Origin of the sequence: Shewanella sp. 6_MG-2023 (assembly GCF_030547195.1) — a bacterium.
Classification (GTDB): Bacteria; Pseudomonadota; Gammaproteobacteria; order Enterobacterales; family Shewanellaceae; genus Shewanella.
The window spans coordinates 1-53,303 of record NZ_JAUOQU010000033.1; the positions used below are offsets into that span (position 1 = coordinate 1).

Annotated in this window: 40 protein-coding genes and 1 pseudogene; 23 read left to right on the plus strand and 18 right to left on the minus strand. The window is 41.3% G+C overall.

The features are described from left to right. The first annotated feature begins 738 nt into the window (after nucleotides 1–738). Nucleotides 739–3,801 carry a cellulose-binding domain-containing protein gene (locus tag Q4533_RS16615; protein ID WP_303503397.1) on the plus strand — a complete coding sequence of 1,021 codons (3,063 nt, stop codon included), beginning with the start codon at nucleotides 739–741 and terminating at the stop codon, nucleotides 3,799–3,801. A 612-nt stretch (nucleotides 3,802–4,413) separates the two neighbouring features. Here the strand turns inward: Q4533_RS16615 and Q4533_RS16620 are convergent. Together Q4533_RS16620 and Q4533_RS16625 are read right to left on the minus strand one after the other, a co-directional pair. After that, nucleotides 4,414–4,656 (minus strand): annotated as a pseudogene (locus tag Q4533_RS16620) (transposase); the annotation flags it as partial. Between the two features lie 179 nt (nucleotides 4,657–4,835). Then, nucleotides 4,836–5,378: a DUF924 family protein gene (locus tag Q4533_RS16625; protein WP_076537417.1), complete on the minus strand. Its 543-nt coding sequence runs from the start codon at nucleotides 5,376–5,378 to the stop codon at nucleotides 4,836–4,838. A gap of 168 nt (nucleotides 5,379–5,546) precedes the next feature. On the opposite strand from Q4533_RS16625, the gene Q4533_RS16630 reads away from it, so the two are divergent. Then, the gene (locus Q4533_RS16630; protein WP_241900997.1) at nucleotides 5,547–6,038 is read left to right on the plus strand and encodes a hypothetical protein; all 492 of its coding nucleotides are present in this window, start codon (nucleotides 5,547–5,549) and stop codon (nucleotides 6,036–6,038) included. A 207-nt stretch (nucleotides 6,039–6,245) separates the two neighbouring features. Here the strand turns inward: Q4533_RS16630 and lolE are convergent, their stop codons facing one another. The 3 genes from lolE to Q4533_RS16645 are packed head-to-tail and all read right to left on the minus strand — an operon-like array spanning nucleotide 6,246 to nucleotide 9,423. Further along, complete coding sequence (gene lolE, locus Q4533_RS16635) at nucleotides 6,246–7,493, minus strand: lipoprotein-releasing ABC transporter permease subunit LolE (protein ID WP_303503400.1); 1,248 nt, start codon at nucleotides 7,491–7,493, stop codon at nucleotides 6,246–6,248. Next, complete coding sequence (lolD, locus tag Q4533_RS16640; protein ID WP_102436866.1) at nucleotides 7,493–8,191, minus strand: lipoprotein-releasing ABC transporter ATP-binding protein LolD; 699 nt, start codon at nucleotides 8,189–8,191, stop codon at nucleotides 7,493–7,495. The genes lolE and lolD overlap by 1 nt, the downstream gene beginning before the upstream one ends. Continuing rightward, nucleotides 8,191–9,423: a lipoprotein-releasing ABC transporter permease subunit gene (locus Q4533_RS16645; RefSeq protein ID WP_303503402.1), complete on the minus strand. Its 1,233-nt coding sequence runs from the start codon at nucleotides 9,421–9,423 to the stop codon at nucleotides 8,191–8,193. Before Q4533_RS16645 ends, lolD begins: the two co-directional genes overlap by 1 nt. Nucleotides 9,424–9,557: 134 nt before the next feature. Between Q4533_RS16645 and Q4533_RS16650 the strand changes: the two genes are divergently transcribed. The 3 genes from Q4533_RS16650 to Q4533_RS16660 all read left to right on the plus strand — a co-directional run bounded on the left by Q4533_RS16650 (nucleotide 9,558) and on the right by Q4533_RS16660 (nucleotide 14,947). Further along, nucleotides 9,558–10,175 carry a hypothetical protein gene (locus Q4533_RS16650; RefSeq protein WP_102436862.1) on the plus strand — a complete coding sequence of 206 codons (618 nt, stop codon included), beginning with the start codon at nucleotides 9,558–9,560 and terminating at the stop codon, nucleotides 10,173–10,175. Between the two features lie 165 nt (nucleotides 10,176–10,340). Next, a complete protein-coding gene (gene mfd / locus Q4533_RS16655) occupies nucleotides 10,341–13,856 on the plus strand; it encodes a transcription-repair coupling factor (RefSeq protein WP_303503404.1) in 3,516 nt (1,171 codons plus the stop codon). Next, nucleotides 13,856–14,947, plus strand: a complete 1,092-nt coding sequence (locus Q4533_RS16660) for a peptidoglycan binding protein CsiV (RefSeq protein ID WP_102477136.1) — start codon at nucleotides 13,856–13,858, stop codon at nucleotides 14,945–14,947. Before mfd ends, Q4533_RS16660 begins: the two co-directional genes overlap by 1 nt. A gap of 308 nt (nucleotides 14,948–15,255) precedes the next feature. On the opposite strand, the gene nagZ is transcribed toward Q4533_RS16660, so the two are convergent. Next, on the minus strand, nucleotides 15,256–16,278 hold the full coding sequence (gene nagZ / locus Q4533_RS16665; RefSeq protein WP_102436857.1) for a beta-N-acetylhexosaminidase: 1,023 nt from the start codon (nucleotides 16,276–16,278) through the stop codon (nucleotides 15,256–15,258). 434 nt (nucleotides 16,279–16,712) lie between these two features. Here nagZ and Q4533_RS16670 point away from each other — a divergent pair, with 434 nt between their 5' ends. The 4 genes from Q4533_RS16670 (at nucleotide 16,713) to Q4533_RS16685 (ending at nucleotide 21,108) form a co-directional block, all read left to right on the plus strand. Continuing rightward, nucleotides 16,713–18,089: an L-serine ammonia-lyase gene (locus Q4533_RS16670; RefSeq protein ID WP_102477137.1), complete on the plus strand. Its 1,377-nt coding sequence runs from the start codon at nucleotides 16,713–16,715 to the stop codon at nucleotides 18,087–18,089. 295 nt (nucleotides 18,090–18,384) lie between these two features. Beyond that, nucleotides 18,385–19,134, plus strand: coding sequence for a class I SAM-dependent methyltransferase (locus Q4533_RS16675; RefSeq protein WP_303503407.1), 750 nt, complete (start codon nucleotides 18,385–18,387; stop codon nucleotides 19,132–19,134). Between the two features lie 453 nt (nucleotides 19,135–19,587). After that, nucleotides 19,588–20,481 (plus strand): LysR family transcriptional regulator, encoded by an 894-nt coding sequence (locus Q4533_RS16680; protein ID WP_102436851.1) that lies wholly within the window; start codon nucleotides 19,588–19,590, stop codon nucleotides 20,479–20,481. A gap of 117 nt (nucleotides 20,482–20,598) precedes the next feature. Continuing rightward, nucleotides 20,599–21,108 carry a hypothetical protein gene (locus tag Q4533_RS16685; RefSeq protein WP_102436849.1) on the plus strand — a complete coding sequence of 170 codons (510 nt, stop codon included), beginning with the start codon at nucleotides 20,599–20,601 and terminating at the stop codon, nucleotides 21,106–21,108. Nucleotides 21,109–21,464: 356 nt separating this feature from the next. Here Q4533_RS16685 and Q4533_RS16690 read toward each other — a convergent pair whose 3' ends face one another. Beyond that, on the minus strand, nucleotides 21,465–23,069 hold the full coding sequence (locus Q4533_RS16690) for an FG-GAP-like repeat-containing protein (protein ID WP_303503409.1): 1,605 nt from the start codon (nucleotides 23,067–23,069) through the stop codon (nucleotides 21,465–21,467). Nucleotides 23,070–23,765: 696 nt separating this feature from the next. Here Q4533_RS16690 and Q4533_RS16695 point away from each other — a divergent pair. The 6 genes from Q4533_RS16695 (at nucleotide 23,766) to Q4533_RS16720 (ending at nucleotide 33,864) form a co-directional block, all read left to right on the plus strand. Beyond that, nucleotides 23,766–25,418 (plus strand): L-lactate permease, encoded by a 1,653-nt coding sequence (locus Q4533_RS16695; protein WP_303503412.1) that lies wholly within the window; start codon nucleotides 23,766–23,768, stop codon nucleotides 25,416–25,418. Between the two features lie 71 nt (nucleotides 25,419–25,489). Beyond that, nucleotides 25,490–28,300, plus strand: coding sequence for an FAD-binding and (Fe-S)-binding domain-containing protein (locus Q4533_RS16700; protein ID WP_102476605.1), 2,811 nt, complete (start codon nucleotides 25,490–25,492; stop codon nucleotides 28,298–28,300). Nucleotides 28,301–28,484: 184 nt separating this feature from the next. Continuing rightward, nucleotides 28,485–29,231, plus strand: a complete 747-nt coding sequence (locus tag Q4533_RS16705; RefSeq protein ID WP_102436842.1) for an HAD-IIA family hydrolase — start codon at nucleotides 28,485–28,487, stop codon at nucleotides 29,229–29,231. A gap of 202 nt (nucleotides 29,232–29,433) precedes the next feature. Continuing rightward, the gene (locus tag Q4533_RS16710; RefSeq protein WP_303503414.1) at nucleotides 29,434–31,116 is read left to right on the plus strand and encodes a M28 family metallopeptidase; all 1,683 of its coding nucleotides are present in this window, start codon (nucleotides 29,434–29,436) and stop codon (nucleotides 31,114–31,116) included. A 438-nt stretch (nucleotides 31,117–31,554) separates the two neighbouring features. Next, nucleotides 31,555–33,219: an asparagine synthase B gene (asnB, locus tag Q4533_RS16715; RefSeq protein ID WP_102436838.1), complete on the plus strand. Its 1,665-nt coding sequence runs from the start codon at nucleotides 31,555–31,557 to the stop codon at nucleotides 33,217–33,219. Between the two features lie 153 nt (nucleotides 33,220–33,372). After that, nucleotides 33,373–33,864, plus strand: a complete 492-nt coding sequence (locus Q4533_RS16720) for a GNAT family N-acetyltransferase (protein WP_303414242.1) — start codon at nucleotides 33,373–33,375, stop codon at nucleotides 33,862–33,864. Nucleotides 33,865–33,967: 103 nt separating this feature from the next. Here Q4533_RS16720 and Q4533_RS16725 read toward each other — a convergent pair whose 3' ends face one another. The 4 genes from Q4533_RS16725 to Q4533_RS16740 form a co-directional block, all read right to left on the minus strand. Beyond that, complete coding sequence (locus Q4533_RS16725; protein WP_102436834.1) at nucleotides 33,968–34,162, minus strand: DUF1289 domain-containing protein; 195 nt, start codon at nucleotides 34,160–34,162, stop codon at nucleotides 33,968–33,970. Further along, nucleotides 34,162–34,512 carry a VOC family protein gene (locus Q4533_RS16730; RefSeq protein ID WP_102436832.1) on the minus strand — a complete coding sequence of 117 codons (351 nt, stop codon included), beginning with the start codon at nucleotides 34,510–34,512 and terminating at the stop codon, nucleotides 34,162–34,164. Before Q4533_RS16730 ends, Q4533_RS16725 begins: the two co-directional genes overlap by 1 nt. Nucleotides 34,513–34,600: 88 nt before the next feature. After that, nucleotides 34,601–35,302 carry a DUF445 family protein gene (locus Q4533_RS16735; protein WP_102436830.1) on the minus strand — a complete coding sequence of 234 codons (702 nt, stop codon included), beginning with the start codon at nucleotides 35,300–35,302 and terminating at the stop codon, nucleotides 34,601–34,603. Between the two features lie 89 nt (nucleotides 35,303–35,391). Next, a complete protein-coding gene (locus Q4533_RS16740; RefSeq protein ID WP_303503417.1) occupies nucleotides 35,392–35,823 on the minus strand; it encodes a GNAT family N-acetyltransferase in 432 nt (143 codons plus the stop codon). Nucleotides 35,824–36,154: 331 nt separating this feature from the next. Between Q4533_RS16740 and Q4533_RS16745 the strand changes: the two genes are divergently transcribed. From Q4533_RS16745 to Q4533_RS16760, 4 genes are all read left to right on the plus strand, one after another. Beyond that, nucleotides 36,155–39,304 carry a DUF748 domain-containing protein gene (locus Q4533_RS16745; RefSeq protein ID WP_303503419.1) on the plus strand — a complete coding sequence of 1,050 codons (3,150 nt, stop codon included), beginning with the start codon at nucleotides 36,155–36,157 and terminating at the stop codon, nucleotides 39,302–39,304. Nucleotides 39,305–39,503: 199 nt separating this feature from the next. Continuing rightward, complete coding sequence (locus tag Q4533_RS16750; protein WP_102436824.1) at nucleotides 39,504–39,860, plus strand: glutathione S-transferase N-terminal domain-containing protein; 357 nt, start codon at nucleotides 39,504–39,506, stop codon at nucleotides 39,858–39,860. A gap of 152 nt (nucleotides 39,861–40,012) precedes the next feature. Then, nucleotides 40,013–40,468: a hypothetical protein gene (locus tag Q4533_RS16755; RefSeq protein WP_102519629.1), complete on the plus strand. Its 456-nt coding sequence runs from the start codon at nucleotides 40,013–40,015 to the stop codon at nucleotides 40,466–40,468. A gap of 205 nt (nucleotides 40,469–40,673) precedes the next feature. After that, a complete protein-coding gene (locus tag Q4533_RS16760; RefSeq protein WP_102436820.1) occupies nucleotides 40,674–40,892 on the plus strand; it encodes a DUF2986 domain-containing protein in 219 nt (72 codons plus the stop codon). 149 nt (nucleotides 40,893–41,041) lie between these two features. Here the strand turns inward: Q4533_RS16760 and Q4533_RS16765 are convergent, their stop codons facing one another. Both Q4533_RS16765 and Q4533_RS16770 read right to left on the minus strand, forming a co-directional pair. Beyond that, nucleotides 41,042–42,550 carry an MATE family efflux transporter gene (locus tag Q4533_RS16765; protein ID WP_102436818.1) on the minus strand — a complete coding sequence of 503 codons (1,509 nt, stop codon included), beginning with the start codon at nucleotides 42,548–42,550 and terminating at the stop codon, nucleotides 41,042–41,044. Further along, a complete protein-coding gene (locus Q4533_RS16770) occupies nucleotides 42,547–43,407 on the minus strand; it encodes an ion transporter (protein ID WP_102436816.1) in 861 nt (286 codons plus the stop codon). Before Q4533_RS16770 ends, Q4533_RS16765 begins: the two co-directional genes overlap by 4 nt. 172 nt (nucleotides 43,408–43,579) lie before the next feature. Here Q4533_RS16770 and Q4533_RS16775 point away from each other — a divergent pair, with 172 nt between their 5' ends. After that, nucleotides 43,580–44,086 (plus strand): murein L,D-transpeptidase family protein, encoded by a 507-nt coding sequence (locus Q4533_RS16775; RefSeq protein ID WP_102436814.1) that lies wholly within the window; start codon nucleotides 43,580–43,582, stop codon nucleotides 44,084–44,086. An 84-nt stretch (nucleotides 44,087–44,170) separates the two neighbouring features. After that, nucleotides 44,171–44,731, plus strand: a complete 561-nt coding sequence (locus tag Q4533_RS16780) for a VOC family protein (protein WP_102476610.1) — start codon at nucleotides 44,171–44,173, stop codon at nucleotides 44,729–44,731. Between the two features lie 82 nt (nucleotides 44,732–44,813). Here the strand turns inward: Q4533_RS16780 and Q4533_RS16785 are convergent, their stop codons facing one another. The 4 genes from Q4533_RS16785 to Q4533_RS16800 form a co-directional block, all read right to left on the minus strand. Beyond that, nucleotides 44,814–45,677, minus strand: coding sequence for a M23 family metallopeptidase (locus Q4533_RS16785; RefSeq protein ID WP_102436811.1), 864 nt, complete (start codon nucleotides 45,675–45,677; stop codon nucleotides 44,814–44,816). Between the two features lie 50 nt (nucleotides 45,678–45,727). Then, nucleotides 45,728–46,597 (minus strand): 6-carboxytetrahydropterin synthase, encoded by an 870-nt coding sequence (locus Q4533_RS16790; protein WP_102436809.1) that lies wholly within the window; start codon nucleotides 46,595–46,597, stop codon nucleotides 45,728–45,730. Nucleotides 46,598–46,771: 174 nt separating this feature from the next. Further along, the gene (locus Q4533_RS16795) at nucleotides 46,772–47,467 is read right to left on the minus strand and encodes a response regulator (protein WP_102436807.1); all 696 of its coding nucleotides are present in this window, start codon (nucleotides 47,465–47,467) and stop codon (nucleotides 46,772–46,774) included. Between the two features lie 41 nt (nucleotides 47,468–47,508). Further along, nucleotides 47,509–49,026 (minus strand): ATP-binding protein, encoded by a 1,518-nt coding sequence (locus Q4533_RS16800; protein ID WP_303503422.1) that lies wholly within the window; start codon nucleotides 49,024–49,026, stop codon nucleotides 47,509–47,511. Between the two features lie 167 nt (nucleotides 49,027–49,193). On the opposite strand from Q4533_RS16800, the gene Q4533_RS16805 reads away from it, so the two are divergent. Both Q4533_RS16805 and Q4533_RS16810 read left to right on the plus strand, forming a co-directional pair. Then, the gene (locus tag Q4533_RS16805; protein ID WP_102436803.1) at nucleotides 49,194–49,463 is read left to right on the plus strand and encodes a hypothetical protein; all 270 of its coding nucleotides are present in this window, start codon (nucleotides 49,194–49,196) and stop codon (nucleotides 49,461–49,463) included. 13 nt (nucleotides 49,464–49,476) lie between these two features. Next, a complete protein-coding gene (locus tag Q4533_RS16810; RefSeq protein ID WP_102476612.1) occupies nucleotides 49,477–49,830 on the plus strand; it encodes a hypothetical protein in 354 nt (117 codons plus the stop codon). A gap of 74 nt (nucleotides 49,831–49,904) precedes the next feature. Here the strand turns inward: Q4533_RS16810 and Q4533_RS16815 are convergent, their stop codons facing one another. Then, nucleotides 49,905–52,364, minus strand: a complete 2,460-nt coding sequence (locus Q4533_RS16815) for an EAL domain-containing protein (protein ID WP_303503425.1) — start codon at nucleotides 52,362–52,364, stop codon at nucleotides 49,905–49,907. Nucleotides 52,365–53,303 lie beyond the last annotated feature (939 nt).

A 53,303-nucleotide genomic window follows, 5' to 3' on the forward strand; every position in this document is an offset into this window, starting at 1 on the left:
ACCAAGTAATGAGCAATAACTAAAGCCTAGTAGGGTGTTTAACATTTAGCCAACTAGAATGGGTGGCCATGTTAATTCTAGAATGGGTGGCCATGTTAATTCTTAATTATGTTAATTCTTTATTCCGAGAGCTTGGCGAGGATGCCAAGCTCGCTGTCGTTCAGCCTGATTTACTCTTGGTCTCCCCTATCAAATCACAACAACCATGTAAACCAAATGTGGTCACATTTTGATCGCAACATATTGAATTGTTAGTTAAAAGCTTTGGGTTTGGTGTTGGTTGCTTTGTGTGTTTCCACAAGAAATGTACAGAAAGGGTTAAACCATTACCTCGAAATAGCGGCATGTCCCATTAAGTCATTGAACCGGTATTTGACTTTTGTTATACCAACAAAATAAATCCTTTATATTTATAAGCTTACATTAATTAAAGCCATCGAAAGTACACTCGCGCAGCGAAGGTGGTATGCATGGGAGGTAACAAACGCCCCCGCATTATTGCCGATATACGGCAGAAGGGGTTTACAACCATAAAGAGTCAGCTAGGAGGTACACAAATCATCAGGTAAGCAATACTGAGTGACTTGAGGGCTAATCAAGAGCAAATGTAATAATTCGTGGTGATGAATTATCACAACTAAATAATTGCAAATTGAGGTGCTGTTTGAACGTCGAATCTTCATATTCGCCAACGTTATTCAACAAGATAAATCCATAATAATTAATAGGTATAAGTATATGTTTAAAAGAAGTAAATTAGCCGGGGTATTAGCCAGTGTGCTATTTAGCAGTTACCTCTACGCCGCAGAGCCTTATGACAGCAGTAAGTCATATTCTGGTGGTTCTCAGGTCACTGTAAACGATAAATTGTATGAAGCTAAGTGGTGGGCCAATCCTGGTCAGAGTCCAGCAGCTGACTACCCCAATGAATGGGATTCACCATGGAAACTCATTGGTGATACAGATCCAACGCCAGGACCAGGGCCTAGCCCAGAGCCAAGCGACGTGACGCCATTTATTCCGGGACAAACCAAAGTAAATAATGGTGATATGGTCTCATATAAAGGTGAGTGTTTTATCGCTAAAAATAATCCTGGCGTTTGGGAAACACCGTCTGCAAATAGTACATGGTTCTGGGATTTAACCGATTGTCCAGATGATGGTAATCCACCTATCGTATTACCACCTAGCGAAGGCAATCCTATTCTTCCGCCAGATGAGTCAGTAGGTACCCCTGCCAAACCACAAGATCCTGATTCGCCATTGGAGCCAGGAATACCAGGTGGACCAATTGTATTACCGCCGAGCGAGGGGACCCCAATCCTTGCACCAAGCGAGCCTGAAGATCCTACTACGCAGCCACAAGATCCTGATTCCCCACTGGAGCCAGGTATACCAGGTGGACCTATTGTATTACCGCCGAGCGAGGGGACCCCAATCCTTGAACCAAGCGAGCCTGAAGATCCTACTACGCAGCCACAAGAACCTGATTCGCCATTGGAGCCAGGAATACCAGGAGAGCCGATAACGCCACCTGTTGGTGAGTTATGTGATGATTTTAATGTTTACCCAGACTGGACCCGTGGCGATCATGCTGGTGGTGGTGACATCATGGTAAACAATAACATCGCGTATGAAGCGATTTATTGGACTCAATCAACACCAGGTAGCGATAGTTCATGGGGCCATCATTTAAACTGTGATGGCACTGCACCAGGAACAGCTCCGCTGCTTTCATTACCGAATCCATTAGATCCGATTAACTTGGAAGTGGCTGGTTGGCCAAATCATTTAGTTGTAGCAAGTCCATCAACATCAGCACCTAGCTCAATAGTTATTGAAACGGTAACGAGTGATGAGATTGCCGATCTTACTCAATTAACTAGCAGCTTTATCGCTTTGATTGAAGCAAGTGAAAATGCTGAAACATCATCGATTATTATCAAAGGTGATGTGCTTGATAAAGCCACAATGAACAAAGGAAAAGGCCTAGGTTCTATTGCAGTAAAACAAGCCTTAATTCAAGCGATTGATTTCACTGGTGCTGATCTTGACATCGATGACGTTAATGCACTGACAAATGATGCAAAAGGCTGGGCTCAAGCATATAACTTAGTGATCTCAACCCTTGCGCCACAAGCGACATTCGGTTGGACAGTAAGTATTGGTGACTTCGCTTATAACAAACATTCTGGTCGTCAGTCTGTTTGGGATTCTGCATCGCAATACTCTGCAGATATGCTAAAAGATTTCGAACTTTACGAGCCAGAATCAAGCAATAAGGCGGATTTCATTGTTTACACTAAATCGAGTGCAACCCCAGCGCTAGATAGTGACCAATGGCATAACGCTCTTGAGTACGTTAAGCAAGTCAGTGACTACGTTAAAGCGCCAGTAATGTTAGCTGATATCCCAACAGCCCAAGCTGCGCAGTACTTTATGGGTCAAACAACAGCAGAACGTCAACTGCGTAAAGCTGCCTTTAGTAACGTTTTTGCTATCAAGTTTGACCAAGATAGTTCTGAGCTAACCAGCAAAATCGAAGACTACCAACATGCGCAAGTTCCGCTTTATTATGCTGGTGATGACTCTCATGAAGGGCCATTAACCGCAATCGAAGAGTTGAATCGCCAACTCTTGGCGGCTAAAGATGCGATGAACAATGAAGCCTTCTTATTTCAAACTCCACAATCACAGTGGATCCCATCGACAGTATATAAATGGGAAGACTTCCTTGATGGGTTAAGTGCAATGCATAACATCGGGGTTGCTGGCAATAAGTTCTGGCTGATTGATGAGAATGCTGATGACGAGACGAATATCAAATATGCGAAAATCGCCATCGCCGCATTCTTAGCACAAAGTATGCAAGAAACGATTCGCTACAATGCTTGTGATGAAAACAACTGGTCTGAAACAAAGTGGGGGGCTCCTGCGGACTACCCGATGTCAGCAAGTTGTGGTCAGCTAGGTCAGCAATATGCCGATTACGGTGTGAACCCGATCTCTGGTTTAGATCATGCTTATTCTTGTCCACGTGACAACAAGATGGAAGTGAGCGCTTTCACTCATGCTCAGTGGTATGGCGCTCCAGCTCCAGTATTTGCAACACCTGATGCTGTACTGGAAGAGCGTGGCCTACTAGTCAATGGCGCTGTTGGTCGTTGGAGTAACAATGGCCATTGTAATGAAGTGCCAGAAACTATCGATGGTTCGAAGCAAGTATGGGAACGTGAAGAGTGTAAAGTTTACGAAGGCCAAAAAGCCGGTAAATTTATCTGGGACGGCAGTAGCCAAGAAAGTGTTCAAGGCTGTGGCTGGTGGGGCCGTGGTGTGATTCAAACTACGGGTCGTCAAAACTTCGGTACGCTGAACCACTACATGGGCCGTTCGCATGTAGACCCCGATACCATTGGTACAACGATTGATGGCGTAGTTGTAGAAGCTCCACCAGAAAACCCGTTGTATGCCGAATTAGATCTCTGTTCAAATCCAGGGCTGATCTGTAGCTCTGAAGAAAACCGAGAAATAAAATGGATAGCAGGTCTATTTTATTGGGTAACCTCAGTACAAGCTTATCCTGATGAAAGCGGTTTGTATCAAAACTGGAATTACCACAATGAACTTAAAAAGTATGTTGATGGTGGTATGCAGGGTACTCAATTTATTGATGACGTATCAGGCATCGTTAACCGAGGTTGTCCTGATTTAACCTGTGATACTGGTGATGTACACAACGTTGAAGAGCGTCGTGATAACTTCATTAAGGTATTGAAAATTTTAGGTTTGAATCCACAGTAAAAACCGCTAAGAGCAACTAAGATGCAACCAACCAGTGTTATGATTGGTTGCATCTTTTTTTTGTTTTTTCATCCATATTACTGACTTTTTGTATGTGCTTAATTGTCAACATCTGCCGAGCCAGTTTGGGGCATTTTACTTTGGTCGAAAAGATAATTTATTCAGGTGGTTATGCCCTAAAGTGATCCAAAATGCCAATGTATTGATGGATGCCATTAACAATACAAATACAGTAAAAAATTACAAAAGTTTACAAGTAAAAACTCAGATTACTTATAGGTAATTTGAGAGCAATTAATCTAAAAGGATATACCATGAAAAAGACATTGGGAGCAGCAATGCTTATTGCTGCTTGCTTTAGTTTTAGCCCAATTGCAGCCGCTGTTGCAGAGAATTAAAAAGCCACCCATCATTTAGAAGTTATAACATCACGCCTTTCGTTTTAAGTTGCTAACACCTACATTCATTAACTGATGGGATTATTCCAGCCAAAGGACTGAATATTTCATCATTAATCACCAAAATTAACTCATAAACTAAATTCAATCCAGCAGAAAAGCTTGATATCTATCAAGTGGGAAATGCTGTTATTTGAGATTAAGAAATGATTTATTAAGCGCACAACCAGCGCTGACAGTTAGCTGCACCTTGTCGTCGTTTACGGTCTAAATGCTCACAATAGTCAGTTAATGCAGGTAACGCCCCTACTGCACCTTTGAATAAAGCGCCAAACTCAGTGGTGATTTTAAGCCAATTCTCTGCGGGAATGTTCAGCCTATTGAGGATATTCTGACTACTCGCGCTAATGACGCCGCGTTTATCTTCTCGAATAATCCGCCCTGTATCTTCAACCAGCACACTTGTTCAACAAATTAGGGGCAAAGATATGATTCCCAAAAACTTAAAATTTAGATTAGGTAGTACAAATAATGAAAAGAAAATCCTCTAAAGAATTATTAAAAAAATTTTATGGTTTGTGCTGCGTGACTAAAGTCTTTTAAACAAACCTTCGCACTCGTCGATACACCATAAAACTAAAAAGACGAACCAGGCTGTGCTAAAAAAGCTAATTCTTCTATGGTTGATGTTCGACCAAGCAACTCATTTCGATGGGGGTAACGGCCAAAACGTTCAATAATTTTTAAGTGTTTTAATTCAAATTGATAATTAGATTCAAGCCCATTACTTTTAAATAGCGCTAACCCTTGTTGATGCACTTTTAACGACTCACTGTGCATATAGGGCATATACAAAAAAGTTCGCTCGATTGCGGTTAATTGTTGATCAAGCCCCTGTAAAATGGCCTCTTGGGCTAAGGCTAATGCCATAGGATCAGCGCTAAATGCTCGAGCATCATCACGGTAAATATTGCGGGAGAACTGATCCAATATGATAATTTCAGCTAAGCGCCCTTGCAGATGCTGACGCCATAACCATAATTCCCCCGCTATGGCTTGAGTATGTAACTTACCAAAGCGTGTGCGAATTAATTCATCAAAGCTAACATCTTTTTTAAACCATTGGGCAGGCTCAATTTCAGTAAACCAAAAGTTAATAACCTGCTTTACCTCATCCATTCAAACTCCTCGTGGTAAAAATAAATTTTTGGGGCGTATTCTAGGGTTTATTCTATGCTAGATTAAAATCAGGTTTAGCTTAGTCATAATAAAGCCGACCTTACGCTAATAACTGGCTGATACCAAAATACAATGACTGCTATTTTGTTTGATAATTATGGAAAATATATGCCACAAAGCAATACGGATGTAGCTAAAAAAACCGCTAAAACTGACATTAACAATGAAGTTCAACCTAAAGTGACAGCGGCTTCGCCTAAGTCTATTAGGCAAGATCCTCTCATTGCAAAAATGCTTAAGCGTTCGCCGTCAGATATTGCTGATAGTTTTACTGATGCGCAGCTCAATGCGATTAAGCAAGCCTTGGGTCCATCGACTTGGGGTGGTCACTTTCTTGATAGCCGTGGCACCTTTAAGTTTCCTTTTATTAAATGGCGTTTTTATTACGTCTTATTATTAGGTAAAAACAAACGCGCCTATACTCGCCGCGAAAAACGAATATCGCTAGTGATGATGATTACCACTGTCACCGGTTTTATACTTTTCAGCATGTTATTTGGTTTGTTAGCTCTGTATTTATTAAAGTCTGCCTTAGGTATCGACTTGTTTCCTGATACCTCGTTAGGAATTTGGCATTACTTTAAAAGCTTGTTTAACTGATGTGTTTAGACTGAGTTTGGAACGCTGTTTTAATTGATGTTATCAATAGCGATTGTCATAGCCTATTCTCATAGCCAATTGTCAGTGCTTGTTGTAAGCGCCTAGTTACGCAATTGAAAATAAATTTTAACCAATAAAAAACGCGCTAGAGCGCGTTTTTATCTCTGCTTTTCAAGGCACTGATTCAACACCTAACACCTAGTCAATTCATCGCCCTGCTAATGCCGTTGCTGGCGCTATTTTGGTTGCTTTATAGGCCGGATAAATAGTCGCCAGTAAACTCATCACAAAGCCCATACCAACAACCACTAACACATCTTGTTGCTGCAGCTGTGACGGCAAGAAGTCGATAAAGTAAATATTAGATTCTAGTAATTTAATCCCAAAAAATTGCTCAACAGCATTGGCAAACGCGCTCAGATTAAGTGCCAATGTCACGCCTATAGCAGCGCCAATAGTGCAACCTAAAGCACCATTGAGTGCACCTTGCATAATAAATATCGCCATCACTTGGGCACGCTTTAATCCCATTGTCATCAAAATAGCGATTTCGGCGCTTTTATCTCGCACTGCCATAACCAAAGTAGAAACAATATTAAAACAAGCCACGGCAATCACCAGTGCAAGTACCAAATACATCACCATTCTAACCAGCTGAATATCTTGATATAAATGCCCTTGTGAACGAGTCCAGTTATTTAAATGCAAATACTGATTTTGTGCATAACCCAAATCGCGAGTAATGCGCGGCGCACTGAAAACTTTATTAACCGTAATGCGCAGGCCTGTCACTGAGCCCACAGGCAGTTTCAGTACTTCAGCAAGATACGGCAAAGACACATAGGCTTGAGTTGATTCTATTTCTCCACCCAAGTCATACACACCAGCAACCACAAAGCGATGACTTTTCGCCGCAGTTAACTTATTGGTTTGCCCCATATCTGGGGTGTACATTGATAAGGTGTCACCGACCTTTAAACCAAGTTTGTCTAATAAGCTGCGACCAACGACAATGTTGTTGGAGTGAGTACTTAAAGAGGCCCACGCCTGTGCTGGCATAAATTCATCAATGGTTGAAACCTCTTTTTCAAGTTCTGGCTCAATACCATTAAGCTCTAGCCCTTGAAAGCCGCCCGGCTTTTGTACCAAGCCCTGCATTTTAATAAACGGCGCGGTAGCAACAATTTCTGGCATGCTTTTAGCCGTTTCTGCAATGCCTTGCCAGTCATGTAATGGCTCGTTAACGCTCAGCAGTTCACCATGTGCAACAACGCCTAATAACCTCTGCTCTAATTCACGTTCAAAGCCATTCATGGCTGATAACACTAAAATTAACACTGCCACACCCAGCGCAATACCTGCGGTGGAGGCAAATGAAATAAAACCAATAAAGCCGTTAGATTGTCTTGCACGATAAAAACGCCAACCGATAACCAGTGGCAGTAATGACTTCATTATTTCTCTTCCGCTACTTGCTGTAAAACGCCGTCTTTCATGGTTAATTGACGATCCATTTTCGCTGCTAATTTATAATCATGGGTTACCACTACAAAGGCTGTGCCCAGTTGCTGAGCAAGCTCACGAATCAGTTCGTACACACTATCGCCGCTGCTGGCATCTAAGTTACCGGTTGGCTCATCGGCCAATACTAACTTGGGTTTATTAATCAGCGCCCGTGCAATGGCGACACGTTGGCGCTCGCCGCCTGAAAGCTGCGCAGGAATATGCTCTAAACGATGCCCTAGTCCAACTCTCTCTAATAAGGCTGTAGCTTCAGCTAACGATTGCTTTTTATCTCGACCTTGAATAAATGCTGGCATGGCGACATTTTCAAGCGCAGAAAACTCAGGTAATAGGTGATGGAATTGATAAATAAAGCCTAAGTCTTTATTTCTGACTTCAGCTTGTCTAGCTGCGCTTAGCTGATAAAGGTCTTCACCATCTAGCTTCACGGTGCCAGATGTTGGGATATCTAAGGTGCCCATAATATGCAGTAAGGTACTTTTACCTGAGCCAGAGGTGCCGACAATGGCCAATTGCTCACCTTGATAAACCGTTAAATCAACGCTCGAAAGCACCTTGGTGGTGGTTTCACCGTCATGAAATTGCTTAGTGACCTTGTTAACTTCTAATACTACTGGTTGTTTATTCATTATTCATATCTCAAGGCTGTTGCAGGTTGCACTCGCGCAGCCGTTAATGCGGGATAAATGGTGGCAAGTAATGTCATGATAAGAGTGCCAACAACAATGACCATAATTTGTTGACTTGCTATGATCACCGGTAAATTTTGCCCTACTCCAAGTACTGATATACCCAAGACATTAAGCATACTATTTAAATTTAAAGTAATTGTGACCCCAGCTAAGGTGCCTAATGCCAAACCAATAATGGCATTCAGTGAGCCCTGAACAATAAAGATGTTCATCACCGATTGCGTCGTTAAGCCTTGGGTTTTTAGCACTGCTACATCGGTGGTTTTATCTATTACCATCATCACTAATGCCGACACAATATTAAACGCCGCCACGGCAACGATTAAACTGAGCATCAATGACATCATGTTTTTTTCCATTTTTACCGCAGCAAATAAATGGCCAAAATCATCGCGCCAATCGCGGGTTTCAATAGCTATGCATTGCTGAGCTAATTTATCTGTCAATGTAACGCCCATTTCAGGGGCGATGAAGGGATCGGTTAAGTAAACCCGTAATTCATTAATTTCACTGGGGCTTACACGCATTAACCGTCTTGCATCTTGATAATGCACATAGGCTAATACTCCATCCACTTGCGAGCCCATTTCAAATAAACCTGCCACGGTAAATTTACGCTGGCTTGGCACGGGGCCTAATGGTGAGTACACCACCCCATCGCCACTTAAAATGCGGATTTTGTCACCAACATTGATGGATAATTTTCTGGCAAGGTCGCTGCCTAGCACCACGTTGTAACTACCTGGAGTGAGCTGCTCAAAGGCGCTGGAATAGGTATTGGCAACGATGGCTGAAAGGTTTTGCTCATACTCAGGGAACACACCATACACTTGTACAGCGCTGATATTTTTACTTGATTGCACCATAGCTTGAGTCGTCACCGTGGGTGCGAGCCCTTGTACTTGCGGCAATGTTGTTAACGACTTAGCTTGGGTTTGCCAATCACTAAAGCCTGCATCATTAATGAGGGTTAGTTGTGGCACTGCGCCTAAAATTCGCTGTTTAAGCTGACCTTCTAGACCGTTCATCACTGAGCTGACAATGATCAGCGCGGCTACCCCTAAAAAAATGCCCGATACCGCAAAAAAAGTAATGAAAGATGCAAAAGCATTGGCTTTACGCGTCCGCCAATAGCGGTAGCCCATGAATAATGAAAACCGAAAGTTCATAAAGAAAAGTGCATCCTTGGTGTTTATTGGAATAAAAAACAGCAGTTTAATTTAACACAAAGGCTAAAACTTGCTAAATCATTAAGATGGGCATGATAATAGGGGTATTAGTCTGATAAATAAAGAGACAAACCTTGTTAACTGAATCCAATGCATATTTTACCGTGCCCCATGACTTTGCTGTTTATCTTGAAAACTGGTCAGGTTCTCAAGGCATTCCGTCTGAACAAGACTTACGCTCGATGCAATCGGTTGGGCTTAAATTACTGTCAGAAGTCAAAGAGTTAGAAGCAAGCTGTTTACTGCAATTAAGAAGTATTGATAACGATGCTAAAGCTGTGGTCGACTTTCTTAAACTGCAATCACGTAAAGTAGATTTAGTGCTGCATCATGTGCTAGAAAAAGAAGTCCAAAGCGGTGAAAAATTCCAAGGCAGCCATTTTGGTGGTAGCGGCATCAGTTTAATTACCCCTAAGCCACTGACCATTGGTGAGTATTTTAAAACCTCGATTTATATCAGTAGCGAGTTAGTGGCCATTTTGTGTCTTTGTCAGGTGAGCCAATGCAAGCTCATTAACTTTGATGATGACGCAGAGCAAAATAATAAAAGAAATCAGCCACAATATGCCGTCAGCTTAGATTTTAGTCAGATTTTAGATGCCGATGTAGAGCAACTGGTTAAAGCCAGCTTAACAGTGCAGCAAAAAATGCTTCAGCAGCGCAAACAAATTCGCCAACAAGCAGCCAAATAACACATATTGCCTGCATATTGTTTTAAGCTTGCTTATAATAGCTATCATAATCTGGTGCTAATCAACTATCGCCAATACAAATTTAGCCAAGCCTGATTGGTTTTGATGATCACAATCTGCGGGCTAAATTTATCACTTTTATAAAAGAAGTTAGTTAGATATTCAATGAAGAATTTTAGCGTTCTAACACCGCCAAGTGTAAAAAAAGGCCAACAGTTTCAAACCTTAACAACACTGGGGGGGGTCTCACAAGCTATTACGCTTTCTAGCCTAATTTCCCAGCATTCGGGTACTAGTCTGGTTGTTACCAATGACACCCCAAGCGCATTACAGCTTGAGGTTGAACTGCGTTACCTTCTGGCAGAATCTGACATCAATGTGTGTTTATTCCCAGATAGAGAAACCCTGCCTTACGACAGCTTCTCGCCCCATCAAGACTTGATTTCACAGCGCTTAGAAACCTTGGCAAAAATGAGCCAGTCACATCACAATGTGATAATCGTACCGGTGAACACCTTGATGGTGAAGTTACCGCCAAAATCGTTTTTAACCTCCAATGTCATGCTACTTAAAAAAGGTGACATTTACGGCTTACAGCAGGTTAGGCAGCACCTAACCGACACCGGCTACTACTTGGTTGATCAAGTTTATGAGCATGGTGAGTTTGCGATCCGTGGCTCGATTTTAGATATTTTCCCTACGGGATCTTCCCAGCCTTTGCGCATTGAATTATTTGACGATGAAGTAGAAACCATCCGCTATTTTGATGTGGACTCTCAGCGCTCAAAAGAAGAAATTGATTCAATACGCATGTTGCCCGCAAAAGAGTTCCCTACCGATACAGCGGGTATTGAAGGCTTTAGACAACGTTACCGTCGCCGCTTTGAAGTGATTTCAAAAGAAGCGGAATCGGTTTATCAGCAAGTGAGCCGTAATTTAATGCCCGCGGGTATTGAAAACTATTTACCGCTATTTTTTGAAGAGTGCGCCACTTTATTTGACTATATTCCTCAGGATACTCAACTGATCACCCTTGGGGATATTGAACAAGCCAGTGAGCATCATTTAACTGAAATTAAAACTCGCTATGAAGATCGCCGCGTTGACCCGTTAAGACCGTTACTGGCGCCCCAAGAGCTATACATACTCACCGATGAGTTATTTGCAGCCTTTAAAAAATACACCCGCTCGCAAATTAGCACGCCTAACAAAAATGCCGAGGGCGAGCTTGAGCTTATTGTAAAAGCCAAGCAGGCAAATGTAGCCAGGCTGCCTGATGTTAATGCCAACCATAAGCTCAAACAGCCGTTAATTAACCTGCAAGCGTACACCAAGGCCCAAGGTCAGACTAAAGGACAATTATTATTCAGCGCTGAATCTGAAGGGCGACGTGAAGCCTTAATTGAATTGCTTGGCAAAATTGACATCAAACCTAAGTTATTTAGCCATTTAAATGCCTTTATAACCGCTAAAGACAACATAGGTTTAATCGTCTCGCCGTTATCACAAGGTTGCATGTTACTTGACACCCCTAAAGGTGATATCAGCGTAATTTGTGAAACAGAGTTATTTGGCCAACGAATTTCTCAGCGTCGTCGCCGTGAAAAGCAAAAACAAGTTAGCTCAGATGTACTGGTAAAAAACTTAGCAGAGCTTAAAGTCGGCGAGCCTATTGTGCATTTAGAGCATGGTGTTGCGCTTTATCAGGGGCTTGTCACCTTAGATACGGGCGGCTTAGTGGCCGAGTACCTGCAACTTGAATATACCGCAGGCGATAAGCTGTATGTCCCAGTGTCATCGCTGCACCTTATTAGCCGTTACAGCATTGGCGCCGATGAAAAGCCGACATTAAATAAACTGGGTAATGAAACCTGGTCAAAAGCCAAGAAAAAAGCCATTGAAAAAATCCGCGATGTGGCGGCTGAATTACTGGATGTTTACGCTAGACGCCAAGCTCGCCCGGGTGATGCGCTAAAAATTGATGCAGAAGAATATGCCCAATTTTCACAAGGTTTCCCCTTTGAAGAAACCGTCGATCAAGAAACTGCAATTGAAGCCGTACTAAGCGATATGCAAACCCCAATGGCCATGGACCGCCTTGTGTGTGGTGACGTTGGTTTTGGTAAAACCGAAGTTGCGATGCGCGCAGCATTTGTGGCGGTCAATGCCGGTAAACAGGTGGTGGTGTTAGTGCCAACTACCCTACTTGCACAGCAACACTATGAAAACTTTAAAGATCGTTTTGCCGATTGGCCAATGGTAATTGAAGTGATGTCGCGGTTTCGCTCAGCTAAAGAGCAAACTCAAGTGCTGCAGTCATTATCAGATGGCAAAGTCGACATTGTCATTGGTACCCATAAGTTACTGCAGGCTGAAGCAAACTTTGAAAACTTAGGCTTATTGGTTATTGATGAAGAACACCGCTTTGGGGTGCGCCAAAAAGAAAAGATAAAAGCCCTGCGGGCTAATGTCGATATCTTAACCCTTACTGCCACGCCGATTCCACGTACCCTAAATATGGCCATGTCGGGTATGCGTGATTTATCCATTATTGCCACCCCACCGGCTAAGCGCTTAGCAGTAAAAACCTTTGTACGTGAGTACGATATAGCCACGGTAAGAGAAGCTATTTTGCGTGAAATTTTGCGTGGTGGGCAAGTTTATTTCTTACACAATAATGTCGAAACCATTGAAAAATGCGCTGAAAACATTCGCCAATTACTGCCTGAAGCTCGAGTGGTTACCGCCCACGGCCAAATGCGCGAACGTGAACTTGAAAAAGTCATGTCAGAATTTTATCACCAACGTTTTAATGTGCTGGTGTGTACCACCATTATTGAAACCGGAATTGATGTTCCCAGTGCTAACACCATTATTATCGACAGAGCGGATAAGTTTGGTTTAGCACAATTGCATCAATTACGTGGTCGTGTGGGCCGTTCACATCACCAAGCATATGCTTATTTGATGACGCCGCACCCTAAATTAATGAGCGCAGATGCCCGTAAGCGATTAACCGCCATTGATGCCTTAGAAGACTTAGGTGCAGGCTTTATGCTCGCCACTCAAGATTTAGAAATTCGCGGCGCCGGTGAATTACTCGGTGATGAACAAAGCGGCCATATTTCTAAAATTGGTTTTAGCTTGTACATGGAAATGCTTGAATCAGCAGTAAAAGCATTAAAAGAAGGTAAAGAGCCTTCACTAGATTATATGCTTAAATCCCAGTGTGAAGTTGAATTACGCATTCCAGCGCTACTGCCTGATGATTATGTTTCTGATGTTAATATGCGCTTATCGCTTTATAAACGCATTGCTAACTGCGAAACTGAACGCATGCTTGATGAGTTAAAAGTTGAGTTTATTGACCGTTTTGGCATGTTGCCAGAACCGACTAAAAACTTAATGGAATTAACCTTATATAAGCATCAGGCAACAGCTTTAGGTGCAACAAAGATTGAAATGCATGCCAAAGGTGGCAGCATTGAATTTAGTGACGACCATAAAATTGACCCAATGTTTATCATTGGCTTATTACAAAGTCAGCCACAAATTTATCGAATGGAAGGCCCAAATAAGTTAAAGTTCACCTTGCCTGCTGAAACCAGCAAGCAACGACTAGACTTAATTAAGACCTTGCTCGAGCAACTTGATAAACATCGTACTGGAGAAACTAAATAGTGCTGCGTAACATTGCTTTTTCTATTGCCGCTATATCGGCACTATCGACACCAATGCAAGCCCAAGCTAAAACATGGTTTGAGGTTGAAGTATATGTGTTTGAAAGACAAACCAACAGTGTCGAAAAGTGGCAAGACGATAATGCAGCGGCGCCAAACCGAAAGAATATCGATTTGATCACCCCAATGATCAGTAACGATATTACCGGGGTTGCACTAGGTTTAAACGGCTGCACCTCAACTGACTGGAGTAGCAGCGAAATCGACTGCCAAGATCCATTAGTGAGCGCCAACAAAACCGCCTTTCCAAGCCAAGTGCCATTTTCTATTGCTGCTGCGAGTGAGCAGCAAGCCTATTTAGGTGATGGTCCTGTATTACTGGCTGAGTCTCAAAGTGAATTTGGTGAAATCATCCAAGCGGTACGCCGCGAGTCAAACGTGCGCAGTTTACTTCACCTGACTTGGCAACAAGATATGCAATCTCGTAATCGTGCCAAACCGATACGTATTTTTGCAGGTAAAGATTACTCTGAAGACTTTGAATATTCTGGCAATGCTATTTCTGAGCAAGTAGAGGATGAATTTTCAGGCTTTGATTTTAATTCAAGTTTTGCCAGTTTAGCGCCAGAGCCTCAAACCACTCCAGTGTGGGAATTAGACGGTAATATTAATATTTACCTAAGTCATTATTTGTTTATTGAAACCAACTTAGCACTGCGCCAGCCGATCCAAAAGCAAACAGCGTCCAGTGAATACTTTCAATACACTGAGCAAGCTGATATAGACAAGGTAATGAGTCCATTTTTACAATCGATTCCTATGGTGCAAAACCGCCGCGTGAGAAGTGGTGAAATCCATTATTTTGATCATCCAAGGCTCGGCATTGTGATGCAAATCCGTAAAATGGAACAACCGACGGAAACTCGTCCTGTGGCGTTATTGCTTGATGACACTGAGGTAAATACCGCGGTTACTGATACCAATCTTGATGCTATTGTTGATGCTATTGTTGATACTGAGGCAGAAAGCGGCCCTGAATCCATGGTTGAAAACGCAGTCGCAACTGAAGAGCGGACGCTGAAAAGCTTTTAACTCAAACCACTATAAACCTCTAGAAAAAAAACAGCTAATCATAGGATTAGCTGTTATCACAAGTCTCTAGTAAAACTTAAAAAAGCCCTAGAAATAAAGTTTTTAAAATAATATGACAGTGAGCTTGGGTCGCATGCCAAACTCACTGTATCAATATGTAACATAGGCGCTGCGGTTTTACTATTGTCTCACGTGTGACTGGCCGTTAATTAACCAGCCATAATTTATCGTGCAACTGCAAACAAACTCTGTCGTTTAACAGCAAGCCAAACTTAACCGCTCAAAAATCATCTAAGGCTCAATTTCTATTATTTTTTTGCCGCTAATATTTGCTTTGCCAATTGCTGCGCATGTTGCCAGCGCTCAGACTGTTCAAGGGCATTAATCACCTGCTTAGCATTCGCTCTTAATGCGAGTGCAGATTTAAATTCGGACAATTGCTCAGGCCAAGTAAACTCGGTTAATAAGGTTTTAACCCCTTCAGGATCATTACAAACCAAAATCATATTACAACCTGCTGATAATGCTGCTTGGGCTCTGCCAATATAATCGCCAGCAAAACTTGCGCCTTTCATGCCTAAATCATCTGAGAAAATCACCCCGTCAAATTTAAGCTCTTTACGCAGCACCTGTTGCAGCCAATAGTTTGAAAAACCTGCCGGATTTGGATCTACTTGCGAATAAACCACATGGGCAGGCATAACGCCATTTAGCTGCTGCTGGCCTATTAACTGCTTAAAAGGCTGCATATCATGATTAAAAATAGTCTCTTTAGTGCGCGTATCTACAGCCATCGCCACATGGGTATCTGCTTTTACACTGCCGTGACCGGGAAAGTGTTTACCCACTGTCGCCATACCCGCTTGAGTCATGCCTTGAATAAAGCTGTGCGCTAAACTGGTCACTTGCTCAGGTTCGGCGCTAAAGCTGCGAGTGCCAATAACATCACTGATACCATTAACATCTAATACTGGCGCAAAGCTTAAGTCGATATCACAAGCTAAAAGCTCAATCGCCATTAAAAAGCCTAACTCTTGGCTCCAACGTTTCGCAAGCGCCATATCGCCCTTGGCGGCAGGCAAAATATCCCCCATGGCTGGTAGCAGAGTAAACTCTTCACGAAAGCGTTGTACCCTGCCACCTTCATGATCAACCGCAATCAATAAATCACGGCGAATATGTCGAACAGATTTAATCAAAGCCTGTAATTGTGCTTTATTAGAAAAATTGCGTGTAAATAATATAATGCCGCCCACTTTATCGTGGCTTAATAGCTCGGCTTCTTCTTCGCTGACCGTAACGCCAGCCAAATCCATCATTAGATAACTCACGCTTACTCCTAAAATATCCTGTTAAATGTTAATTACCACTGTCATTGTTGATAAATTTAAAAACAACACCTTGATAACTGACGCTGCAATAAACTCACCTAATCTGAACCACTATGCATAAGAAAATCTAATGAAGTATCTCGTAAAAAGTATGGGATACTGCAGTTAAATGGCGCCATTGCTCTAGATAAAAATACCAGCTACTTAGGCTATATTGCTTGGTATAATCGCAGTTAATTGCAAACTTAGTCTGCCAAATTAACGCCATTATGCCGCTAAATTTTAATTTCCCTAAGGAAATTCCCAATAAAATGACCCGTTACAGGGAGATAACTAACATTGCCGCACAATTTTCACTCACTGCGAGCGCTAGAATAAAACGCCAAAAAATTTAAACGACTAAAATAATAAAAACTGATTAAAGGTTAATAACAATGATTAGTGTATTTGATATGTTCAAAATCGGTATTGGGCCTTCAAGCTCCCATACTGTTGGCCCGATGAAAGCGGGTAAATTATTTATGCAGCACTTAAGCGATCAAGGCTTGCTGGCACAAACTGACGAACTACAATCGCAACTGTTTGGCTCTTTAGGCCAAACAGGTAAAGGCCATGGAACTGGTAAAGCGGTCATTTTGGGCTTAATGGGTGAAGATCCTGATACCGTAGATACCGATGCGATTGATGCCATACTGGAAAAAGTTTCAGCCGAACAAACCCTTAAAATTGCCGATGGCCGCCTAGTCAAGTTCACTCGAGACAACGGTATTACCTATCATCGCCGTAAAAGCCTGCCTGCCCATGCAAACGCCATGACCCTATATGCGTTTAGCAAAGGTGAATGCATTTATGAGCGCACATATTACTCAGTCGGCGGCGGATTTATTCTAGATGAAGATGAAATTACCCAGCGTGATGCCTCGCCTGCGACCCCGATAAAATCCGCCCCTTATGATTTTAATTCTGCCGCGCAGTTACTGGATTTGTGTTGTGAAAATGGTTTAAGTATTTCTTCACTCATGATGTCAAATGAGCTAAGTATTGCCAGCGAAGAGGACGTTAAACAAGGCTTGTGGAATATCTGGCAAACCATGAAAACCTGTATTGAACGTGGTTACCAAAAAGAAGGCATGTTACCCGGAGGTTTAAAGCTGCGCCGCCGCGCGCCAGCTTTATATCGCCGCTTGCAAGCAGAAGGCCGTAATAACAATGACCCATTAACCGCCATGGACTGGGTTGATTTATTCGCATTATCTGTCAATGAGCAAAACGCCGCTGGCGATCGGGTCGTCACTGCACCAACCAATGGCGCTGCTGGCATTATTCCGGCAGTATTATGCTACTACCACACCTTCGTTCAAGAAGTTGATGAGGAAGTCTGTTGCCGCTTCTTATTAACCGCGGCCGCTATTGGTATTTTGTATAAGAAGAACGCCTCTATCTCGGGAGCTGAAGTAGGCTGTCAGGGTGAAGTGGGCGTGGCTTGCTCAATGGCAGCAGGTGCACTCACTGAAATAATGGGCGGCACTGTCGAACATGTGGAGAATGCAGCTGAAATTGGTATGGAACATAACTTAGGTTTAACTTGCGACCCTGTTGGCGGCTTAGTACAAGTGCCTTGTATTGAACGTAATGCCATGGGCGCAGTAAAAGCCATCAACGCTTCACGTATGGCATTGCGCGGCGATGGCAACCATAAAGTCACCCTAGACAAAGTCATCAAAACTATGATGGATACCGGTAAAGATATGCGCAGCAAATACAAAGAAACCGCCAAAGGTGGTTTAGCAGTCAACATTGTTGAATGTTAAGCGCTTATTATTAAGCTAATAATGCTCACTGCTCAGGGTAAGCACAAGATCTTAGTAAAGTAATTAACTTGCTGATGGATTAATTACTCGAATTAAAAAGAGGCTGCAAAGCCTCTTTTTTAATGATATTTTCAGCCTTATCTCGTAAGTATCCCTGCCAAACACAAGCTAAAAAGGATTAGACATATTTTTATTGGATAAAAACCATAAAGTCCAATTTATAATTAATTCGTTGCCAGCTTTTAATAAAACTTACAGTTTAACTCACCAGTAGCATCACATATAAGGAAATATCATGCTCAGTGTCGAAGACCATTATGAAACGTTATTATCTGACGTATACACATGGCTGATGGGCGGTTTTGCTCAAGCAAAACAACAGAATATCGCCTTCTTTAGCCATCGTAATATTAAACCAACAGGTTCAGGCATTGCAGTCGATCTCGGTGCAGGTTCGGGGTTTCAATCAATCCCGTTAGCCGAATTAGGCTTTAATGTCACCGCCATCGACCTAAGCCGAAAATTATTAAATGAGCTAACATCTAACGCCAAAACCGTTGACATTAAAACCATCAAGGATGATATTTTAAATTTCCCACATCATCTGAGTGAACCTTGTGAATTAATTATCTGCATGACAGACACTTTGACCCATCTAAAATCAAAATCTGATGTTTTAGCCTTACTGCAACATGCATTTACTTCACTTGAAGATAACGGCAGCTTGATATTAAGTTTTCGAGATTTATCCAATGAACTCAAAGACACCGACAGGTTTATTCCATTAAGAAGTGATGAAAATATCATATTCACCTGCTTTTTAGAGTATGAAGCTGAAACAGTTAAGATCCATGATCTGGTACACCTAAAAACTAATGGCACATGGACGCTTAATAAAAGCTGTTATCGTAAATTGAGGTTATCAGTCCCATGGGTTGAAGCCGAGCTTTTGAACATTGGTTTTGAATTACAAGAACCAAGTGAAAACGGTGGATTTCAAACCATTGTTGCCGTCAAGAAAGTCACAGCCGAACATGAACGTTAACAAGGGGTGGTAGTACACATCATCATAAATAATCCAAAAACAAAAAGTCCGTTGGTGGTTAGCCAACGGACTTTTTGTTTGTGAAACGTGATGATATTTAATATAAATGCCATTCATATTTCACTATCTGGCAAGCTATTGATTTTACACAACTGATGCGGGCAGTAAATGCAATGAATCAATATCTTCAATCAATTTGTAAGCCATTAGTGGGGAGGCTAACAACTCAAATTGATTACGCTTCTTTAGCGTCAGCTGGCATTTCTTTAGCTTCAGCTTCAGCTACTTCAGGAAGTGCAGCAAGAAAAAGTGCACTAGCAAATAAATTTTTGAATGCTGTCATGTCATATTCCTTCAATTTAAACGGTTAACTGGTTTCTATGAAATAGACTATATTCTTAGGTTATAAATAAGTAAAATGACAAAAAATTACCTACTGGATTCCATATTGGCATGAACATATCAATTAAAAACTTACAATGTTTTTTAACTGTGATTGAGGTTGGTCACTTTACCCTCGCCGCTGAGCAACTTTATATGACGCAGCCGACCTTGAGTAAAACCATTAAAAAAATGGAACAAACCCTTGATCAGACATTGTTGATCCGTAACAACCAAAAAGTGGAAGTCACTGAAGCGGGTTTATTGCTGGCTAAAAGCGCTCAGCAAATCGTTGGTCAGTGGAATCGAATGTATGAAGATATGAATGCATTAACCGGTTTAAGAATTGGTCGTCTGCGCTTAGGTTTAAGCCCTATGACTGGCGGGATGTTTATTAATATGCTGGCATCTTTTACTCGCACTTATCCCGGCATTGATGTCAATGTGTTGGAGGTTGGCGGCGTTGCGGTCGAAAAAGCCCTACTCAATGACAGTTTAGATATTGGCGTAACCGCTTTGCCATGCAGTAACACTGACGAATTTAATATCTTACAGCTGCAAAGTTACCCACTCAATGTATGCGTGCATGTTGAGCATGAACTGGCAAATCACAGCTGTATTCATTGGCAAGATCTCACCGGACTGCCTTTTGTGCAATACAACGACCAATTCTCTATCGGTAAAGTGATCAGTCAAAGTTGCCAAGATGCCGGTTTCAAGCTCAATGTGGTGTCTCAAACTGGGCAGTGGGAATTTATGGCGGCAATGGCCAAGGCCAAAATGGCTTTTGCCATCTTACCGGCACCGATTTGTAAGCGAGTTACCTCAAAAAAATTAATTTTTATTCCCTTAGCTGAACAGGTCGCTTGGGAGTTAGCCTTTATTTGGCGTAAAAATTTACCCTTAACCGCTGCGGCCGCGGCTTTTATTGCTCAAGCAAAACCATCTTATAAAGAAGATAGTTAACTTGCTCTGTAAATCATCGCACTAATAAGGGTCATGACGCTAAGTAAGGTTAACTTTGCAGCTTAAATTCGCCAGCTATACTTATTAGGTTATTTGAATTTAAGCTGAGTACACCCTATGGGCTCTGAATATGAAAAAGGTAAGATCGAAAAAAGCATTTTTGTTCGCTTTGCAGCAGCTGCAGGGCTAAATTTTCAATCGGTTGAAAAACAGTCCCCTGAAGAAGGAAAGCCTGATTTAAAATGCATGACCGATGGCAAGGTTATTTACTTTGAATTAACTGAGGCTTGCTCTGAAGATGTGGCCAAAGCCATCTCGCACCCTAAAAGCATTAATTGCAATGACTTAAGCGCAGAAAAAAGCACAGACAAAAGCACTGCCACATCAAGCAGTACAACTAATTACCCTAGCGACACTGACATTAAAGATTACACCTCTGAAACCTATAAAAAGAAGATCAATAAACGCTACTCGGTATCAGAGCCCATTGATTTACTGATTTATAATGTCGGCAGAACCTTACTTACCGATGATGTATTAGTTAACAATGTCAAAGCCTTAGCCAAAGATAATAAAGGCCCTTTTCGAAAGGTGTGGTATTTTGGCGAACATGTCACTGAGCTATAGTACTTAATTTTAGTACTTAATTTTAGTACTTAATTTTAGTACTGAGTATTAGTACTGAGTATTAGTACTGAGTATTAGTACTGAGTATTAGTACTGAGTTTTGTTTTTGTGCAGTAACATGCTCAGGATTGATGACCGTAGTCACTCATATACTATGATGACTCGTCCGGTCGATTTAGCCCTAATCAATAAGGGCAGGATGACTAATTAATAAGGGCAAGATGAACACAAACAGTGTTAATCATGCCCGTAATAAATCATTGCTTTAATTAAGTCATTATTAATTAGACTTTAGCTACTTAAGCCTTATTTATACCTTAGTTTTCCAAACGCTTTCAATAAACAGTTAAAACGCTTCATAGGCATTGGCGGCGATAGGCTTGACTGCCTTCATCGCTGATACTCAATACTGCACTAGCATCTTTGATAATACAGCGACCATCCTCTACTTTGGAAGTTATATTGGTGCCATTATATTCAAAGGCTTTAACGCTACATTGCTCAAAATTTAATGCATCGGTTACGGTTTGACTACCATGATCCCAGTTAGAAAACAGTGTATTACCTTCACTCCAAAAAGTATTTTCAGCTTCAATGCTAAAATCACATGCTTGAAACCTTAAGGCATATATTGCCCCTGTCACACCTGCGCCGCCGCCCATGTTGACAGTAATAGTGCCCTGCTCTCTATTAGTATCAACCAATGACATTGAGCGGCTAAAACGTTCCTCTGAAGCTAAAGATAAATCAAAGCCGCCCTCGGTTTCATTAATGCGGCTATAAGATTTAACGCTTTTATCGGGGTTTAAATACAATACATAGCCCACCCCTGCGCCATATTGATTCGCGCCAGTGATTAAATCGGCCACGCCATCACCATTTAAATCACCAGCTGCCACTAAGGCATGGCCAAAGTGTCCACCAGCAGTGCCATTAGGGTTTGAATCTAAGGGAATGGTTTCATCAAAGCCTGCTAGACCTGGAGCAATTTTCAGTTTATCTACAACTTCATAAGTGTCGCTATCAAGAGACAAAACCCAAATAGCACCCATACCACTGTCTGACTCAAATGCACCGACTGCGAGCTCTTGAGTACCATTATTATCAAGATCCCCAAGCAACGCTGACTCTCGACCGCCAAAACTATCATTGGCAGTTAACCCATCACCAAAGCCACCCTTATTGCTGCCTATGATGACGATATCATCATCAATAACCTCTGCATTTTCATCAAAAAATAACAGTTGAATGCTGCCACCATCAACACTACTGGGTTGGGCGGCCACTAAATCGATTTTACCGTCTTCATTTATATCCCCAATAGCGCTCAGACCTTGAGCCACAATACCGCCATTTTTAACCATGGATTTGACTGTGCCATCGCGATTAAGGTGCAGAATGTACACAGCCGGTATACTGGCTGCGGGCGCCGATACGGCAATATCGGGAATAGTATCGCCGTTGTAATCACCAATGCCAGCAACGCCATAACCAAAAAAATCGCCCTCATCTAGGCTATCTGAAAACCGGCCTTGCACCATGGAGATTTTTTGATTTGCCTTGACGGTACCGTCTTGATTCATAAATAAAATATACACAGCACCGGCATCCGTTGCGCCGTCATCATCCGAGCGAGCACCGACGACCAAATCATCAATACCATCACCATTAATATCACCGGCATTGTCATGATCGCGGCCAAAACGATCGCCACTGTCCAAATCTGCTAAAAAACCAGACTCACCTTCGGCAATACGAACAACCTCACTTGGGCCAAATGCTACAAAGTCGCCTAAACTGGGTTCAGTGGGAGTGGTCTGCGGCGGTGTGCTGGTTGGTGGATTGACTATCTCGTCTGTGGGTAAGCCAGTACTATCATCTGAACCGCCGCAAGCTTGCAGCGCCAGTGTTATTGTTACGAGAAGTGTGAATAAGTTTGGTCGCGATTTATTGTAATCCATCAGTATTCCCTATTGCTGAAGTTGTTATTGTTAATTTGGATATCTCGAGGCTGTTTAGGTCGCTATCAAAATGTGACCTTGCGCACTTTTATAATGATTTTTTAATCAACACATTGTTCTTAAATCATTATAAATGAAAAGCTAGCCAAACTACGTCAAGACAAGTTAAAGAAATGTAAAGCGGGTAGTCGCGATAAAATAAAGGTGTCAGCGGATTTGACCACAAGGCGGATTCTGAAGAGATAAAATAGCTAACGTTAAATAATCACCTTGAATTATACCTCTTTGGGGCTAACTCAAAAATTGAGTTCTTAGATATTGATGACGTCAGTTAGGCAGTAAAAAGAGCCTTGGGGGGCTTATCAAAAGCCATAAAATACTTGAGCAGCAAACAATCACAACAGACAATTTAACTTCTTTAACACAAAATTACAGAATAATCGCATTGTAACCATGCTAAAAAATGAGATCTTCATCACTATAAGTGATACCCGCTACAATTACAGCTCACACTTTGAGCTAGAGTATTAAACAATGTTCATCTAGATGATCTCGATCAAAAAGCAACATCCCTAAATGCAGTCTATTGTAGCCACTTTAGCAAAAGCGAATAATGGGTTTACGCTTTCGTTAACAAAGTCACTTAAACTAGTAAAAATCTAAAATATTATAATATGCACTCCAATAGAGGTACGCATGACCATATTACAACTGCTCGCAAGTCTGACACCAATCATCAGTGTCATGGTGTTTTTAGTTTTATTACGTATGCCCGCATCGAAAGCGATGCCGATATCTATGGTAGCTACCGGCTTAGCTGCTTTATTTATTTGGCAAATGGATACCACTTTAATCGCCGCCTCAGTGGTAGAGGGACTGTTATCCGCACTCACTCCTCTCACCATCATTTTTGGTGCTGTATTTTTACTTAACACCCTTAAATATTCTGGTGCAATGGATACTATCCGCGCTGGTTTTACCAATATTAGTGCTGATGCTCGTGTTCAGGTCATTATTATCTGTTGGTTGTTTGGCTCATTCATTGAAGGCTCAGCTGGTTTTGGTACCCCTGCAGCGATTGGTGCGCCACTATTAGTGTTACTGGGTGTTCCGCCGATTGCATCTGCCGTTGTGGCATTGATCGCTGACTCAACCTCTGTGTCATTTGGTGCTATTGGTTTGCCTGTGCTATTTGGTATCGAGCAAGGATTAACTGAAGGCGGCGTGAACATGGCTGCTGTTCAAATCGCCCAACATGGCGGTAATTTTGCTGACTACGCTCAGTATATTGCAATGCACATGATCACCATTGACTTAATCACTGGTAGTTTATTGCCTTTGGTCATGGTGTGCGTACTAACCGGGTTCTTTGGTAGAAACAAGTCTTTCCTTGAAGGTCTTCAAGTTTGGAAGTTCGCTATTTTTGCCGGCCTAGCATTCACTGTACCCGCTTGGTTAATTAACTATTTTGCAGGTCCTGAATTCCCATCAGTGATTGGTGCATTAGTCGGCATGGCTGTGGTTATTCCTGTAGCTAAAAAAGGTTGGTTACTGCCATCAAAACCTTGGCATGATTTTGCTGAATCTGACTTTGATAATGCCGCGGTAACAGAGCAGTCTGCTACCCCTGCTAAATTCAGCCAAATGGCAGCATGGTCTCCTTACCTCATCATGGCTGCGTTATTGGTCTTGTCACGTGTTGTTGAACCATTCAAAGCCTTCTTAAACAGCTTCAATATCAGCTGGACTGGCTTACTCGGTACTGAATTAAAAGCAGGTTTTGCGACCTTCTATGCCCCTGGTATTTTCTTTATCGTGGTATGTTTAATTGGTTTTGTATTATTCAAAATGAATAGCAAATCTATTAAGCAATCATTCACCACATCTTGTTCTTCAATGCTGCCTACGATTATTTCTTTAGGTGCTTCAGTACCTATGGTGAAAATTTTCCTTAACTCAGGTGAAAACAGCGCAAACTTAGCATCAATGCCTGTAGCACTAGCTGACTTACTGGCTAACACTATGGGCGCGGTATGGGCATGGACAGCACCGGTTGTGGGTATCTTCGGTTCGTTCTTATCTGGCTCTGCCACTTTCTCTAATATGATGTTCTCTGGACTACAATATTCTGTTGCAGACAACATTGGAATGAACCATGCGCTAGTTTTAGCACTCCAAGGTATTGGCGCTAACGCAGGTAACATGATGTGTGTCATGAATGTTGTTGCTGCTGCTACTGTTGTTGGCATGGCAGGTCGCGAATCAGAAATCATTCGTAAGACCATGCCTATCGCACTAGTTTATGCCTTTGTTGCTGGTACTATCGCAGTCGCTTGGGGCGGTTTCTAAGATTGAATTAATTGCAAGCAATCATCAGGTTGCTTGCTCTCATTGTAGATAACAAAATATGAGTACAAAATATGACTATTAATTATCAAACAGTCATGGATGAGTTATTGGTTAAGTTAGGCAAAGATGCCGTTAGTAACGACCCTGTACGTCGTTTCGCTTGGTCAACAGATGCAAGTTATTTCAGAATTGTCCCTGAAATTGTTGTTCATGCAGATGACGTCGAGCAAGTTAAAGCCACGCTAGAAATTGCCAATAAACATCAAGTCCCTGTGACTTATCGCGCTGCTGGTACCAGTTTATCAGGCCAAGCCATTGGTGAAGGTATTTTGCTTATCTTAGGTCATGATGGCTTCAGAAAAATTGAAATCACTGAAGACAGCCAAAAAATCACTTTAGGCTCAGCAGTTATCGGCTCTGATGCTAACGCAGCCTTAAAGCCATTAAACAAGAAAATCGGTCCAGATCCAGCAACCTTAACCTCTGCCAAAATTGGCGGTATTGTCGCTAACAATGCCTCGGGTATGTGCTGTGGTACTGCGCAAAACTCTTATCAGACCATTGCATCAGCTAAGTTAATCTTTGCCGATGGTACTGAACTTGATACTGGCTGTGATCAGTCTAAAGCCGCATTTAAAGCAACACATGGTGAGTTACTGCAGTCGTTAATGGACTTAGCAGAAATGACGCAAAATAACCCTACCCTTGCGGCGCGAATTAAGAAAAAGTTCTCTATCAAAAATACCACGGGTTACAGTATCAATGCGTTAATTGACTATAGCGACCCATTTGACATCATTAACCACTTGATTGTGGGCTCAGAAGGCACACTGGCTTTCGTTAATGAAGTGACCTACCACACTGTGGAAGAAGCGAAATTTAAAGCTTCTGCCATGGCAGTATTTTTCAGTATGGAAGATGCCGCTAGCGCCGTACCACCATTAAACATTGATGCGGTAGCAGCAGTAGAATTACTTGACTGGGCATCGATTAAAGCCGTAACAGGTAAACCTGGCATGCCAGAGTGGTTGTCACATTTGCCTGAAGGTTCGGCGATTTTACTTATCGAATGTCGCGCAAATGACTCAGAAACCTTAGCGCAATACACTGAAACAGTAACCGCTAAAATAGCTCATATTAAAACTGAGCGCCCAATTACCTTCAGTGCCGACCCTGCGGTATTTAGTAAATACTGGGCAATGCGCTCGGGGTTATTCCCAATTATTGGCGGCGCGCGCCCAAAAGGTACTTCAGTTATCATTGAAGATGTGGCATTTGAATTACCACACCTTGCACAAGCTGCGGCTGATTTAACCGCACTATTCCATAAGCACGGCTACCCTGAAGGGGTTATTTACGGCCATGCATTGGCAGGTAACTTCCACTTTATTATCACCCCAACTTTTGCCAGCGACGCTGATATCAAGCGCTTCCATGCGTTTATGGAAGATGTGGCTGAAATGGTGATTAATAAGTACGATGGCTCAATGAAAGCTGAGCATGGTACCGGCCGTGCTGTCGCGCCATTTGTAGAAATGGAATGGGGTGCTGATGCTTATACGTTAATGAAACAAATTAAGCATATTTTCGACCCAACCACGTTATTGAACCCAGGTGTGTTATTAAACGATGACGCCGAAGTTCATGTTAAAAATATTAAACCTTGCCCAGTTGTGGATGACTTTGTCGATCGTTGTATTGAGTGTGGTTTTTGTGAAAAAACCTGCCCAACTTCAGCGCTAAACTTTTCCCCTCGTCAACGTATCGCAACCTTGCGTGAAATTGAGCGTTTAGAGCAATCGGGTGAAAAAGAAGCCGCCGAAGCAATGCGCGTCAGCTCAAAGTATGACGTGATTGATACTTGTGCAGCTTGTCAGCTTTGTACTATTGCTTGTCCAGTTGACAACAGCATGGGTAATTTGGTGCGTAAATTGCGTACTCCGCACATTACTACGACAGAGCAAAAAGTACTCGACTTTCAAGCTAATCACTTTGGTTTAGTTAACCAAGCGATCAGTACAGGCTTTGACGCCTTAGGTGTTATTCATAAAATCACTGGTGATGGTGTCACCAACTCAATTATGAATGTCGGCCGTATGATCACTAAAGAAGTGCCATATTGGAATCCTGACTTTCCTAAGGGCGGCAAAGTCGCTAAACCATCGGCTCATATTCCTGGTCAGCAGACGGTATTGTACTTCCCTGCATGTGGCGGTCGTACTTTTGGCCCGACACCAAAAGACCCTAACAAGGTAACGCTGCCAGAAGTAGTTGTGACTTTGCTAGAACGTGCAGGCTACAACGTGATCACCCCAGACAATACTCGTGAGCTGTGTTGTGGCCAATTGTGGGAGTCAAAAGGTGATTTCAAAAATGCGGATGCTAAGCGTGATGAACTGATTGATACCCTGAGTGAGCTAAGCGAAAACGGTAAAGTCCCTGTGCTTGTTGACGCATTGTCTTGTACTTATCGCACTCTAACCGGTAATCCTAAAGTAGCGATTACAGATTTAGTTGAGTTCATGCACGACAATATTTTGCCGAACATTAAACCAAGTATCACCAAGAAATCTAGCGTGACCCTGCACCAAGGTTGTAGTGCCCGCAAGATGAAACTTGAGCCAAAACTTCAAGCCATTGCTGATGCCTGTTCTGAAACAGTGGTATTGCCAGATGGTATTGCTTGTTGTGGTTATGCCGGTGAAAAAGGTCTTTATAAACCAGAAATTAATGCCAGCGCCCTGCGTAATATTAAAAAGCTGATCCCAGCTGAAACCAAAGAAGGTTACTACGCTAACAGAACCTGTGAAGTGGGCTTGACCCAGCACAGTGGCATTTCGTATCGCCATTTAGCATACCTACTGGAAGAATGTACTCGCTAGGCATTTAAGCTAAGCAAGTATAAAAAGCACTGAAGTTGATATTATCAATTCAGTGCTTTTTTTTGTGCCAATTAAAACGACCTCCTCGATTGATTTAGATGATTTATCGCGCAAATTATGTTTGTATGAATGGGCAAAAAACCTTTTATGGATAGCATTAAAGATTAAGACTCGAGGCGAGTGTATGAAAAATATTATCTGCGACATTGATGGCGTTTTACTGCACGACAACAAGCTCATACCAGGAAGTGACAAGTTTATTCATCGGGTACTTGAACAAGGCAACCCACTGGTTATTCTCACCAATTACCCTGTGCAAACCGGAAAAGACTTACAAAATCGCCTTGGCGCTGCAGGCATTAACGTTCCTGAAACCTGTTTTTATACCTCAGCCATGGCCACCGCTGACTTTTTAAAGCATCAACAAGGCAGTAAAGCCTATGTGATTGGTGAAGGCGCCCTCACCCATGAACTTTACAATGCAGGCTTTACCATCACAGATATTAATCCTGATTTTGTAATTGTCGGTGAAACCCGTTCATTTAACTGGGACATGATCCATAAAGCATCAAAATTTATAGCTGCAGGAGCGCGTTTTATTGCCACCAATCCTGATACTCACGGGCCAGCTTATAGTCCTGCATGCGGCGCATTATGCTCACCCATTGAGCGTATCACTGGCAAAATGCCTTTTTATGTGGGCAAACCCAGTTCGTGGATTATTCGCTCAGCACTTAATCACATAAAAGGTCATTCAGATAACACCATCATTATTGGCGATAACATGCGCACGGATATTTTAGCTGGATTTCAAGCGGGACTAGAAACCATCTTGGTTACCAGTGGCGTTAGTCAATTTACCGATATTGATAAAGAGCCATTTAGACCTAACCATGTGTTCAAATGCGCAGGCGATATTGATGTGGTTTAAGCCATTATTTCCTGTTGATTAACATTAGGTAACATAATTTCAAGCCTATGCTCTTGTGTGATGCATAGGCTTGATTCATTATGCGGCTACAATAATCTTTATTGCCTTTATGCCGCTGTAGTTTTGTCTGAAATATCGTCTACAAATATAGCCTGTAAACCTGCAATAACACATAAAAACGATAACAATAGGAATAAGACCTATGAAGAAAATACTCCCCTTATGCGCACTTACCCTTTTAAGCGCCTGCAGCCAACAAAGTACTGATACCAATCAAAGTTTACAAAGTCAGCAATTAGCATCAGAAACCAGCACCATCACTTTTGATGAAGCGCGTTTTAGACAAGATATTAAAACCTTATCCTCAGATGAATTTGAAGGCCGAGCGCCAACAACTCACGGCGAAAAATTAACCTTAGATTACCTAACAGCAGCTTTTGAAGAAATGGGCTTACAAGGGGCTTATCAAGGCAGTTATCTACAACCAGTGCCCATGGTCAGTTACACCGCCAGTGAGCAACAAGCGGTCAGTTTAGCCGGCATTGAGCTTAAATATCGCAAAGACATCGTCCTAAGCACCCGCCATGATAAAGGCGGGGTCAATATTAGCAATGCCCCATTAGTGTTTGTTGGCTACGGTATTAACGCTCCAGAATACCAATGGAATGATTATGACGGTCTTGATATGACGGGTAAAATTGCCGTTATATTAGTTAATGATCCAGGCTTTGCTAACCCAGAATCGAAAAAGTTTAACGGTAAAGCAATGACCTACTACGGTCGCTGGACATACAAGTACGAAGAAGCCAGCCGCCAAGGCGCCTTAGGCGCTATCATCATTCACGATACTGCACCTGCGGCATATCCATGGTCAGTTGTTGAAAATAGCTGGACAGGTCCACAGCAAGACTTGGTATTCAGTAAAGCGGTACAAGATGAGCGCATTGCGGTTGAAGGTTGGATAACCATGGACAGCGCTACTGCCTTATTCAAAAAATCAGGCTTTGAGCTTGATACTTTAATGGCCAGAGCCGCTAACAGCGCCATAAACATCGATCTTAAGCAAAGCGCAGATATCGCCTATAGCAGCAAGGCAGAGTATGCCGACAGTTACAATGTTGTGGCCACCTTACCAGGTAGCGATGCCGCAGATGAACATGTGTTATTTACAGCTCACTGGGATCACCTTGGGGTTGACCCAACTAAAGACGGCGACAATATTTACAATGGCGCACTTGATAATGCCACTGGCACCGCGGGTATTATGGAAATTGCCCGCCAGTTTGCCAAACAGGCAAAAGCAGGAAACCCCTTACAACGTTCAGTTACCTTTATTGCCACCACAGGTGAAGAGCAAGGCTTATTAGGTTCACGCTATTATGCCGCGAACCCTATCTATCCTATTGATAAATCGGTGGCGGTATTTAATTTAGACAGCACCAATGTTTATGGTAAAACCCAAGATTACACCATAGTGGGTAAAGGCCAATCTGAACTTGAACGCTATTTAACAGAGATAGCGACATCGCAAAATAGAACGGTCACCCGTGAACGCAATCCTGCATCAGGTGGTTTTTTCCGCTCAGATCATTTCAGTTTTGCAAAACTCGGTGTCCCAGCTGTATTTGCCGGTGGTGGTAGTGTGCCGTTAGATGAGCAAACTGCCCAATACAAACAGCAAATGCAAAAGTTAATGAAAGGCTGCTACCACAACGTCTGTGATCATTACCGTGAAGAGTGGGACTTATCAGGCGCGCTGCAAGATATTAGCGTGTACTACCAAGCGGCAGAAACATTAGCCAACAGCCAAGATTGGCCTGGTTACTATGAAGCTTCTGAGTTTAATCGCCTTCGACCAGCGAAAACTGAGTCAATAACCAACTAGGGCCAAATAAATTTTCGTGAACTTGGCGCTTAATTTGAGCATGCCAATAAAAAGATAAAATCAGCAATGCCGTTTTGTGTTAATCATAAAGCGGCATTTTTGTACAAATAACACCCAAAATAACAATGTTTTTATTGGTTTTTTATTTATTAATTTTGATTCCATAATCATAAAATCTGAGTCTATATCCACACCGTTAAATATAGATACCTCAACAAAAACACACTATATTTAAACGATCCTCAAAATAGATAGCTTCAAAGTTAGATTTTGCCGCACCAAAAGGCTAATTTAACAAGAATAATTCAACAAAAGAGTTTGTACACTGATAAAAATGCTGTCAAAGTAGATTTCAGATACAGATCCTTAAGTTTGTAATCATCAATTTTAAGTGACCTTTTAAATTAGATTTAACCTGATATTTGCTGGAGCCACATTATGTGTTCAATTTTTTCGATTTTAGATATCCAATCAGACGCTAAAGAATTGCGTCAAGTGGCTTTAGAAATGTCTAAGCTATTGCGTCACCGTGGACCAGACTGGTCTGGTGTCTATGCCGATGATAAAGTCATTCTTGCCCATGAAAGACTTGCCATTGTCGATGTCGATCATGGCGCTCAGCCATTAATCAGTGAAGACGAAACCATTGTGCTGGCGGTTAACGGTGAAATTTATAACCACAAACAACTGAAAGCTGAGTTAGGCGACAAATACCGCTACAAAACCAACTCTGATTGTGAAGTTATCTTGGCCTTATACCAAGAATACGGTGTCGATTTTTTAGATAAATTAAACGGTATTTTTGCGTTTGTGCTTTACGATAAAACTCAAGATGCCTTCTTAATTGGCCGTGATCACATGGGGATTATTCCATTGTATTCAGGCCGCGATAGCTTAGGTAACTACTATATTGCATCAGAAATGAAAGCTCTAATGCCAGTATGTAAAACCGTTGAAGAATTTAAACCAGGCCATTACCATTTCTCAAAAGATGGCAATTTAACCCAGTATTATCACCGTGACTGGCGTGATTATGACGCAGTAAAAGATAACCCAGCCAGCAAAGAAGAATTACGTGATGCGCTAGAAGCCGCTGTAAAACGTCAATTAATGTCTGATGTCCCTTATGGGGTATTGTTATCTGGCGGCCTAGATTCATCGGTAATTTCAGCGATTACTCAAACTTATGCTAAGCATCGTATCGAAAACGACGGTGAAACCGATGCTTGGTGGCCGCAACTGCATTCATTTGCAGTGGGACTTGAAGGCGCACCAGATTTAATCGCTGCCAAAAAAGTTGCTGATTCAATTGGCACTATTCACCATGAAATTCATTTCACCTTCCAGGAAGGTTTAGATGCGATTAAAGAAGTGATTTACCACTTAGAAACTTATGATGTCACCACCATTCGTGCGGCGACACCTATGTATTTAATGGCCCGTAAAATTAAAGCTATGGGTATTAAAATGGTACTGTCAGGCGAAGGGGCTGATGAATTATTTGGTGGTTACTTGTATTTTCATAAAGCGCCAAATGCACAGGCATTCCATGAAGAATTAGTCAGAAAGCTGGATAAATTACATTTATTTGATTGCTTGCGTGCTAACAAAGCCATGGCAGCTTGGGGACTAGAAGCCCGTGTACCATTCTTAGATAAAGAGTTTATGGATGTGGCAATGCGCATTAACCCCGAAGCCAAGATGTCTAAAGATGGCCGCATTGAAAAGAACATTTTACGTGAAGCCTTTGAACACGCTCTTCCCCATGAAGTGGTATGGCGTCAAAAAGAGCAATTTAGTGATGGTGTTGGTTATTCATGGATTGACGGCCTAAAAGATATTGCCGCAGAACAAGTTGATGACTTGCAGCTCGCAAATGCTAAATTTAGATTCCCATACAACACCCCAGAATCTAAAGAAGCTTATTACTACCGCTGTTTCTTTGAAGAGTTCTTCCCCCTAGAAACCGCAGCCGAAACAGTGCCAGGAGGCAAAACGGTAGCCTGCTCAACCCCTGAAGCCTTACTTTGGGATGCAAGCTTACAAGGCATTAACGACCCATCAGGCCGTGCCGTTAAAAATGTGCATGACAGTGCTTATTAAGCATAATCTAGTGTCATAAGTCATTTAACAGCCATCTAAATTATAGGTGGCTGTTTTAGTTACTGTTCACCAATTTTCATTAATGATTCAATTCAAACTTTATTCGTTTCCAGTTAAACTGCAGCTACAACTTCCACCATATAAAAAGCCACTATGACTGCCGTTTCCATTTTTCATCTTGAAATGCTTTGCCTTGAACAATTCAATCCCAAATTAGATGCTAAAGATCTCACCGTCATCAAAGCTGAAAAACAACAATTTGAATTTAATAAATTTTTATATCAGTTTGTGGGGAGTGCTTGGCAATGGACCGACAAGTTGTCTTGGACTGATGAGCAATGGCAAGCTTACAGCGAGGCTGACAACTTGCATCTGTATGTGGCTTATTTTCAAGGCTCACCAGCGGGCTACTTTGAGCTGCAACAACAAGCACAGGGTAACGTTGAAATCATGTATTTTGGTTTAGGCAATCGTTTTATCGGCCAAGGAATGGGCGGTTATTTACTAAGCCAAGCCATTGAGAATGCATGGGCACTTTCAGGCACCCAACGCGTCTGGGTTCATACCTGCTCTTTAGATCATCCTAGTGCCTTACTCAATTATCAAGCTCGCGGCTTCAAACTGTTCAAAACTGAGATCGAATAATAACTCTAAACCCATGATGATTTAAAAGCCCCATTATCCAAAAAGCGCTGCTAAACATGTCGTTTAGCAGCGCTTTTTAATCAGCATAAATTAAATCGCTCGATTAATAGGGCTTTCTTTGCTCTGCCCTAATTTTTAAACTATCAACTAAAGCCAATTTTTCAGCATCATTCATAGTATGCCAAGCAAGAATTTCATCATAGCTTCGGTGGCAACCAAGACAAATATCAGCTTCATCTAAGCAGCAATTTGCCATACAAGGATTACGTGGGCCATTCGGGCCACTGGAGGCGATCATTATTCTGACCAAACGGCATATTCATTGCCGTTAACATCGTCAAAATGAAATCGTTTTCCGCCAGGAAAGTTAAATATCGCTTTAACAATACTGCCACCAGCAGCAATAATGTTCCGCTGGCTAGTTTCTAAACATTGGCTGTATAACACGATAAGTGGGCTACCACGGCTCACCTTGAAGTTTTCATCAGCAACATAAAAGCCGCCTTCAATACCTACATCTAAAAAGCAGCTGTATTCAGGGCCGTAATCTTTAAATTGCCAACCAAATGCTTCGGTAAAGAATGCCTTTGTCTTGATCAAGTCTTTAACAGGTAATTCTATATAGTTAATCTTATGATGCTGGGACATTGGCACTCCTTCAATTTAAACTCACTCGCTTATAAAGTAGTGGAGATTAGGACTATTGTCGATTATTAATCGAGCAAAGCAAGAAAACTTACGCTTGTACTAACGCCGCTACAGCACCAATGATACCGCCAAATACGCCGCCCCAAACAACCAGCCAGCCTAAATGTTTACGGATCATTTCTTGAATAATATCTTTAACCATTTCTGGGGTTAATTCATTTAAACGTTGCTCAACAATATTTGCGACTTTCGCTTGTAAGTCCGCCATCACGTTGGGCTGTTCTAACTCGTTTATAAGGATTTGATTAAACGCTTCACTTTGAGCAAGGTCAGTCAGCGATAGCTTCATTTTTTCGATAAAAGGCTCTTTTAACGGTATTAAAGCTTCTGTACCGCCAAACATTGCTAGCATTCCACCAAATGATGATTGCTCTACTGTAGTGATTAACGCATCAAATGATGGCTCTAAATCCACCTTTTCAATAACGGGTGTTAAGTCTATTGCTGAAGCATTATTTTCCGTCAGTAATCTATCAATATTTTCTTGAGTAAAAAACTGCTCCATCATCAGATGCTTAATGCCACCTTTAAACTCTTCAAAGCGAGATGGGATCACACCTGAGCCATATAAGCCTGGTACTTTTTCAAATAACATATGCACTGCCAGCCAGTTTGTCACTGCGCCTGACAAGGCAAATAAACCAATAGTAAAAACCACTGGTAAAGCTAAAAAATGCCCCGCAACAACTAATGCAGCGGCGATGACATTGACTATTAAACTCTTGTTCAATCTAAAATCCTCGGACATAAAAAAACCTTTGGCATTTTATCAATTTCCAAAGGTTATACTAGGGGCTGACTCAATAATAAAATTTATAACTAAAGTTCACTGTGGTAAAGGTACATTCCCTCAACTTCAGTCATATTCGTCAAGCTTGAGCTTAGCTCATTTTTATTGACCTGAGTTCGTTTTACAAAAAGGACCTCTGTGCCTAGTGCTAACGTTTTAGCTTTATCGAGCAGAGCAGTCGCGATCCCCTTGCCTCGAAACTCTTCAGCAACGAACACATCATCAAAATACCAAACCGATTTTAATAATAAAGAAGAATAGGATGGGTATAACTGAACAAAGCCTAATGCTTGTTCATCTTCTAACGCCACGAATATCATCGAATCATTTTCAGCTAAACGGGAGGTAACAAAGTGGCGACATTTTTGCGGTTCAGCATTAAAGCCTAAACTTTGCCTATAATCATCAAATAATGTGACTAGAACATTGAGATCAAGTTCAGAAGCGAGTCTAATTTGCATCCTTGCATCCTTTTTTTAAGAGAATCAAACCATACAGTTGCTACATCTGAGTAAGAAATTACCCTTGGCTATTACACCACGAGATAAAGCATTGATTAATCTATATAGCTAACCAAGACAGGCAATTTGATACCACAGCAGCCCAAAAATCTAAATGAAGAAATTATTCATTAATACATAAGCTTAATTTGTAACCTCGCAATTGTCTATTTAAAAAGCAAATGAAGATAAATTGTAAAAAAGTTTTAAAACCGACGAGTAACTGAACCTTAATTTGGTTAAAATGTCTAAATTCAACTATAGCCATTATTCAGCAATAGGCTCGATGTTTATGAAGTCATCTTTAAAAGCGTTAACATTAGCATTCAAACAGCGCCCTCGTTACCAAAAAATCGTCATTTACACTGCGATGTTGTATCTGATTTTTGTCATGATATTAGGATTATTAATCCCTTTTATCGCAACAAAACAACTGCCTAAAAGCCTATCAGCTTTACTCGGTAGAGATGTCAGCATTGAAGCCATCAAGATTAACCCTTTCAGCTTTGAATTGAGTGTCGATAACATCAATATCGCAGAAGATGACACAGCTAACACCTTCATGCACATTAACCATATTGCCACCGATATTATGGTGTGGAAGTCTCTTTTTAACTTAGATGTATCACTAGACTACCTGACTATTGATGGTACTGATGTCGCCTTAGCAAGATTTGCGTCAAGCGCTAACGGTTCTAATAGTGCTTACCAATATAATTTTTCAGATATTGTCACCACCTTAGCCAACAATTCGATTGATGAAGAAGTTAAACCAGAGCCCAATGACAGTGACCCTATCTCCTTCAACATCAACAATTTCACTTTTGCCAATGCAAATATTAAGATTACCGATGCCATTACCGATTCAGCTTTAAGCTATAACGAGATATCAATATTACTAAAGCAATTTAGCACCACGGCGCTATTAGATAGCAGCACTAACGCCAATCAATTTTCATTGAAGCTTGAAGATAATCAAACCGGTAAAATTACCCTCAATGGCCAAGTGCAACTTAGCCCACTGATAGTTAATGGCCAATTGGATGTCAATTCACTGTCAGTAACGCCTTATTGGCGTTTGGTCGATAGCTTATTTGAGGCTAGCCTGACATCAGCTGATATCAAGCTCAATAGCACCTTTTTAATCACGCAAAAAAGCCCTGACACCCCAATAGAAGTTTCACTAACAAACACTGATTTTGCCCTAAAAAATTTAACCGCCAAAGATGCTAACAGAAACGTAGCCAGTATTGGTTTACTTGCTCTTAATGGGATAACCGTATCAACGGCCAAGCGCAGCATTGATATCAATGAGCTGCAAACAAACAATGCTGACTTCTGGCTTACTGCAGCGCCAGAGAATATCAATTTCGTGAATTTATTCTCACCAAAACTTGAACAGCTTGAGCACATTTTAGGCACCTCAGAGCCTGCAGCTAATTCAACGATTAATGCACCTAAAAACGCTAACACTGACGTCATTGAGCCAAACTCAAATACTGAAAGTGAACCACAATGGCTAGTCACGTTAAATAAACTGAACCTAAGTGACTATAAAATTGAAGTCACTGAAAGTGTTGCCACTGAGCTTGAAAATTATTGGCTGTTTAGTGGCTTATCACTGTCAACAGAGCAATTTAAATCTGATCTATCATTACCCCTAAGCTACCAGATGGGCGTTGATATCAATAATCAAAGCCGCATTGATTCTAGCGGCCAATTTGATGCTAAAAATATCAATTTAGAAGCCGAACTTGATTATCAAAATGCCAGCTTAACTAAGTTACAGCCCTATATATCGCCATTTATGAACATCACCCTTGAATCCGGTTTTTTCAGTACCAAAGGTCATATCAGTGCCGATACTAAGGATAAATTAATCTATCAAGGCCAAGCTTCAATCATTGATTTAAAGATAAAAGATAATTTGCTTAAACAGCCTCTGCTAAACTGGCAAGCGATGACTGTTAGTGAGCTTAAGTTTGATCAACACGCTAAATCCCTGTCCATTGATGAAATCTTGTTTGATACCCTATTTAGCCGTTTGATCATTGCTGAAGATAGAAGCACTAACATTGCCGATTTAGTCGTTAGCCAAGTTCAGCCCGCTGATAGTACGATCGTCACCGAAGCAGCACCTGCAGAGGCCGCATTATCTTCAAACAATGAGGCAAAAGCACAAATCAACGCCCAAGTCGCCACCTCAGATACCACTGAAGCAGCATTTAACTTATCGATTAATAGAGTTGCTTTTAAAGATAGCTCCGCCTTCTTTGCCGATAATTCATTAACACCAAACTTTGCCTCAGGAATTGAGCAACTTAATGGTGAGATCACCCAATTATCTTCCAATCCAGACACTAGAGCTTCAGTTGATTTAGCCGGTAAAATCGATAAATATGCCCCTGTGACGTTAAAAGGCGATGTAAACCCGCTATTAGCTAACCCATACCTTGATTTAAACTTAGCCTTTAATAAGGTGGAGCTCACTTCAGTTAACCCCTATTCTGGTACCTACGCGGGCTATTACATCGACAAGGGCCAATTGTCGCTAGCGCTTAATTATCAGCTAGAAAATAATCAATTAGTGGGTAGTAATCATTTGGTTATTGATCAATTACAACTGGGTAAACCCACGGATAGCTCCCTCGCCACTTCTTTGCCTATCACCTTAGCCATTGCCCTATTACAAGACCGACATGGTGTGATAGACCTCGGGGTTGATGTTGATGGTGATTTAGACTCGCCAAGTTTCAGCATTGGCGGCATTGTGATGACCGCTATCACTAACGTCATTACCAAAGCCATCACAGCGCCGTTTTCACTGTTGGCAGGTTTAGTTGGCGGTGATGATGACGAGATGGATAAAATTGCATTTGATTATGGTCAATTTGATATTACTGATAAGCAGCAAAGCACATTAACATCACTGGCAAAGGCCCTTAACGATAGACCGCTACTGAAGCTTAATGTTAGAGGTGACGTTGATTTAGTTAACGACCAACAAGCCTTGCAAGTACAGCAGTTACATCAAAAGCTGGCGCAATTAGCACAAATACCCGCAGAGGAATTACCGGCGGATTTATCTGCTAGCCAATACCCTCAGCAAGGGCCATTAACTGACGCATTAATAGCTTTATATCAATCAGATTTACAACTAGATCCGCAGTTAATTAAACAAGCCATTAGTGAAGAGCACCCACAAATTGACAGTGTCGAGCTTCAAACCCGCTGGCACATCGCTTTATATAACTTTACTCTTAATCAGCAAGATATCTCAGAAGACGAACTCGGCGAATTAGCTCAGCAACGTGCTAACGCGGTTAAAACCTTTTTGGTAGAGCAGGCTCAAATCGACCCAAGTCGAGTGTTTATTTTAGAAAGCAGAGTCAATACCGACAAAAATGCGGCCTTAGCGACCTTAAGTCTGGATGCTAACTAAGTAAAATTCGATTCAAAACAGAGCGTCACTAACATTTTAGAACAGCACTGTAATAGATACAGTGCTGTTCTCTGTGATAAACATCACGTAAACTGTGGCAAAATGGATTGCGGTAAAAATGGATTATCGCAAAAGCTGTTTAATCCATTACATAAAATAACAAGATCAATTATTAAAACTGAATATTTAAGGAAGCAGTATGTTTGTCATTCGTTGGATCCTTGGCCGTATCATCTTATTACTTAACTTTGTTTTCCCTCCTAAAAAGCGTCAGCGACCTATCATTGAACAAGCTAAAATTGATGAGCAAACAAAGTCGTTAGCCCTTTATCAATATGCCGCTTGTCCTTTTTGCGTTAAGGTGCGCCGTTCAATTCGCCGCCAAGGCCTTAATATTGCTACAGTTGATGCCAAACAAGACGTTCATAAACAGCAACTGGTTAATGAAGGCGGTCACTTAAAAGTGCCATGTTTAAAAATACAACAAGATGGTCAAACTCAGTGGATGTATGAGTCTAAGGACATTATTGCTTATTTATCGAAACAATACGCTTAAGCGCTTTTATTGAGATAACTGCTGGCTTGAATTGATTTAAGCCAGTACATTTGTTTTACGCCCTTGATAACAAGCAGCCTCAAGCCCCCAATCATCCATCGCCAATATCTGACAGCTATTTTTTACAGATAAAATCCAGAAGGATTAATTTAGTGTTCAAGTTTTTATTTACGCTTACCAGTACATTACTCCTCAGTGCATGTGCAACCCAAGCACCCGATCCCGAATTATTCGCAGGTAAATATAGAGATACCTTTAGCTCATCAATAAAAGGCGAAGGCATCAAACTATTTACTTATAAAGCTAAGGTCGCTAATGCAACAGACCGCGGTATAGAAGATCCACTGCCACATCAGCAGCGTATTGATCGCCGTAAGCAAGATGCCCGCAGTTATGCAAGAGAACAGGAGCGTCGAGCCGACTTTTTGGCGCTATGGAGTGCTCAGGTGGATTTAGGTCTAGAGAAAACCCTCGATATGAATGGCTACTGTAAAGAAGGCTATATTGTACTTCATCGCAATGTCAGTGAAGGCAGAGGTGAGATTCGAGGCGAATGCAATGATGGTGCAACTGCAGCCGACATTCAGAAATTTAGCCGTAAGTATTAACCTTCGGTGCCTAAATGTTAATTCCATTAACATTCAAACTGGCTAATTAGCACAAGATCAATAAATAACGCAGTTATACTGTATACCCATAGTAGATTGCGCTAAACTTAGCGCTATTCAAGACATTTAGCTTAGCGCACCACTAGCTAATTTTATTTTCCAAATCGTGCCCTGCTGGCACTTTTTAAAAGAGTTACCAAGTATCATGAACAGAAAACAGCTAATGATAAAAAAGACCGCCAAGCGGGCTAAAGCCAAAAAAAATAAAATTACGCCGGATAATCCGCAAAAAAATCCAAAGGTTGGCTATATTTCAAAAGCTGAGCGAGCGCGAATTGCTTTAGAAGAAGAGCAACAATTGTTAGCAGCAGACAACAACTCTGCAGCTGAAGTGCTTGAAGCCAAGGAAAATACCCAAGCTTAATCGCCACAAAGGTTTTTATAAAAAGACCTTTATAAAAAGATTATTAAAAAAGCCCTCAACATACTATGTTGAGGGCTTTTTACATCTTGTTGCCCATTGAGTTTTACAAGGCAGCATTCAGACAGCGACTTGAGTCAATCTGTGATGCACTAGCTTTTCGGCGTTCGCGGGTTATCTAAATCCCCATCACGGACAATCTCTTCACACAATGGCTCTTCGTTTAATTGCGCTAACTGAATATATGATGACGACTGCGGTGAGCTGGTCGGGCTCATTTCTAATTCAATCTCATCATCAATGGTCTGTGGCTTAATTAGCTGCTGAGGCCCTTGTGAAGCCGCTTGAAGCTTATCAACCAAACGATAACCCAACCACACTCCGCCAACACCAAATAAAATAGACCCAATCGCTTGACCAATTAATACGCCGTATACGCCGCCCATTTGCGCGCCAAAATAAACAAAAGGAATGGTGCCTAAGGTCGCTTTACCTACATTAAAAAAAGTTGAGTATTTGGGTTTACCAAGATTATTAAATGCGGCATTAGCGACAAATAACACCCCTGAAAACACGAAAAATATTGCAATGTATTTACAGAAAAACAAAATAATATCTGCCGCGTCACCTTTCATATCAAAGGCTGACACAATCACATTTCTGGATAAAAACAGCAATAACGACACCACTAACACGTAAACAAAACAAAATTGAATCGCCTTCGTTAAGCTTTCTTTTACTCGTTCAAATTCTTGCGCGCCATAGTTTTGCCCGATAATAGGCCCTACTGCGCCGCTTAAAGCAAAAATCATCCCAAAGCTTACGGGGATTAACCTACCAAGCACCGCCCAACCAGCAACATAACTGTCACCAAAATCAGCAACCGCTTTAGTGACCACCGCGTTACCAATTGGTGTCGCCACATTGGTAATCATCGCAGGCAGAGCAATGGAATAAACAATGCTAATATCTTCAACAAAATGCTGACGGTTAAACTGACCTAACATCTTATGCTTCACAATGACCCCTCTGGCAGAGACCACAAATACCGCAATTCGGGCAATAACTGAGGCAATTGCTGCGCCTTCAATGCCCATCCCTAAGGCAAAAATGAATATCGGATCTAGTACCAGATTTACACCGCCACCCGCTAAGGTAGACAACATGGACAATTTCGCATCGCCAATGGCTCTTAAAGCGCCACCTAACGCCATAGCTAAACAAATAAAAGGTAAAGAAGGCACCAAAATTTGCAGATAACTTTGCGCCAACACCGCAGTTTTCCCCGTTGCGCCAATGAGAGCCAGTAACTCGGGAATAAATATAAACACCACAATCGCAACAAAAATACTGGTTAGCAGAGAGATCAACGCGCTGTTAAGCAACATTCTTTTAGCTAGCACCATATTTTTAGCGCCAACAGCACGGGAGACAAGCGCCCCAAGCGCAATGGATAAACCAATCCCAATTGAAGTCGTAAAAAAAGAAATCGCCCCGGCATAACCCACGGCGGCAGCTAATTCCAACTCACCGAGCAAACTGAGGAAAAAGATATCTAATAAATCCACCACAAACAGCGCAGAAATTCCCACTGCGGCGGTGGAGCTCATAACCAATATATGACGAAATATTGGCCCTTGAACAAATTTAGCTTCGGTCATGACTCCCCTTCAAGGTTGCTGATTTCTAACTCACTGCCACAGTGATGGCAAAACAATGCATGTAATTGATGACCACGAGCGCCGCAGTTACTACATTTTCTTAAATCTTTATTCAGTTCTCTTTCTGCGCCCATTTCATGGGAAATTTCAGCAGTTAATATTCCCGTTGGTATCGCAATAATAGAATAACCTATCAACATGGTCAGCGATGCAATGGCTTGGCCTAAATTGGTTTGCGGAGTGATATCACCATATCCAACCGTGGTTATGGTAACGATAGTCCAATACATGGATTTAGGGATCGAAGTAAACCCGTTACTTGGCCCCTCAACCACATACATCACCACACTCAGCGCCATAATAATCAGACTCACTGAAAAGAAAAAGATGAAGACTTTGCGTCTAGCGTGGATCATCGCCTTAAGTAAAATATTGCCTTCACTTAAATAGCGTAATAACTTTAACACTCTGAAAATTCTGAATAACCGTAATACTCTAAAGGCCAATGAAATATTGGCTCCTGGGATAATCAGCGCTAAAAAGCTTGGCAGAATTGACATTAAATCCACAATGCCATAAAAGCTACGCATATAGGACCAGCGATTAAGTGAGCCGTATATTCTCAGCAAATACTCAAAGGTAAATAACCAAGTAAACCCCCATTCAGCGTAATAAATCGCTTGGCCATACTGAGCATGAACGCTATCTATCGTGTCTAAGACAATCAGCGTTACACTGAGTAAAATACAAATAATCAGTGTTATATCAAAGCCTTTACCCAAAGGGGTGTCGGTACCAAATATAATGGTTCGGATTTGCTTTTTATAATGGTTATCGTGTTTATCTTCTAACGTCATGGGTTACTCTACAATCCACTTAAATTTAATACCGCCCTAAGGAAAAAGTAAGGTATTATCACTAACGATATCTGCTCTAATCATTTTTATGCGAAGCATATTTTGAACTGATACTCATGTTAACATTATTAACATAAAACAAATTAGAAAATCCTGCTTTTTTGGAGTCTGCATGCGCTTGGTTAAATCCCTTATTTTTATCGTCATTTTACAGTCTAGTACGGTTCTTGCGTCTGTTGATAAATTAACTCAAGCAAAAGTTGATTTAGTTGTTGTGAACAAGTCAGAAGCTAAAATGTCTATCTACCAGCAAGGCAAGGTATTAAAAACCTATCAAATTGCCATGGGCGATGCCCCACAAGGCCATAAATTTAAAGAAGGCGATCAACGCACTCCCCAAGGCCGCTATGTTTTAGACTATAAAAAGTCAGACAGTGCATTTTATAAATCAATTCATATTTCTTACCCTAATGAAGAAGATAAATTACGTGCCAATGCCCTAGGTGTTAGTCCTGGCGGCATGATTATGATCCACGGTCAAAACCCCAACTCAGAATTACCCCCTGAACAAGCTCAGCAATACAATTGGACTAACGGCTGTATTGCGGTGACTAATAAAGAAATGGATGAGTTGTGGCGAGTCATCGAAGAAGGCACCCCAATCGAAATTTGGCCTTAACCTTCACAGCTTAATAATATTAACAATATCGTGATAGCGGTTGAGTGCGACTAATACTCCAGCCTATACAAACGGATACTACCGATGAATTACCCTTATTTAATAGAAACTTGGCCAGAATTTAGCGCACGCATTGAGGCCTTCATTAGCCAACTTGGTTTAGATAAACTGTCTCTTGAATGTGATCACTGCGCTTTAAGAGTCAATGACGCAGATAAAGCAAAATTACTCACAGAGCAATTCAGTGAGCACGGTGAAGTGATTTCGAATAATATGATTAACGGCCGACCGATATTGATCATTAAACTGACCCAGCCACTGACACTGGCAGATAAAAACGTTACTTGTGTTGAGCTGCCCTACCCATCAGATAAAAGCTATCCCGTTGAAGGCTGGGAACATGTTGAGCTAGTCATGCCTTCTACTGCACAAACCTGCGAGCAATTAGTTACCGAGTTAGTTGAAAAAGTACCGACACTCGCCCCTATCATCGCTGGTGAAACAGCCATTAAAGTTAAGCAAAGCTCGCCTAAAGGGGATAATGAACGCTTAGCCAATCCCACAATTGCCTTTAAAGCCGAGGGCATTTGCGTCAAAGTGCATCCATTAGGGATCGAAGCCATTATTGCGAGCGAGCTAAATTAAAACGGCATAAAAAAGCCGTTATTAACATAACGGCTTTAAGTACCAGCCCTGTTTAAGAAGGGTTATTTGTCGTAATATTGGCTTATTGCTTTTCTGCGGTTTTAGCCTTGTTTTCAGCCGCAAGCACACTCTCCATTGACGGCACAATTGACACGGGATCCAGACGCTTTTGGAACCAGTTCAAACGCCAATCGAGATGCGGTCCAGTCACCCGCCCTGTCGCACCAATTTCAGCTAGTGGTTGGCCTTGAGTGACCACATCACCTTCTTTGGCATATAACTTACTCAGATGTAAAAAAGTCGAGTTAATACCATATCCATGGTCAATGATTAACGTGCCACCTGAATAGAACATATCTGGCACTGATAAGGTAATAACCCCATCAGCCGGAGACACGACAACCGTTCCCGTAGGACGGGCAACATCTACACCATAATGCGGGTTACCCGGCTTACCATTGTAAACTCGCTGACTACCATAAACCCCTGAAATCCTGCCAGTTACCGGCCAGATAAACGCTTGCATAAAGGCATCTTGCTCACTGAACACATTACGTGCGGCGCGAGTTTGCTTTGAGTCCTTTGCAGCTCTAGCTTGCGCCACAGGATCTGGCTGCATGATTTTTTTACTAATGCCGGTTAAGCGATCAATTTTATATTCACGGCTCGCAATTGTCAGTGGTTTAAGTTGTGTTAACCCATCAGGATAAGTCACTTCTAGCAGCTGCTCTGTTTTTGCTTCGCGCTCAAAACCAATAGCAAATTGGCCTTTTGGAGTCACTTTTACCACTTCGCCATTAAGCTTGACTGCGCTACCAGCAGGAACAGTGCCACGCACTAACGCGCCTTGCTCTAACTTGCCTTGTAAATTAATACTGCCATAACTGGCAACAGAAAACAGCGTAACCATAACCAATGAAGATAGTTTTAATCCCTTCAAAAACATATAAATAACCTTAATCCTTGCTAATTCAGCTCACACTCAAAATGCTAAGTTTACTTAACGGCGATGGCGCCTTTACCCACACCTTCAAAGGCAATGACTTTGAACACAGAATCTGGAGATTTAGCAGCCATAGTGTCAGCAATAAATTGTGCTAACAACTCAACGGTGGTGTCGTGGGGAATGATGTCACAATTCGCTTTGGGCATTGCCAATTGAAAGTCACCTTGTGGGGCTTGATAATGAAAGCCCAAATGGCTGTCATCAGAGATACGGGTTTGCGGTGATAATGCTAAGGCGTGCACAGAGACAACATCTTCTTCACTGCCCAAGTAAATATCTTGCCAGCGATCGGCCCAGTATTTATCCCATTTAGGCGCAGCAATGCCGTTTTCAAACACAGTTATAGGGCTACGGTGACCGTGAGCAATACGCTGGCAGTTACCGTCATGCTTTCGTAAACCATGGGTGTAGTGGTAATAAGGGCTTTCAAGCACTTCGGTGCGCAAAGTTAAGCTAATGCCTTGAACATTATCAGGCAGTGCCTGACGTAATGCTTTAATTAAAAAGGCATTAACGCTTTCAAAATCGATAACTTCAGTAGGTATAAGCGCAAAGGCTTGTGATGGGCATGCCAGATGAATATCACCTTGCTGACTGGTGAAATCCATCCATACTCTGTCGCCCTGCTGCTGCCAACGAACGTCACTGCATGCGGTAGGTATTAATAGTCGGTGATCTGCTACATCATCAATGGTGCTTTTGATGGTCTTTTTGACTTTAGAAAAATCGAGCACCATATTTTGCTCATCTAAACCACCATCAAGCAATACATCAACAATCCAGCTTTCGCCCACCATGCCCCGAATTGGACATAAATAAGAAAAGTCGATTACGGTTAAATCTTTTACAAACAGTTGCATTCAAGCTCCTAGACAGAAAAACAGTCCGTCTCAGTTTAAAAGTGTCCCAAATAGCGATGGCTAAGGGGATCCTAAAATTAAAGCTATTCTAAACAAAAGCAGACCAAGGCGCGAGAAACATCAGCAAATATAGTAAAAAACTCATAAGCACAATTAATAGGGGTAAAAGAAAAACTACTCAATTTTATAACCCACACCGTAAATAGAGTGCAGTAAATCAGCTTGTTTATTATTGAGTAATAATTTTGAACGTAAGTTTTTGATATGACTGTCAATGGTGCGAGAGCTCACAACGCGGTCATCGACATAGCAAACTTGCATTAAACTATCACGGGAATGCACCACGCCCGGTCTTTTAAGCATAGTATGCAAAAGCCTAAACTCAACGGGGGTTAAATCGACCTCTACGCTCGCAGCGTGGCATTTAAAACGCTCAAGATTTATCACTAGATGCTTATAGGCTATTTCATCTTCAGCAAGTTGAGCGCTAGGCTCCATTCGTCTAATAATTGCTTTAACCCTTGCTACCACTTCCCTTGCTGAAAAAGGTTTACAGACATAATCATCAGCGCCAATTTCTAAGCCAATTAAACGATCAATCTCTTCAACGCGCGCAGTTAACATCAAAATCGGCACGTTTGAAAATGACCGCACTTCTTTACAGATAGTCAAGCCATCTTTGTGCGGTAACATTAAATCTAAAATGACAAAATCAATAGCGTCATTTTGGATCCTTGCGACAGCATCAAGCCCATCGTGTAAAACCGTAGTGACAAAGCCTTCAAGGGTTAAAAAATCCACAAGCACTTGGGCTATTTTGGGCTCATCCTCTACAATCAATACGCGTTTATTTTGATAATGATTATTCATGATCTATGAATACTCCGTTACTTGTAACAACAGCCAAGTAGCTAGGCCAATGGCAATACAATCTCAATACATAAACCGCCAAGATTAGAAGGCCTTGCGGTAATTGTCCCTTTATGGGCTTCTACAATATTTCGGCAAATCGTGAGTCCAAGGCCTGCGCCATTACTACGGCGCACCCGAGAGCTATCTTGTCGATGAAGCGCCTCAAATAGTAGCTCGCAATCGTCTGTCGCTACTGAAGGTTTAGTATCATTAATTAATATCAGCACCTTGGTATTTTGCTGAATTAAATCGACATCAATACTACCTGGAGAGTCTGTATAAGCGACTGAATTTAATAAAACATTAGAAATTAGTTGCTGAATTCTCATTTTATCAGCATTGATTAATACCGGCTCAATATGGTTAAAACGGTAGCCTAACCCTTTAGCAGAAATTTTATTGCCTAATGAGGCTATTGTTTCTGAAATGCACTCAGTGAGATCCATCGGTTGGATATTGTATTTAAGTCCACCGACATCAGATAAAGACAGCTGATACAAATCATCGACTAGATGTTTGATGCGCATGACTTCTTGCTCTAGTGACTCAAGTTGTTGTTGATCAAATTGACGAATTCCCGCTTTAATGGCGTCAATTTCACCACACAAAATACTTAAGGGGGTTCGAAGCTCATGTGATATATCGGCAAACCATCTATTTTTTGCAGTACGGTTTTTATCTAAAATCATCGCTAAATGGTCAATGTCATTCATTAATTGACCTAATTCATCTTGACGTTGCTGAGTAAAACGTTCGTTGTAATTCCCCTTTGAAAGAAAGGAAATACCTTTAACCACCTCTTTCACTGGCACTAATAAGAACCGAGCTAACAGCCATGAAATAATACTTGCCAATAACAAGCAGCCCAAACCTATCCAGAGTGTGGTCCAAAGCTGTTGTTGCGAAAAAATAGCTGCAGATTCACTATTAACCTTAACGATTGGTGAGCTATATAACTTAGCAATAAGCTCTCCTTTATAGGTAACAGGAACATAAGTTGCCTTATTACGGTCATCGATAGCCACGCCGGCAAGTAACTTATTCTCTAAGTTGTAAATTGCTGTAGGAGGTCCAAAGCGCACCTGAGGCTTCACCTCTCTATCCCTTCTTTTGCTGTCGGGTCTTTTATGAGGCGGCGGTTGCCGGTGTTCTGGCTCAAAGCCTTTAGCGGGTTTTCGATGTTCAGATAAGTGTGGCGGTCTTCGATCTGGGTGTGGTATACCTTGCCTATTCGACAATGAATCATTTCGCCCCAAATGCCTTGGAGCCGGCCCTGGTGAATGTAGTCTGAGTAATTGCTTATATTGGTCTAAGCTAATGTTACTCCAATTAAAAGCTGACTGCTGATACAAATCAGCCACTGCAGTTGATAAACGAGCTAAACGTTCTTGTTCTAGGGTATTAATATAATTTAGAAAGCCTTGATCAAAGCTCCACCTTGCTAACGATAACGTCGCAAGTAACACTATGCTAGTTAAGCCCACAAAGGCTAAAAATAATTTCTTTGATATTTTCATAAACTAAGTATATCGACCTACAAGGCTGCAAACTAGCAACAACAATGACTTGGCTGTAATCTCCATGAAATCTGCACAATTACTGCATATTTAATTGCTAACCTAATGATGAATCAAACAAAGGCTTTAATAAAAAGTCATATCGTTATCACTAGGATGGATTAAAAATGAAAAGAATAGCCTCTTTACTTGCCCTTATTCCTTTACTGACATTGATGTCAGCCAATATCATCGCACAAGAAAAAAACCGTCAAATGCGTAAACCACCACAAGAAGCTTATGCAATCTGTGAAAATAAAAACGCTGAAGATCAAGTTAGCTTCACGACGCCAAAAGGCGATGAAATCGAAGCCACCTGTATTTTAATCGATGAAGAACTCGTTGCTGTACCTAATAACCACACACCGCCAGAACATAAACAAAAACGTGGTCAATAAATAGGAGCCTGATATGCAAGTCTTAATGAGCAATAACATCTCGGCACAACAAAGTCAGCTAAACACGCAATCAAGCAGCAAGCCTGAAAGACCACAAGGTCCACCGCCACCTGGAAGCACTCCACCAGGACTAGAAAAAGCAGTATCGACCTTAACTGAAGAACAACAAGCTGATATTTCATCAATGTTAAGTGCATTAACCCCAGAGCAGCATGAGTCTTTGAAATTAGCGTTAGATGAGCTAAAACCTATGGCTGAAACCTTATCAAAAGATGATATGGGAGACGTATTTCTAACAACGTTAACTGAAATAGCAAACACTTCAACCGAAAATGATATCAGCAACACAATAGATATATACGCATAAATCAGTTTAAAAGTGGACATTTCTATTACAGTAAAGTCCTTAAATAATCGCCTATAAACAAAATTTAAGGACTTTTATTTACTATTTGTTAAGAGAGGCGTGAGTGTTGATGCTAATTGCGGACGACTAAAATAATAACCTTGTGCTTGATCGCAGCCATTTTCCAATAAAAAAGCCGCTTGCTCTTTAGTTTCTACCCCTTCAGCAATGATGTCGAGATTAAGTGCATGACCTAACACAATAATAGCTTTGGCTATTGCGGTATTATGACTATCAAATGGAATATCGCAGACAAAAGACTGATCGATTTTAAGCACATTAATAGGTAACTTTTTAAGGTAACTTAACGATGAATAACCGGTTCCAAAATCATCAACAGATAATTGAATTCCCATGTCCCCCAAGCGTTTTAAATCACTGATCACTTTTTCAGGTTCATACATCATGCAGCTTTCAGTCATCTCTAACTCAAGACAACTAGCAGGCATTCCAGTTTCTTGCAAAATCATTGCGACATTGTCGATAAAATTACTGCGCTGAAATTGTATACTGGCAACGTTAACCGCAATCCGACCAAAATGATAGCCATTATCAAGCCATTGCTTGCCTTGAAGACAAGCCATTCGAAGTACTACTAAACCAATTTCGTGAATTAAACCGGTTTTTTCAGCAATAGGAATAAACTCAGCTGGTGAAATAAAACCATACTCCCGATGCTCCCAACGGATCAACGCCTCTAGTCCCACCAATTGACCACTACTCAACGATAATTTAGGTTGATAAACTAAATGAAAATGCTGCTCTTGAATGGCTTCGTGTAAAGCATTTTGGATTTTCAAATGCGCTACTGAGTTCATTGTCATAGCTGAATCGTAAAAGGTCACTGTATTACGACCACTTTGTTTTGCTATATGTAACGCTGTATCGGCATTTTGTAATAAGTTTTCGCTATTTACAGAATCATGAGGGAAAACTGAAACGCCCATACTCAAGGTAATTCGAATTAAAGAACTGTCATCAAATCTAAATGGCTGCTCTATTAGAGACTTAATATGATTTACACGGGATGCCACCATATCGCCCTGAGTAATATCATTTAAAACAAGCACAAACTCGTCACTGCTTAGGCGGCCAACATTACAATAATCATGACTGATATTAGATAGTCTGCGGCCGACTTCAACTAATAGTTTATCACCCACCTCGTGACCTAAACTGTCGTTAATATGTTTGAAAAAATCAATATCGAACATGATAACAGCAAGTTGAGATTGTTTAGTTGCCGCATGCTCAACTTGAACTTGTAAATTAGACCGTAATAAAATTCGATTAGGTAATTGGGTTAAGTTGTCGTAATAAGCTAAATTCTCGAGCTTTTCTTCGTTAATTTTCTGCTTTGATATATCTGAAAATACAGCTACGAAAAAATTAATAGTATCATCTTGGCCATAAACCGCATTAATGGTAGCTCCTTGGAGGAATATGTTACCGTTTTTTCTTTTATTCCAAATTTCGCCACGCCACTTACCTTTTACTAGCAAGGTATTCCACATTTTGGCAAAAAACTCAGCATCATGTTTGCCGGAATTTAAAATACGCGGGTTTTGACCTATAACCTCTTCACGTTCAAAGCCGGTAATATTGGAAAATGCACTATTAACTTCAGTTATATTGCCATCTCTGTCGGTAACTAATACACCATCAATCGTGTTCTCAACCACACTTTCGGCCAGTAACAATTGTTTTTCATTTTGTCTATGCCGACCAATATTTCGGGTAATACCGATAACGCCTTGGATAGTATTTGTATTATCGATTAATGGCGCTTTAACCGTTTCTAACCAGTGACGGTTATTGTTTGGATCTGTGCCTTCACACTCAGACACTACAATCGGTTTTCTTGCCAAAATCGCACTGTTATCGGTCTCGATAAAAAGCTTTGTTGTTTCAACATCAAATAGATCATGGTCCATTTTACCGACTATTTGACCCGTCTTTTTATTCCAAGCTTTTTCTATACTCTGATTACAAACAATATACTTACCGTCAAGATCCTTTACCCAAATATGTTCACTAAAAGCATCAATGAAATTCTGTAAGTTAATGGATTGATATTGTTCCTGTTGGGAGTGAAGCTTAGATAAAGAGTGTTCCAGGCTATCAACAGTGAGATTAATTAAAGCTAAGTTAAAATCTTTAGATAACAATTTAGAATAAATCGCACAAAAGCAGCCCAGTTGTTTACCGTAATCATCAACAAGAGGTTGCAGATGGATACTATATTGTTTTTGTTTATGGGTTATTGATATGACTTGATTAGTGGCTAATTCCGATAAAGGAATATTATTGATGACTGGAGTGGTAATTTGCTGTAATTCGCGTAAATCTCTATCGATGATTTCTTCATTACATGCCACATAACGCATCATCTGCTGAGCATCTAACAAAAAGGCACACACATCAGTACTCAGTGCTTTTGCCGTTATATCTAAGGTTTTTTGCCAATAAGCTTTGATATTTTGAGTTGTATGCATTGCTAAAAAGAACCTACTTATTGGACTTTACACTTATATACATTTGATTATATAGCCACACAGAAAGTTAATAAATCAGTAAACCGCGGATCTGCTAGCTAGATCATTTAACTGATAAAAAACCACTTAAATATTTGTATGATTTTATAAGATACTGATATTGGCATGCTGTTTTAAGGGAGGGTTACAGTTGAGGGTGCTGTTCTTTACTTAAAACAGTGCAAACGGTTGAAATAGGCTTTATAAACTGATCGAGATACTGTAACTACTATTGGCTTACGATGATAAAACTTCGTAGAAACATAATTTCAATAATATAGTTCTACTCAGCGGCAGATATTTAATTGAATTCGACAACGAAAAAGTCATATTCTAAAGGCACAGACAACTCAGCTAACATTCTTTTTCTTTATCAATATAAAGCTGAAAATAATTAAATTACAAAACGAAAAAAACCTCTACATTGCTGTAAAAGCTTTCGTCTTTGTGTCGGCGGAGCGGACTTACTCTTATCAAGAGACGACCCCTCGCCGCCATCGTGACAGGCCGTTGATCTCTAATCAAGCGTCTAAGCAACTGAATTACCGCTGCTTTAGCAAACTACGTTTGCATGTCACTATTATTCATTCTTTAAATAACAGATACGAAAAAGCCCTGCTATTGCTAGCAGGGCTTATCGTAATGTTGGCGGTGCGGACTTACTCTTATCAAGAGACGAACCCTCGCCCCCGGCGTGACAGGCCGTTGATCTCTAATCAAGCGTCTAAGCAACTGAATTACCGCTGCTTTAGCAAACTACTTTTGCATGTCACTATTATTCATTCTTTAAATAACAGATACGAAAAAGCCCTGCTATTGCTAGCAGAGCTTATCGTAATGTTGGCGGTGCGGACTTACTCTTATCAAGAGACGAACCCTCGCCCCCGGCGTGACAGGCCG

What these genes read in the sequence shown, in the direction of transcription:
- Q4533_RS16615 (WP_303503397.1), top strand. Translation starts at nt 739, where the DNA reads ATGTTTAAAAGAAGTAAATTAGCCGGGGTATTAGCCAGTGTGCTATTT.
- Q4533_RS16625 (WP_076537417.1), bottom strand. Translation starts at nt 5,378, where the DNA reads ATGGATGAGGTAAAGCAGGTTATTAACTTTTGGTTTACTGAAATTGAG.
- Q4533_RS16630 (WP_241900997.1), top strand. Translation starts at nt 5,547, where the DNA reads ATGCCACAAAGCAATACGGATGTAGCTAAAAAAACCGCTAAAACTGAC.
- lolE (WP_303503400.1), bottom strand. Translation starts at nt 7,493, where the DNA reads ATGAAGTCATTACTGCCACTGGTTATCGGTTGGCGTTTTTATCGTGCA.
- lolD (WP_102436866.1), bottom strand. Translation starts at nt 8,191, where the DNA reads ATGAATAAACAACCAGTAGTATTAGAAGTTAACAAGGTCACTAAGCAA.
- Q4533_RS16645 (WP_303503402.1), bottom strand. Translation starts at nt 9,423, where the DNA reads ATGAACTTTCGGTTTTCATTATTCATGGGCTACCGCTATTGGCGGACG.
- mfd (WP_303503404.1), top strand. Translation starts at nt 10,341, where the DNA reads ATGAAGAATTTTAGCGTTCTAACACCGCCAAGTGTAAAAAAAGGCCAA.
- Q4533_RS16670 (WP_102477137.1), top strand. Translation starts at nt 16,713, where the DNA reads ATGATTAGTGTATTTGATATGTTCAAAATCGGTATTGGGCCTTCAAGC.
- Q4533_RS16675 (WP_303503407.1), top strand. Translation starts at nt 18,385, where the DNA reads ATGCTCAGTGTCGAAGACCATTATGAAACGTTATTATCTGACGTATAC.
- Q4533_RS16680 (WP_102436851.1), top strand. Translation starts at nt 19,588, where the DNA reads ATGAACATATCAATTAAAAACTTACAATGTTTTTTAACTGTGATTGAG.
- Q4533_RS16685 (WP_102436849.1), top strand. Translation starts at nt 20,599, where the DNA reads ATGGGCTCTGAATATGAAAAAGGTAAGATCGAAAAAAGCATTTTTGTT.
- Q4533_RS16690 (WP_303503409.1), bottom strand. Translation starts at nt 23,069, where the DNA reads ATGGATTACAATAAATCGCGACCAAACTTATTCACACTTCTCGTAACA.
- Q4533_RS16695 (WP_303503412.1), top strand. Translation starts at nt 23,766, where the DNA reads ATGACCATATTACAACTGCTCGCAAGTCTGACACCAATCATCAGTGTC.
- Q4533_RS16700 (WP_102476605.1), top strand. Translation starts at nt 25,490, where the DNA reads ATGACTATTAATTATCAAACAGTCATGGATGAGTTATTGGTTAAGTTA.
- Q4533_RS16705 (WP_102436842.1), top strand. Translation starts at nt 28,485, where the DNA reads ATGAAAAATATTATCTGCGACATTGATGGCGTTTTACTGCACGACAAC.
- Q4533_RS16710 (WP_303503414.1), top strand. Translation starts at nt 29,434, where the DNA reads ATGAAGAAAATACTCCCCTTATGCGCACTTACCCTTTTAAGCGCCTGC.
- asnB (WP_102436838.1), top strand. Translation starts at nt 31,555, where the DNA reads ATGTGTTCAATTTTTTCGATTTTAGATATCCAATCAGACGCTAAAGAA.
- Q4533_RS16720 (WP_303414242.1), top strand. Translation starts at nt 33,373, where the DNA reads ATGACTGCCGTTTCCATTTTTCATCTTGAAATGCTTTGCCTTGAACAA.
- Q4533_RS16725 (WP_102436834.1), bottom strand. Translation starts at nt 34,162, where the DNA reads ATGATCGCCTCCAGTGGCCCGAATGGCCCACGTAATCCTTGTATGGCA.
- Q4533_RS16730 (WP_102436832.1), bottom strand. Translation starts at nt 34,512, where the DNA reads ATGTCCCAGCATCATAAGATTAACTATATAGAATTACCTGTTAAAGAC.
- Q4533_RS16740 (WP_303503417.1), bottom strand. Translation starts at nt 35,823, where the DNA reads ATGCAAATTAGACTCGCTTCTGAACTTGATCTCAATGTTCTAGTCACA.
- Q4533_RS16745 (WP_303503419.1), top strand. Translation starts at nt 36,155, where the DNA reads ATGAAGTCATCTTTAAAAGCGTTAACATTAGCATTCAAACAGCGCCCT.
- Q4533_RS16750 (WP_102436824.1), top strand. Translation starts at nt 39,504, where the DNA reads ATGTTTGTCATTCGTTGGATCCTTGGCCGTATCATCTTATTACTTAAC.
- Q4533_RS16760 (WP_102436820.1), top strand. Translation starts at nt 40,674, where the DNA reads ATGAACAGAAAACAGCTAATGATAAAAAAGACCGCCAAGCGGGCTAAA.
- Q4533_RS16765 (WP_102436818.1), bottom strand. Translation starts at nt 42,550, where the DNA reads ATGACCGAAGCTAAATTTGTTCAAGGGCCAATATTTCGTCATATATTG.
- Q4533_RS16770 (WP_102436816.1), bottom strand. Translation starts at nt 43,407, where the DNA reads ATGACGTTAGAAGATAAACACGATAACCATTATAAAAAGCAAATCCGA.
- Q4533_RS16775 (WP_102436814.1), top strand. Translation starts at nt 43,580, where the DNA reads ATGCGCTTGGTTAAATCCCTTATTTTTATCGTCATTTTACAGTCTAGT.
- Q4533_RS16780 (WP_102476610.1), top strand. Translation starts at nt 44,171, where the DNA reads ATGAATTACCCTTATTTAATAGAAACTTGGCCAGAATTTAGCGCACGC.
- Q4533_RS16785 (WP_102436811.1), bottom strand. Translation starts at nt 45,677, where the DNA reads ATGTTTTTGAAGGGATTAAAACTATCTTCATTGGTTATGGTTACGCTG.
- Q4533_RS16790 (WP_102436809.1), bottom strand. Translation starts at nt 46,597, where the DNA reads ATGCAACTGTTTGTAAAAGATTTAACCGTAATCGACTTTTCTTATTTA.
- Q4533_RS16795 (WP_102436807.1), bottom strand. Translation starts at nt 47,467, where the DNA reads ATGAATAATCATTATCAAAATAAACGCGTATTGATTGTAGAGGATGAG.
- Q4533_RS16800 (WP_303503422.1), bottom strand. Translation starts at nt 49,026, where the DNA reads ATGAAAATATCAAAGAAATTATTTTTAGCCTTTGTGGGCTTAACTAGC.
- Q4533_RS16805 (WP_102436803.1), top strand. Translation starts at nt 49,194, where the DNA reads ATGAAAAGAATAGCCTCTTTACTTGCCCTTATTCCTTTACTGACATTG.
- Q4533_RS16810 (WP_102476612.1), top strand. Translation starts at nt 49,477, where the DNA reads ATGCAAGTCTTAATGAGCAATAACATCTCGGCACAACAAAGTCAGCTA.
- Q4533_RS16815 (WP_303503425.1), bottom strand. Translation starts at nt 52,364, where the DNA reads ATGCATACAACTCAAAATATCAAAGCTTATTGGCAAAAAACCTTAGAT.